Genomic DNA, 56701 nt, shown 5'->3' on the forward strand with positions numbered 1-56701 from the left:
GATGGCCTGGAGCATGGCTGGCAGGTCGTGCCCCCACGCCTTGGCAGGCACCACACGCGCGTCAGCCCCGACGGCCTGAGTCACGATCGGATACACCGCAAACGCGTGCTCGCTGAAGACCGCATTCAAACCAGGAGCCAGGTAGGCACGGGCCACCAACTCGAGGATGTCATTGGAACCGTTGCCCAAGGTCACCTGGTCAAGCTCCACCCCACAACGCTCGGCCAGCAGGGTCTTGAGGGCGAAGCCGTTGCCATCCGGATAGCGGGTCAGTTCCGCCAGCTCGTCACGAATCGCCGCCAACGCCCGCGGGCTGGCGCCCAGAGGGTTTTCATTGCTCGCCAGCTTGACGATCCGCGACGGATCGATGTCCAGCTCACGCGCCAGTTCGTCCACAGGCTTGCCCGGAACGTAAGGCGAAAGTTGTTGCACGCCTGGCTGGGCCAGCGCGAGGAAGTCGCCACTCATTGTCAAAGCCTCAGAGAACCGCTTTCGGGTAGGAACCCAGCACCTTGAGTGCCACTGCTTCCTGACTGATCTTCTCCAGCACACCCTTGATCAACGGATCACGGTGATGGCCAACGAAGTCGATAAAGAACACATAGGTCCATTTGCCGCTGCGCGAAGGTCGAGTCTCGATCCGCGTCAGGTCGATGCCATTGTCATGAAACGGCACCAGCAGTTCGTGCAGCGCACCCGGCTTGTTGCTCATGGAAACGATGATCGAGGTTTTGTCGTCGCCCGTGGGCGGCACTTCCTGATTGCCGATCATCAAGAACCGCGTGGAGTTGTCCGGACGGTCTTCGATTTTCTCGGCCAGGCGAATCAGACCGTACAAGCCTGCGGCCATGTCGCCGGCGATCGCCGCAGAGTTCCACTCGCCCTTGACCCGCTTCGCTGCCTCGGCATTGCTGGACACCGCCACGCGTTCGACATTCGGGTAATGAGCGTCCAGCCACTTGCGGCACTGCGCCAGGGACTGAGCGTGGGAATAGATCCGGCTGATGCTGTCGGTCTTGGTGTTTTCACCCACCAGCAGGTGGTGGTGAATGCGCAGCTCGACTTCGCCACAGATCACCATGTCGTGCTCAAGGAAGCTGTCGAGGGTGTGGTTGACCGCGCCCTCGGTGGAGTTTTCCACCGGAACCACGCCAAAATTCACCGCACCGGCCGCCACTTCGCGGAACACTTCATCGATCGCCGCCATCGGCTTGCTGATCACCGCGTGGCCGAAATGCTTCATGGCCGCCGCTTGGGTGAAGGTGCCTTCCGGGCCGAGATAAGCCACTTTCAGCGGCTGTTCCAGCGCCAGGCACGAGGACATGATTTCGCGGAACAAACGCGCCATCTCTTCGTTGCCCAGTGGCCCCTGGTTGCGTTCCATCACCCGCTTGAGCACCTGAGCTTCACGCTCAGGACGATAGAACACCGGCACTTCGCCTTCGGCCAGCGAGGCCATCTTGACTCGCGCGACTTCCTGGGCGCAGCGCGCACGCTCACTGATCAGCTCCAGGACTTTGGCGTCCAGAGCATCAATGCGTACGCGCAGTGCCTTGAGTTCTTGCTCAGACATTAGCCGTGTTCCTTCTCGAACTCTGCCATGTACGCCACCAGCGCGTTGACCGCGTTGATGTCGACGGCGTTGTAGATGGAGGCGCGCATGCCGCCGACCGAGCGGTGGCCCTTGAGGTTCAGCAGGCCGCGAGCTTCAGCACCGACCAGGAATGGCTTGTCCAGACGATCATCAGCCAGACGGAACGGCACGTTCATCCACGAGCGATCCGACTTGTTGATCGGGTTGCTGTACAGGCCGCTGGCGTCGATGAAGTCGTACAGCGTGCGCTGCTTGACGTCATTGAGCTTGCCGATGGCCTCTACGCCGCCCTGCTCCTTGAGCCACTCGAACACCAGGCCCGAGAGGTACCAGGCCAGGGTTGGCGGAGTGTTGTACATGGAGCCATTGTCGGCCGCGACCTTGTAATCGAGCATGGTCGGGCACAACGAACGGGCACGACCCAGCAGGTCCTCGCGAATGATGTTCACCAGGATGCCGCTCGGGCCGATGTTTTTCTGGGCACCGGCGTAGATCATGCCGAAACGCGAGATATCCACAGGACGGGAGAGGATGTCCGAAGACATGTCGGCCACCAGCGGTACATCGCCGGTTTCCGGAATCCAGTTGAATTCCAGGCCGCCGATGGTTTCGTTCGGTGCGTAATGCACATAGGCCGCGTCCTTGGACAGCTGCCATTCGTTCTGGCCAGGAATGGCGAAATAGTCGTAAGGCTTGGCCGTCGCCGCCACATTCACGTGGCCGTAGCGCGAGGCTTCTTCGATGGCTTTCTGCGACCAGATACCGGTGTCGATATAGTCGGCCTTGCCAGTTTCGGGCAACAGGTTCAGAGGGATCTGAGCAAATTGCTGGCTGGCGCCACCTTGCAGAAACAGCACTTTATAGTTCGAGGGGATATTCAGCAGGTCACGCAGATCCTGCTCGGCCTTGGTGGCAATGGACACAAACTCATCACTGCGATGGCTCATCTCCATGACCGACAGACCCTTGCCATGCCAGTCCAGCAACTCGGCCTGGGCACGCGACAGGACAGCTTCAGGTAGCGCAGCGGGACCTGCGCAGAAGTTATAGGCTCGTTTGCTCACATCCACTCTCGCTATGCATTCACGGTAGCGGACAGAGCAAACACTCTGCCCTGCTACGATTTAATTAGTCTTGCGACTCTTCTTCGCCTGCGGCATCTGCCTGTTGGCCTTCGGTTGCGTCATCCGCATCGGTCACCGCATCCAGCACGGTTCCTTCGAATTCGGCACCCTCTTCGCCTTCCAGCTCGTCGCCTTCGACTTCCGATGGCTCCTGCACCCGCTCCAGGCCCACCAGGGTTTCATCACTGGCCAACTTGATCAGGGTCACGCCCTGAGTGTTGCGACCCAGGCTGGACACTTCGCCCACACGAGTACGCACCAGAGTGCCCTGGTCGGAAATCAGCATGATCTCTTCGCCATCCAGCACTTGGACCGCACCGACCAGACGGCCGTTACGCTCGTTGCTGACCATGGCGATCACACCCTGGCCGCCACGCTTGTACTCTGGGAACTCGCTGATAGCCGTACGCTTGCCGTAGCCACGCGCCGAGGCGGTGAGGATCTGGCTGCCTTCTTCCGGGATCAGCATGGAAATCAGCTTCTGCCCTTCCGGCAGGCGCATACCGCGTACGCCGCGAGCGGTACGGCCCATGGCACGGACGTCGGACTCTTTGAAACGAGTGACCTTGCCGCCATCGGAGAACAGCATGACTTCACGCTCACCATCGGTGATGGCCGCCGAAATCAGTACGTCACCTTCATCCAGCTCCAGGGCGATCAGGCCCACGCTGCGCTGACGGCTGAAGGATTCCAGCGGGGTCTTCTTCACGGTGCCCTTGGCGGTGGCCATGAAGATGAAGTGACCTTCGGTGTACTCGTCGACCGGCAGCATGGTGGTGATGTACTCATCACTGTCCAGCGGCAACAAATTGACCAGCGGACGACCGCGAGCGGCACGGGATGCTTCGGGAATTTCGTAAGTCTTCAGCCAATACACCTTGCCCTTGCTGGAGAACAGCAACAGCGTGGTGTGGCTGTTGGCGACCAGCAGGTGAGCGATGTAGTCCTCATCCTTGACGCCGGTGGCCGACTTGCCTTTACCGCCACGACGCTGAGCCTGGTACGCAGCCAGTGGCTGGGTCTTGGCATAACCACCGTGGGAAATGGTCACTACGCGCTCTTCTTCCGGGATCATGTCACCCAGGGTCAGGTCGAGACGGGCATCGAGAATTTCGGTGCGACGCACATCGCCATACTCGGCACGGATCACTTCCAGCTCTTCGCGGATCACTTCCATCAGGCGCGTGGCGCTGTTGAGGATGCGGATCAGCTCGCCGATCTGGTTGAGAATCTCCTGGTACTCGGCCAGCAGTTTTTCATGCTCGAGGCCGGTCAGGCGGTGCAGGCGGAGTTCCAGGATGGCTTGCGCCTGCTCCGGGGACAGGAAGTACTTACCGTCGCGCAGACCATATTGCGGGTCGAGGTTTTCCGGACGGCAGGAGTCGGCGCCGGCGCGCTCGACCATGGTCATCACCGCACTGGACTCCCAAGGGGTGCTGATCAGCGCTTCCTTGGCTTCCGACGGCGTTGGCGAGGCTTTGATCAGGGCGATGACCGGGTCGATGTTGGACAGGGCAACGGCCTGGCCTTCAAGGATGTGGCCACGCTCACGCGCCTTGCGCAGTTCGAACACGGTACGACGGGTCACCACTTCGCGGCGGTGACGAACGAAGGCTTCCAACAGATCCTTGAGGTTCAGGATCCGTGGGCGGCCATCGATCAGTGCGACGATGTTGATACCGAATACAGCTTGCAGTTGGGTCTGGGCGTAGAGGTTGTTGAGGATCACCTCCGGCACTTCGCCACGACGCAGCTCGATCACGACGCGCATACCGTCTTTGTCGGACTCGTCGCGCAGCTCGGTGATGCCTTCGAGCTTCTTCTCTTTCACCAGCTCGGCGATCTTCTCGATCAGACGGGCCTTGTTCAGTTGGTACGGCAGCTCGGTGATGACGATCTGCTGGCGGCCGCCGACCTTGTCGATGTCTTCGATGATCGAGCGGGCGCGCATATAGATGCGGCCACGGCCGGTGCGGTAGGCCTCGATGATGCCTTCACGACCGTTGATGATCGCCGCGGTCGGGAAGTCCGGACCGGGGATGTACTGCATCAAGTCGTCGACAGTCAGCTCGGGGTTGTCGATCAGCGCCAGGCAACCGTCGATGACTTCACCGAGGTTGTGCGGCGGGATGTTGGTCGCCATGCCCACGGCGATACCGCTGGAGCCGTTGACCAACAGGTTGGGGATCTTGGTCGGCATGACCGCCGGGATCATTTCAGTGCCGTCGTAGTTCGGCACCCAGTCCACGGTTTCTTTATGCAGGTCGGCCAGCAGCTCGTGCGCCAGCTTGGTCATGCGTACTTCGGTGTATCGCATGGCCGCCGCGTTGTCGCCGTCGACCGAACCGAAGTTGCCCTGGCCGTCTACCAGCAGGTAGCGCAAGGAAAATGGCTGGGCCATCCGAACGATGGTGTCGTACACCGCGGTATCACCGTGAGGGTGATACTTACCGATCACGTCACCGACAACACGGGCAGATTTCTTGTACGGCTTGTTCCAGTCGTTACCGAGCTCGCTCATCGCGAACAGCACACGCCGGTGCACGGGCTTCAAGCCATCGCGCGCATCAGGCAGTGCCCGCCCGACAATTACGCTCATCGCGTAGTCGAGGTAGGACTGTTTCAGCTCGTCTTCGATATTGACCGGGAGGATTTCTTTGGCCAGTTCGCCCATGAGAAGCCTGATTCCTTTTTCTGGTGAAACTTCGTCACATCCATATGGGACGAACGAAGCTCGCCGCTGCAGGCTTAGTGCCATGCACCGACTTACGACAAATCAACAAGTTAGACCATGGATTTGCGCAGTGAAGGCAACCCCGCAGGGCTGCCTTGGAAACCGCCGGATGTTATCACAATCGCCGCCACGCACCTATCCCCCTGACAAGCATGGAACATAGTTAGTTGACCGGTGACAGCCTTATAGGCGGCCAGAGAAGCTCAGAGGCGGATTTCGCGATAAAATGCCGGTTTTTTCCTGACCGAACGACCTGCCAAACGAGCAATCAGCGAAGCCTTTCGAGGAAAAACCTCAATGCAGGCGCTTGCGGCACATCAATTGGGCCATTTTTGCAGTATCGGGACGCTCGACAATGCCCTTTTCAGTGACGATCACATCAATCAGATCGGCCGGCGTGACATCGAAGACTGGATTGAAGGCCTCGACCTCTGCCCCCAGGCGCTTGCCGCCGACTTCCAGCAACTCAATGCCGTCACGCTCTTCCAGAGGAATTTCATCGCCACTGGCCAGGCTCATGTCGATGGTGGAGCTGGGGGCGACAACCATGAAGCGCACGCCGTGGTGCATGGCATTGACCGCCAGTTGGTAGGTGCCGATCTTGTTCGCCACATCGCCGTTGGCGGCAATCCGGTCGGCACCGACGATCACCCAGGTAATGCCCTTGGTCTTCATGATATGGGCCGCGGCGGAGTCGGCATTCAGGGTCACAGGAATGCCTTCATTGACCAGCTCCCAGGCGGTCAGCCGTGAACCTTGCAACCAGGGCCGGGTTTCGTCGGCGTAGACCCGCTCCACCATGCCTTCCAGCCAGGCGCCGCGAATCACCCCCAGGGCCGTGCCAAACCCGCCAGTGGCCAAGGCTCCGGCATTGCAATGAGTCAACAGCGCCTGGGCATTGCCTTGATGACGGCGGATCAGGTCGACACCCAGTTGGGCCATGGTCAAGTTGGCCTCACGATCGCTTTCGTGAATCGCCAGGGCTTCGGCCTCCAGAACCGCCAACGGGTCGGTGTGATCCCGAGCACGCTCCAGGCGCTCGCGCATGCGATTCAAGGCCCAGAACAGGTTGACCGCAGTCGGACGCGAACCGGCCAGCAGGGTGAAGTCTTCCTCCAGCGCCGTCTGCCAGTCACCGCCGGCTGCGCGGCGCGCTCGTGCCGCCAGCACCATGCCATAAGCGGCGCTGATGCCGATCGCCGGAGCGCCGCGCACCACCATCGTGCGGATGGCCTCGGCCACCTCGGCGGCACTGGTGCAGGGAATCCAGGTTTCCTCAAACGGCAAAATGCGCTGATCGAGCAGATACAGGGCGTTGTCCCGCCAATCGATGGCTTTCACCTTCTCCGCCGCCAACAGTCGATCGCGCATCCTTCACCCCGCACTCATGAACAAAAGCCGCCGATTATAGCGATCCCCCGGCGAAGACGCTCGGGTATACTTCGCCATCCCTCACAAAAGCACCGGACCCGATCTTCGATGCCAAACCCTGTCGTTGCGCTCGACTTACTGCTGTTGCCGACTTGGTTGGTGCCTGTCGAACCCGCCGGCGTGGTCCTCAAAGAACACGGGCTGGGTATTCGTGACGGGCGCATTGCCTATATCGGTCCACGCGCAGAAGCCTTGAAGCTCGCCGCCAGTGAAGTCCGAGAGCTGCCGGGCATGCTGCTCAGCCCCGGGCTGATCAACGCCCACGGCCACGCGGCGATGACGCTGTTCCGCGGCCTGGCCGATGACCTGCCGCTGATGACCTGGCTCGAAAACCATATCTGGCCCGCCGAAGCCAAGTGGGTCGACGAGGCCTTCGTCCGCGACGGCACCGACCTGGCCATCGCCGAGCAGCTCAAAGGCGGCATCACCTGTTTCTCTGACATGTATTTCTTCCCGAAGGTCGCCAGCGAGCGGGTGCATAACAGCGGTATTCGCGCACAGATCGCCATTCCAATCCTGGACTTCCCCATTCCAGGCGCAGCCAGCGCTGACGAGGCCATCCGTCAGGGGGTGGAATTGTTCGGCGACCTCAAGCATCACCCGCGAATCAGCATCACCTTCGGCCCTCATGCACCCTACACCGTCGGTGATGAGAACCTGGAGAAAATCCGCGTGATCGCCGAGGAGCTGGACGCCTCGATTCATATGCACGTTCACGAAACCGCCTTCGAAGTGCAACAAGCGGTGGAGCAGCATGGCGAACGCCCGCTGGCCCGCCTGGCACGCCTGGGTTTGCTGGGGCCGCGCTTCCAGGCCGTGCACATGACCCAGATCAGCGATGACGACCTGGCTTTGCTGGTAGAAACCAACAGCAGCGTCATCCATTGCCCGGAATCCAACCTCAAACTGGCCAGCGGCTTCTGCCCGGTGGAGCGTTTGTGGCTGGCCGGGGTCAACGTAGCCATAGGCACCGATGGCGCCGCCAGCAACAACGACCTGGACCTGCTCGGAGAAACCCGTACCGCCGCCCTGTTGGCCAAGGCAGTAGCTGGTTCGGCCACAGCGCTGGATGCCCATAGGGCCCTGCGTATGGCCACACTCAATGGCGCCCGAGCCATGGGCCTGGAAAGTGAAGTGGGCTCACTGGAAGTGGGCAAGGCCGCTGACCTGGTGGCCTTCGACCTCTCCGGGCTGGCCCAGCAACCGATTTATGACCCGGTGTCGCAGTTGATCTATGCCACCGGCCGTGACTGCGTGAAACACCTGTGGGTCGCCGGCAAGCAATTGCTCGACGACCGCCGCCTGACCCGCCTGGACGAAGAGCAGCTGTGCGCCACCGCCAGCGCCTGGGGCCGACGCATCAGCGGGCATGCCGAATAGAACCTCCCCTTGAGCCCTGCCTCAAGGCTGACAGCCGATTTTTTTAGATTTAGAGGATGACCCATGAGCAACGTCGACCACGCTGAAATCGCCAAATTCGAAGCCCTGGCCCATCGCTGGTGGGACCGCGAAAGCGAGTTCAAACCCCTGCACGACATCAACCCGCTGCGGGTCAACTGGATTGACGAGCGCGTCAACCTGGCTGGCAAGAAGGTCCTCGATGTCGGCTGCGGCGGCGGCATCCTCAGCGAAGCCATGGCCCAGCGCGGCGCCACGGTCATGGGCATCGACATGGGCGAAGCGCCCTTGGCCGTGGCCCAACTGCACCAGCTGGAATCCGGGGTCAGCGTCGAATACCGGCAGATCACCGCCGAAGCCCTGGCCGAAGAGATGCCTGAGCAATTCGACGTCGTCACCTGCCTGGAAATGCTCGAGCACGTTCCCGACCCGTCGTCGGTGATCCGTGCGTGCTTCCGCATGGTCAAGCCCGGTGGCCAGGTGTTCTTCTCCACCATCAACCGCAACCCCAAGGCCTATCTGTTCGCCATCATCGGTGCGGAATACATCATGAAGCTGCTGCCGCGCGGCACCCATGACTTCAAGAAATTCATCCGCCCTTCCGAACTCGGCGCCTGGAGCCGCTCGGCCGGCCTGACCGTCAAGGACATCATCGGCCTGACCTACAACCCCCTGACCAAGCACTACAAGCTGGCGGCGGACGTGGACGTCAACTACATGATCCAGACCCTGCGGGAGGAATAAGCCATGGCCATCAGAGCAGTTCTTTTCGACATGGACGGCACCCTGCTCGACACCGCGCCGGACTTTATCGCGGTCTGCCAGGCCATGCGCGCCGATCGCGGCCTGGCGCCGATCAACGACCAGCACATCCGCGACGAAATCTCCGGTGGCGCCAAGGCCATGGTGGCCGTGACCTTCTCCATGGACCCCGAATCCCCAGGGTTCGAGGAGCTGCGCCAGGAGTTTCTCGAGCGCTACCTCAAGCATTGCGCCGTCGACAGCAAGCTCTTCGACGGCATGGCCGAACTGCTGGCCGATATCGAAAACGCCAAGCTGATCTGGGGCGTGGTGACCAACAAGCCTTTGCGCTTCGCCGAACCGATCATGCAGCAACTGGGGCTGGCGGAGCGCTCGGCCCTGCTGATCTGCCCGGACCACGTGAAAAACAGCAAGCCGGACCCTGAACCCCTGATCCTCGCGTGCAAGATGCTCGACCTGGACCCGGCCAGCGTGCTGTTTGTCGGTGATGACCTGCGAGACATCGAGTCCGGGCGCGATGCCGGCACCAAAACCGCGGCAGTCACCTACGGCTACATCCACCCCGACGACAACCCCAAGCACTGGGGCGCCGACGTGGTCGTCGATCACCCGCTGGAACTGCGCAAGGTGCTGGATAACGCACTCTGCAGCTGCTGACCCTGCCCCTGCAGGAGCTGGCTTGCCCACGCTGGCGCCTTTGAATGAGCCTCCTGGCTCAAGGGCCTCAGCACCAGCAAGCGGCTTCCTGCCATGAATTCTTGAGGTTGTTTATGTTTGACTACTCTGCACGCCCAGAACTGCTCAAAGGCCGGGTGATCCTGGTGACCGGGGCCGGTCGCGGGATCGGCGCAGCCGCGGCAAAAACCTATGCCGCCCACGGCGCCACCGTCCTGTTGCTGGGCAAGACCGAAGCCAACCTGACCCAGGTCTACGATGAGATCGAGGCGGCCGGCCACCCGCAGCCGGCAGTGATCCCCTTCAACCTGGAAACCGCTCAGCCCCACCAGTACGACGAACTGGCCGCCATGATCGAGACCGAGTTCGGCCACCTCGACGGCCTGCTGCACAACGCCTCGATCATCGGCCCGCGTACACCGCTGGAGCAGTTGTCCGGGGAAAACTTCATGCGGGTCATGCAAGTCAACGTCAACGCCATGTTCATGTTGACCAGCACCCTGTTGCCGCTACTGAAGCTGAGCCAGGACGCCTCGGTGGTGTTCACCTCCAGCAGTGTCGGCCGCAAGGGCCGCGCCTATTGGGGCGCCTACGGTGTGTCCAAGTTCGCCACCGAAGGCCTGATGCAAACCCTGGCGGACGAACTGGACGGCGTGGCGCCGGTACGTGCCAACAGCATCAACCCCGGCGCTACCCGCACCAGCATGCGCGCCCTGGCTTACCCGGGGGAAAACCCCAGCAACAACCCGGCGCCCGAAGCAATCATGCCGGTCTACCTGTACCTGATGGGCCCCGACAGCACCGGAATCAACGGCCAAGCCTTCGACGCTCAGTAACACCCTCCGTTCGTCGCGACGGAATACCGTCGCGACGCGCCACCATCCGTCTTTTAGCACCCAGCCCCCTGCCAAATAAATGACCGTCCACGGTAAAAGCCCGCCTGGACCGCCATTCAAGCATCTGAATTAAAAGACATTTCTATTTCAAGCTAACGAATGGCACGACTTTCGCTCTGGCTTCGCTCAGACACGCAGCCGATTGGCGAAGAGGGCATCCCCGCTGAACCGGGGCTTATAAGAGGCAGTAAAGCGGCATAGACTGTTCAGAAATGTCCTATGGGACTGATGGAACAGTACGACGCGCTGCCCCGAGCCGCTCTCACCCAGCCAGTCAGACTGCATTCAGTGCTCAGGGGGCTCACGCGGTATGAAAACACCCACCCAGACCAACGCCATTGATTTCGATAGCGCCAAGTTGCAGCGCCTGGGTTTTGGCCAGCAGTCTTCCTCGCCACTGCTGCAGCGCCCGATCACTCCAGCTCAACTGCGCCAGCAACTGGGCCTGCAATTGCAAGCCAGCCTGGACCCACAACGCATCCTGGGGCAGTTTTTCCGTGAAGTGCAGCGCCTGATTCCCCTCGACGCCCTGTCCTACCAGTACAAACCCAGCGACTTGCGCCTGGATTTCGGTCAACGCGGCCATCACTCCATCAGTTACAACCTGAGCCATGAAGGCGAGCCCATGGGCGAGCTGGTGTTCAAACGCAACCAACGCTTCAGTGATGTCGAACAGGGTTATCTGGAGTCCCTGCTGTGCGCCCTGCTCTACCCCATGCGCAATGCCTTGCTCTATCGCGCCGCGACCCGCAGCGCCCTGCGTGACCCGCTGACCGAGACCGGCAATCGCGTGGCCATGGACCAGACCCTGCAACGGGAAATCGACATGTCCCGACGCCACCAGCAGCCGTTGTCGCTGCTGATGCTGGACATCGACCACTTCAAGAAAATCAACGACAGCCACGGCCACAGCGCCGGCGATGATGTGCTCAAAGCCGTGGCGGCCGCCATCAAAGGCCAGCTACGCAATGTGGATATGGTCTTTCGCTTTGGCGGGGAAGAGTTTCTGATCCTGCTCTCCAACACTGGACGCGAGGCCGCGGCCCTGGTGGGGGAGCGCCTGCGCCATGCGGCACAGGCTCAGGATTACAGCGCGGACGGCAACCTGATCGAACTAACGGTGAGCCTGGGTTGCTCGACACTGTTACCGGGGGAGTCCGCCGAAAGCCTATTGCGCCGGGCTGACAGCGCGCTGTATGTGGCCAAGCGCGAAGGCCGCAATCGACTGGCCATGGCGGGCTGACTCCGACTTCAACGGCCCTCTTCGGCGCCCCTCGGTTACGATCCTGAATCCCGGCAGGCCATGGCTGGCCCACCGGTGCCATCAACCTTCCGCCAATGCCAGTCGCTCACGGCTCACAGTGGACTTTTCCTGTTGCATGCAGCGCTCAAGGAACAAGTACATATAGTCGTAGCTCTTGCACACCGCTTGGCGCAGCTCGGCCTGCAACGCCTTGCTCGGGTTCATCCCGGCCAGGGTGCAGATGATTTCCAGCGCCTCCCAAGGATGGGCATCGTCATACTGAGCATGCATCTTCAGCCACTTCATGGCGCGCTTGCGTTCCTCTTCCGGGAAAGCCGCTGCATACAGACCGTTGGAGCAGACCAGCGCCGACCACTCACCCGTCGCCCCTTCAATGGCGTAGTTGGTGGCCGCGACCGCCACAATCAACGAGTCCGATGAGCTGGTGTGCCAGCACCAGTGACTCAGCGCGTGCAGCTCCGGCGCCACGTGCTGGGCTTGCAGATCCTCCAGGGTCACGCCGTGGGCGCGACTCCAATTCACCCAGTAGTCCGCATGGTTGAGTTCCACACGAATGTTGCGCATCAACCAGCGTCGCGCCATGTCCTCACCCGGGTGCCGGGCAAAACGGGTCTTGGTCAGGTTCTGAGCCATGTACAAGGCAAACTGCTCCACCACAGGCCAGCCACCAATCAGGTACTGGCGCATGGTCTTGGCACTGAGTTTGTTGTCGCGCATGCGCTGATACAGCTCATGCTCCACCACACGACGCTTGCTCTCGCTGCAATCCTGGATCAGTTGCTGAGCCCAGGCGGGGTAACTTGCGGCTTCCATGAGCGGGCCGGTTCGGTTGAATGTATCGATCACTGTCGGGCTCCTTTTTATGTGATTGGCTGATCAGTAAGAGATTTCAACGGAACGTGCCAGGCGCCTTGAATAACAGGGGCTGTGGTCGTACGGGTCGACATTGCAAGCTGTCACAGGTAAACAATTGCGGGCGTTCGATAACGTACCCTTGAGCGTAATCCACGCCGATCTCCAGCAATGCCTGCTCAATCTGCGGTGTTTCAACAAACTCGGCAATCGTGCGCTTACCCATAACATGGCCAATATGGTTGATTACCTCGACCATGGCACGGTTAATCGGGTCGTCCAGCATATCCTTTACGAAACTTCCATCGATCTTTAGGAAGTCTACAGGCAAATGTTTGAGATAAGCGAACGACGACATTCCCGCACAAAAGTCATCCAGCGAAAAGTGGCATCCCAAGCCTTTGAGTTCATTAATAAAACGGATCGCACTCCCCAAATTAGTGATCGCACTGGTTTCAGTAATTTCAAAACAGATCATCTCTGGCGGAACGCCATAGGCGGAAAACTGGCTCCGCAGGAAGCCCAGAAAGTCGTCATCGCCGATGGTCGTGCCCGATAGATTGATGGCGCACATGGCCATCGGCCCTTTACGCCCCTCGGCCATGCACTGGGCAATGATCTTGAACACGTTCTCTACCACCCAACGGTCCAGCGAAGTCATCAGGCCGTAACGCTCCGCCGCCGGGATGAAGCTGTCCGGCAGGATCATTCGCCCGGCCTCGTCATGCAGGCGCAGCAGAATCTCGATGTGCCCGCCGCCGCTCTCGGTGTGGCCAAGGGCAAAAATCTCCTGGGCATAGAGACAGAAACGGTTCTCTTCCAGGGCCATATGCAACCGTTGGACCCAGGCCATTTCACCAAAGCGCAGGGACAACTCCGAATCGTCGGCATGGTAGACCTGCACCCGGTTCCGGCCTTTTTCCTTGGCCATGTAGCAGGCCATGTCGGCGGCCCGCAGCGAGGCTTCCAGCGTCGTAGGCGTCTGGGCCACGTGCACCAGGCCGATACTCACGGTGGTCACGAACGGCCTGCCCTTCCAGACAAAATGCAGGTTCTGCACAGTCTGGCGCAGGGCCTCGGCAATCTTTTCCGCCGCATCCGGCGGGCAGTTCTCCAGAAGGATGCCGAACTCATCGCCACCGAGGCGCGCCAGGGTGTCGCCCTCACGCAGGCCGGATTGCAGCAGTGCGCAGATATGCCGCAGCAGTTCGTCACCCGCCGCATGGCCGCAGGTATCGTTGACCAGCTTGAACTGATCCAGGTCCAGGAACATCAGCGAATGCCTGCCCGGCTGGCGCATCAGGTTCTGCAGTGCCTGTTCGAGGCGGAACTCGAACTCGCGCCGGTTGGCCAGCCCGGTCAAAGCATCATGGGTCGCTTGCCAGGACAGGTTGGCGATGTACTGCCGCTCCTGGGTCATGTCATGCAACACCAGCACAGTGCCGCTGACCTTGCCGGCATTCTGGATCGGCGCACCGACCAGGGTCACAGACACCGTGCTGCCATCAAGCCGCTGGATCAGCTTGGAATGCTCGCTTCCGCCACTGAGCTGGCCGCTGAGGATGTGCTCGATCAGGGTGAACCCGTCGGTCTGGGCGTTTTCATCCAACAGGTTGAACAACGAGGCCAGCGGCAAACCCGTGGCCTGCTCGGCTTTCCAGTGGGTCAGCGCCTCGGCCGCCGGGTTCATGTAGGCGATGGCACCCTCGACGTCGGTGGTAATCACCGCATCGCCAATGGACTGCAGGGTAATTTGCGCGCGCTCTTTTTCCAGTTGCAGGGCGTCGGCAAAGGCATGGCGCTGGGCCAACAATTTATGGGTACGCAGCAACGCCAGGGCGATCAGGATCAGCGCCGTGGCCAGGTTGGTGACTAGCAGAAGACGCAGGATCACCCGCGACCCCTCGCCCAGGGCGTCGCTGAAGGCCTTGGCCGCCGGGGTCACGCCGTCGTTGATAGCCAGTATCTGGCTCTTCCAGCGATTGATATCGGCAGAGTCAGCACGACCGCTGGTAATACTCCGGTGCATCTCCTGCGCCACGTCATCCAGCTGCACCAGGTAGCTGTCGCCTACGGTCCACAGGTCGATGGCCCTCTCCAGGTAACTGAAGTGGCGAAAGTTTAGGTACAGCCAGATCAGGCTGGAAACGTCATCCGGGTGGTTGCCGCCCTTGAGAATGCCCAGGCGGGCGGCTTCAAGGTCAGGCGGATGACGGTCCAACGCCAGGCGCAACTCGTGCCCACCCTGGGGCACGGCGATCGCGTTCTGATATTTGAGGAACGTCGATTCGTCACGACCGTCGGCGTAAAGGTTGAGGTAGTAGATGGCATCTTTCTGCCCCTTGGACCACAGGCTTTCGCCGGCCACATAGCCGCGCACAGCCGATAGCACGTAGAGACTGAGACCACCCAACAACGCTTGAAACACCACCACGGCGATAAAAGGCCAAACGATGCCCAATAACCGTGGGGTTCCGAGAGTTCGCTTTTGCTTCATGAGGCCCCTTGCATAAGCACTGCCAGATGAACACCCGAGTGATCCCACTCCTGAACCAACAGATTAGGCTACTTTGCATCTAGCAGAAGGCCAGCCTGTAAAGCGCTATACGTTGTCGACGGGGGAAACTGCGACAGTGCCGAATTGAGTGGTCGTCCCCAGAGGAGACTTCATCATCAAGCCGATGAAAACGGCAGTATTCAGGGTTGCTGTACTTGCTGCAAATGCCCGTAAAGCTTGGCGTAGAGGCCACCATCGGCAATCAACTGTTGGTGATCGCCATCTTCGGCAATCTGCCCGCCATCGAACACCAACACCCGATCAGCCTGTTTTACCGCAGACAAGCGGTGGGCAATGATCAGGGTAGTCCGCCCTCGCAAAAAGCGCGTCAGGGCCTGGTGCAAGTTGTACTCGGTGGCAGCGTCCAGGGCCGACGTGGCCTCGTCGAGAATCACCACTTTGGGCTCGGCCAGGACCATGCGCGCAATGGCCAGGCGCTGGCGCTGGCCTCCGGAAAGTCGCACACCAGAACGCCCGACAACGCTGTCCAGGCCCTGGGGCAGGGCCCGGACCGTGGCATCCAACTGGGCAATTTCCAGCGCCAGCCAACAGGCGGCGTCGGTCCGCTCCCGGCCCATGGTCAGGTTGGCGCGGATGCTGTCGTTGAACAGGGCCGGATGCTGCAGGACCACGGCGACGTTTTCCCGAACGGTTTCCAGGCCAATGTCCTGCTGGCTCGCACCGCCAAAGCGGATCACCCCGGCGCGCGGGGTATAGAGCCCCAGCAGCAGTTGCACCAGGGTACTTTTGCCACCGCCGCTGGCGCCCACGATGGCGACCTTTTCACCCGGCGCGATGGACATGTCCAGGTGGTTGAGCACCAGTTCATCGCCATAACCGAAGCTCAGGCCGCGCACGTCGATGCCGACGGTTTCCCGGCCCTGAAACGGGTTGCTGCCACCGGCGTATTGCGGCTCGTCGGCGCGGGCTAGCAATTCGTTGATCCGTGTCAGGGCGCCACCCGCCGCGTAAAAGGCGTATTGCAGGTTCAGCAACTGCTCCACCGGGCCGATCATGAACCACAGGTAGCTGAACACGGCCAGCATCTGCCCGATGGACAAGTCCGAGAACAACACCGTAAGCATCGCCGCGGCGCGAAAGATATCGATACCGAACTGAAACAACAGCCCCGTGGCGCGGCTCGAGGCGTCGCTTTTCCACTGCGAGGCCACCGCATAATCACGCACTTCCCGGGCCCGCTGCCCCAATCGCCCAAGGAAGTAGCCCTGGCGATTGCCGGCACGCACTTCCTGGATCGCATCCAGGGTTTCAGTCAGGGCCTGGGTGAAACGCGAGGTGCTGTCGTTTTCCAGCTTCTTCAGGTGCTTGACCCGCTTGCCCAACTGCACGGTGGCGTAGATCACCAACGGGTTGAACAGCAGAATCAACAGCGCCAGTTGCCAGTGCATCCACAGCAAAATCCCCGCAGTGCCCACCAGGGTCAGCATGGCCACCAGGAAGCGACTGAGGGTTTCACCGACAAACTTGTCCACCGTGTCCAGGTCGGTGACCAAGTGGGTGGTCACGGTGCCACTTCCGAGGCTTTCGTATTCCCCCAGGGAAATACGCTTGAGGCGCTCGATCAGCCGAGTGCGGATCCGATAGACGATGTCCTTGGCCAGACCGGCAAACAATCGGGCCTGCACCACGTTGAACACCAAGGCACAGCAGCGCAGGCCCAGGGTCGCCAGCAGCATCAGGCCGATGTAACCGGGAGCGCTCTGCCACGCGAGCGGCAGCGCCCGGTTCATCACCTGCAGCGCGGCGTCACCGTGGCCCAACAGGACCTCATCTACCAGCAAAGGCAACAGCAAGGGGATCGGCACACTGCACAGAGTAGCCAGGACCGCCACGGCGTTGGCCACCCACAAACCTTTGCGATGGTGCAACGCCAGCCGGCGAATTTCCGCCCAGGTCAGGCGATCGACAGGCTTGGCAGGCGCGGACGTCTCGGTCGGGTCATACACAGGCAGCCCGCTCCAGCCAACGGCCGAGCAACGGGGACAGCACATCAAGTGGCTGGTAGCCGTTGGTCAACAGCGCCAACTGGCCGTTGCGCTCGGCGAGCAAGGTGGGGAACCCGGCAATCCCCAGGTCCTGGACCCAGGTGAAGTCTGCTGCGGTGGCGGCGTGCTGCTCGGCACGGTCAAAGGCTTCGGCGAACTCGATACGCGGCACGCCCGCCTGCTCTGCCAACTCCACCAGTACGCTGGCGTGGGTGACATCGCGCCCCTCTACATAGAACGCCTGCTGGATCAGCTTCAACAGGTTCCAGGCGCAATCGGCCGCCAGGCTGCGGGCCGTGACGATTGCCCGGCAGGCCGGTTCGGTGTCGTAGACAAAGCCTTCGGGCAAGGCGCCCTCGAAGCTGAACGGCTGACCGGTGGTCTCGTTGACCGCCTGCCAGTGTTCAAGAATGTAGCGCCGGGTCGTGGGTTCGAGGGCCGAACCGCTGCCCGTGCGCAAGCCGCCCACCACCAGGTGCACTTCCACACCGGCAGCCTGGGCCTGCTCGACCAGCGCCTGCGCCACCGGGGCAAAGCCCCAGCACCAGGAACACATCGGATCCATTACATAGAGCAGGCGGGCAGACATGGCTCAGGCCTCGGAGGGTGATTGCTTGTAGTTGAAACCGATCGGGTGCGGCTGGTTACGCGCCTTGGCCAACTCGATCTGCTTCTGCCGGTCGATGGCACTGCGGCGAGTCTTCTCGCTCAGCTTGTCCCAACAATGGGGGCAACTGATTCCGGGCACATAGTGCTCGGACGCGCGATCCTCGACACTCACCGGCGTGCGGCAGGCATGACATTGATCGTAGTCGCCTTCACTCAAGTCGTGACGCACAGTGACCCGGTTATCAAAGACGAAGCAGTCGCCCTGCCATTTACTCTCTTCCTGCGGCACCTCTTCGAGGTACTTGAGAATCCCGCCCTTAAGGTGGAATACCTCATCGAAGCCTTCACTGAGCATGAAGCTGGAGGCTTTCTCGCAACGAATGCCGCCGGTGCAGAACATGGCGACCTTCTTGTGCTTGCTCGGGTCGAAGTGGGCTTTGATGTAATCAGGGAATTCGCGAAAACTGGTGGTCTTCGGATCGATGGCGCCCTCAAAGGTACCGATCGACACTTCGTAATCATTGCGGGTATCGATCAACAGCACTTGCGGATCGCTGATCAACGCATTCCAGTCCTGTGGATCGACATAGGTCCCCACCTGTTTGTTGGGGTCGACGCCCGGCACCCCCAGGGTGACGATTTCTTTCTTCAGTTTGACCTTGGTGCGGTAGAACGGCTGCTCGTCGCAATACGACTCTTTGTGGTCGATGTCGTCCATGCGCGGATCGTTCTTGAGCCAGGCCATCAGCCCGTCAATGCCTTCGCGGCTGCCGGAAACCGTGCCGTTGATGCCTTCTTCGGCGATCAGCAAGGTGCCTTTGATGCCGTTGTCGAGCATCGCCTGCAGCAGGGGCTCACGCAGGGCGACGTAATCTTCAAGAGTGACGAACTTGTACAGTGCCGCCACGACAATGGGTTGTGTCATGGGTAATCTCCAGGTGGCTACCCTCGTAAAGGGTGAACCGGATACGGCAGATGCGAGCTTTTCGCTGCACGCTGCAAATAGAGGCAAAAAAAAACGCGCCGACTTGAGCGGCGCGTTGCGGATTGTAGCAGGAAGGCGGTGCTGAGCTCCAAGCGACAAGCTCAAAGCCTCAAGCTTGCCGCTGCGGCTTATCGCTTGCCGCTACCCCCCGCACACGTCGGCGAAGCTGGAGCCGCGCCGATTTTGAGCCATTCTTCCGGCGTATAGGTGTGCAGCGCCAACGCATGAAACTCACTCATCAGATCGCCCAGGGTGGCGTAGACCTTCTGATGGCGCTTGACGCTGTTGAGCCCGGCAAACTGCTCGCTCACCAGCACCGCCTTGAAGTGGGTCTGCAGGCCGCGGCTGTGCATATGACTTTCGTCCAGCACTTGCAGATGCTCGGGCTGCAAGGCCCCAAGGGCCGATTCAATACGTTGTTGCATGGTCATTCCTGGCTCCGCTTACTTCTTCTTGGCCGGTGCAGCCTTAGGCTCGAGTTCGGTGGTCATGTCCGCCAGCAGCTTGTTGACCACGGGCACGGCGCTTTCCAGTTTGGCCTGGGTCATTTGCGCCGATTGCTGAGTCAGCTGGGGCATTTTTTCCAGGACTTTCTTGCCCAGTGGCGACTGGTAGAACGCCACCAGGTCCTTGAGCTCGGATTCGCTGAAGTTGGTGGTGTAGAGCTTGACCATGTCCGGCTTCAGCTTGTTCCAGCCAATGGCTTGGTCCAGGGCGGCGTTGGCCTTGGCCTGGTAGGTTTCCAGCAGGGCGCGTTTCGACTCGGGGGCTTTGGTTTGCTCAAAACGCTGGGCAAACATTTGCTGCACTTGCATGTACACCGGGGTACCCAGCTTGTCGGCGTGGGCCAGGGTCAGGAAGGCTTCGGCACTGGCGTTGTGGCTGGCGGTATCGGCAAGAACCTGGCCGCTGGCGCATACCAGAACAACCGCGGTACAGATGGCACGAAGACGGGTCATCGAGTTTCCTTTTCTAGCAGGCGAGGTAAAACCCCAAGGGCGACCATTCTGCGCCTAATAAACTCCGGGGCTCAACCCCAGGCCTGATGCCGCCTGGTTTTGCTCGACCAAAGGAAGCAAAACACGCTTTACGGAACCCGGGCCACGGATCACGACCTAAACTTCGCAATCAGCCCAACAGGAGAGTGAACCGATGAGCCGTATCGAAACCGACAGCCTTGGCCAGGTCGAAGTCCCGGACGACGCCTACTGGGGGGCACAGACCCAACGTTCGCTGGTGAACTTCGCCATCGGCAACGAGCGCATGCCGCTGTCGGTCCTGCACAGCCTGGCGCTGATCAAGAAAGCCGCCGCGCGGGTCAATGACCGCAATGGCGACCTACCCGCCGACATCGCCCGGCTGATCGAACAGGCCGCCGACGAAGTCCTGGCAGGTGAACATGACGACCAGTTCCCGCTGGTGGTCTGGCAGACCGGCAGCGGCACCCAGAGCAACATGAACGTCAACGAAGTGCTCGCCGGGCGGGCCAACGAACTGGCCGGCAACCCTCGCGGCGGCAAGACCCCGGTGCACCCCAACGACCATGTGAACCGCTCGCAAAGCTCCAACGACTGCTTCCCCACCGCCATGCACATCGCTGCGGCCCAGGCCGTGCAGTTCAAGCTGCTGCCGGCGATTGCCGAACTGTCCGGCGGCCTTGCCGAGCTTTCGGCCCGGCACATGCATCTGGTGAAAACCGGGCGCACCCATATGATGGACGCCACCCCCATCACCTTCGGCCAGGAACTCTCGGCCTTCATTGCCCAACTGGGTTACGCCGAGCGTGCCATCCGCGGGGCCTTGCCGGCGGTGTACGAACTGGCCCAGGGCGGCACCGCCGTGGGCACCGGGCTCAACTCGCCCCACGGTTTTGGCGAGGCCATTGCCGCCGAACTGGCGGCGCTGTCCGGCTTGCCTTTCGTCACCGCACCGAACAAATTCGCCGCCCTGGCCGGGCACGAGCCGCTGACGACTCTCTCCGGCGCCTTGAAAACCCTGGCCGTGTGCCTGATGAAAATCGCCAACGACCTGCGACTGCTCGGCTCGGGCCCGCGGGCCGGCCTGGCCGAAGTGCGCTTGCCGGCCAACGAGCCCGGTAGTTCGATCATGCCCGGCAAGGTCAACCCGACCCAATGTGAAGCGCTGTCCATGCTGGCCTGCCAGGTCATGGGCAACGATGTAGCGATCGGCTTTGCCGCCAGCCAGGGGCACCTGCAGCTCAACGTGTTCAAACCGGTGATCATCCACAACCTGCTGCAATCCATCACCCTGCTGGCCGATGGCTGCAGTAACTTCCAGGCCCATTGCATTGCCGGCCTGGAACCCGATGCCGGGCACATGGCCGCACACCTGGAACGTGGCTTGATGCTGGTGACCGCGCTCAACACCCACATCGGCTACGACAAGGCGGCAGAAATTGCCAAGAAGGCCTATGCGGAAAACCTGACCCTGCGTGAGTCCGCGCTGGCCTTGGGTTACCTGACGGATGAGCAATTCGACGCCTGGGTCCGCCCCGAAAACATGCTGGAGGCCGGAAAGCAGGGCTAGAAACAACACCGGCGCCTACCCAAACCTGGGTAGACGCCGGCCTGGTAACAGGACTGGCCGCCTAACGCACCGCCTCGAACAGCCCGGTGGCGCCCATGCCCCCGCCCACGCACATGGTGACGATGCCGTAGCGCAGGTTGCGCCGTTGCAGCTCGCGCACCAAATGGCCGACCTGACGCGACCCGGTCATGCCGAACGGATGGCCGATGGAAATCGAACCGCCATTGACGTTGTAGCGTGCGTTATCGATTTCCAGGCGATTGCGGCTGTACAGGCACTGGGAAGCAAAGGCTTCGTTCAACTCCCACAAATCGATATCAGCCACGCTCAGTCCCTTCGCCTTGAGCAGCTTGGGCACCGAAAACACCGGGCCGATGCCCATTTCGTCCGGCTCGCAACCAGCCACGGTAAAGCCGCGGAAAAACGCCTTGGGCTTGAGCCCCAGTTCCAGGGCCTTTTCCAGGCTCATCACCAGGGTCATCGAGGCCCCATCAGACAACTGCGACGAGTTGCCCGCCGTCACCGAACCGTCCTCGGCAAACACCGGTTTCAGCCCGGCCAGGCTCTCCAGGGTGGTGTCCGGACGATTGCAGTCGTCACGATCGACCACACCGTCAAGCACCTGCACCTGGCCGGTGTTCTTGTCCTCGACCTTGTACTTGACCGCCATGGCGACGATTTCATCATCGAACAGCCCGGCCGCCTGGGCCTGTGCGGTGCGCTGCTGGCTTTGCAGGGCATAGAGGTCCTGTTCTTCGCGGCTGACGTTGTAGCGTCGAGCAACGATCTCGGCGGTCTGGCCCATGGGAAAGTAAATACCCGGCACCTGCTCCTTGAGCAGCGGGTTGATGAGGTTGTCTGTGTTGACGCTTTTCATCGTCAGGCTGATGGACTCGACGCCCCCGGCGACAATGATGTCGCTGCAGCCGGAGGCAATCTGGTTGGCGGCAATGGCAATCGCCTGCAACCCCGAGGAACAGAAGCGGTTGAGGGTCATGCCCGCCGTGCCGGTGCCCAGTTGCGAGAGCACCGCTACGTTGCGCCCAATGTTGTAACCCTGGGCGCCTTCGTTGGAGCCGGCGCCGACGATGCAATCCTCGACGCTGGCCGGGTCGATGCCGTTGCGGCTCAGCAGCGCATTGACGCAATGGGCGGCCATGTCATCCGGACGGGTCTGGTTGAACTTGCCGCGAAAGGACTTGGCCAGGCCAGTCCGCACGCTATCGACGATCACCACTTCACGCATGGCACACCTCATTGTTGTTGTCGGTTGGAAGTGGGCCGAGCATAAGTCTGCCCCTTCACCGACCGCGACAATCATTCACCCCGCGTATGCGCGACCATCGCTCTATTTCTTGTCCTTCTTGCGTTTTTTATCGTCCTTGTCGGACTTTTCGAACGCCTCTTCCAGGGCGCGGTTGAGGGTGCGCAATACCTTGATCCGCGCCCAGCGCTTGTCATTGGCTTCCACCAGGGTCCAGGGCGACACCTCAGTACTGGTACGGTCAACCATGTCGCCGACAGCGGCGCGGTAGTCGTCCCATTTTTCGCGGTTGCGCCAGTCGTCTTCAGTGATTTTGAAGCGTTTGAAGGGGATCTCTTCCCGGGCCTGGAAGCGCTCCAGCTGGGTCTGTTTGTCGATCGCCAGCCAGAACTTGACCACGATCACCCCTGCATCGGCGATCTGCTCCTCAAAGTCATTGATCTCGCCATAGGCCCGCAGCCAGTCGGCCGGGGAACAGAAACCCTCGACACGCTCCACCAACACCCGGCCGTACCAGGAACGGTCGAACACGGTGAATTTGCCCCGGGCCGGAAGGTGCCGCCAGAAACGCCAAAGATAAGGCTGCGCGCGCTCTTCTTCAGTGGGCGCAGCAATCGGCACGATGCTGTATTGGCGTGGGTCCAGCGCTGCCGCCACCCGCCGGATCGCCCCGCCCTTGCCCGCCGCATCGTTGCCTTCGAACACCGCCACCAGGGCGTGCTTGCGCATGCGTTTGTCCCGCAGCAGCCCGGACAGGCGCGCCTGCTCGGTAATCAGCTGTTCCTCGTAATCGTCCTTGTCCAGGCGTTGGGTCATGTCCAGGCTGCCAATCAGGGTCACCTGATCGACGCTGGACGGCAGCGGTGCAGCGGTCACCAAAGCCGTCTTGCCAACGGGGCGGTTCAGTGCGTTCTGCAACCCCTCCAGCAGGATCTTGCCCACGGTCAGGCTGCGGTAATAAGGGTCCACGCCCTCGATCACGTGCCAGGGTGCATAGTCGCGGCTGGTGCGGCGTAACACCCGCTCACCGTATTTGACGAACTTGTCGTAGGTTTCTGACTGCTGCCAATCCAGGGGGCTGATGCGCCAGCTGTGCAACGGGTCGTCCTGCAGGGCCTTGAGCCGGGCCTTCATTTGTTTCTTGGACAGATGAAACCAGAACTTGAAGATCAGCGCGCCTTCGTCACAGAGCATTTTTTCCAGGCGTTCGGCGGCGTTGATTGCCTGATCCAGACGCGCGTCCTTGAACAGACCATGGACCCGCCCCTGCAACATCTGGCTGTACCAATTGCCGAAAAATACCCCCATGCGCCCCTTGGCGGGAAGCATCCGCCAATAGCGCCAGGCCGGAGGACGGGCGAGCTCTTCATCGGTCTGCTGGTCGAAGGTGCGCACTTCGATCAGCCGCGGGTCCATCCATTCGTTGAGCAGCTTGACCGTCTCGCCCTTGCCTGCGCCTTCGATCCCGTTGATCAGCACAATCACCGGAAACCCGGCCCTCTGCTGCAACTCGAACTGCGCTTCCAGCAACGCCTCGCGCAAGGCAGGCACTTCGGCTTCGTAGGTGTCTTTGTCGATGGCGTGACCGATTTCGGCAGATTCAAACATGGACGGCTCCCTTCCAAGAATTTTCCAAGACTAGCGGATCGACAACGGCCGCAGGAAACAAATCCCCGGGCAACCCGAGGCTGGCCAGCAAAAGCCGGCGGCGGATTTTCCGCGCCCCGGAGGCAGCGGGCCTTGTCATGGGTCAATCGCACCCGCGGCGATCAGCTAGAATGGCCGCCTTGCCGATTTCGAGCCGAACATGACTCCCGTATTGCCCCATGCCCAACTCGACTGGGACGACCAAGGTCGCCCGCGTTCCAAGGTCTTCGACGATGTGTATTTCTCCACCGAGTCGGGCCTGGCCGAAACACGCCACGTGTTTATCGAGCAGAACCGCCTGACGGAACGCTTTGCCGCGCTCCAGCCGGGCGAGCGCTTTGTGATCGGTGAAACCGGCTTCGGCACCGGGCTGAATTTTCTCTGCGCCTGGCAGTTGTTCGAGGCCCAGGCCGATGCGGATGCCCGCTTGCATTTCGTCAGCGTGGAAAAGTACCCCCTCAGCCCCGACGACCTGCGACGCGCCCTGGCCCTGTGGCCGGAACTGGCGAGCTTCGCCGAGCGCTTGCTGGCGTCCTATGTGGCGGTGCACCAGGGTTTCCAGCGCATCGTGCTGGATGCCGGCCGGGTCACCCTGACCCTGCTGATCGGCGATGCCCTGGAACAGTTGCCGCAACTGGACGCGCAGATCGACGCCTGGTTTCTCGACGGCTTTGCGCCGGCAAAAAACCCCGACATGTGGACCGCGGAACTGTTCACCGAGCTGGCCCGCCTGGCGGCACCCGGCTCGACCATCAGCACCTTCACCAGCACTGGCTGGGTTCGACGCCTGTTGAACGCCGCCGGGTTCAAGATGAAACGCACCCCGGGCATCGGCCACAAATGGGAGGTGCTGCGCGGCGCATTTCTCGGCTGGCCCGAGGACGCAACGCCGACACCGGCCGTCAAACCCTGGTTCGCCCGGCCCTCGGCACCGCAAGAGAAAACTGCCCTGGTGATCGGCGGTGGCCTGGCCGGCTGCGCCAGCGCCGCCAGCCTGGCGGCTCGGGGCTGGCAGGTCAGCCTGCTGGAGCGCCACGAGCAACTGGCCCAGGAAGCCTCGGGCAACCCCCAGGGCGTGCTCTACCTCAAGCTATCGGCCCACGGCACCGCGCTGTCGCAGATGATCCTCAGCGGTTTTGGCTACACCCGGCGGCAGCTTGAACAACTGCAACGGGGCCAGGACTGGGACAACTGCGGCGTGCTGCAACTGGCCTTCAACCCCAAGGAAGACGAGCGCCAGGCCCAACTGGCAAACGCCTTCCCCACCGATCTGCTGCAACGGCTGGACCAGCCCCAGGCCCAGGCGCGCGCCGGCATCGACCTGGCCTGGGGCGGCCTGTTCTACCCCGAAGGGGGTTGGGTGCATCCGCCGGCCCTGTGCCAGTGGCAAGCCCACCATCCGAAAATCCAGGTCTTGCAGCGGCACAACGCCCTGGAACTGCGTCAGGTCGATGGGCGCTGGCAAGCCTGGGACGGTGAGCACCTGCTGGCCAGCGCGGCAGTGGTGATCCTCGCCGGCGCGGCCGACATCAAGCACTTTCCGGCCAGTGCCGAGTTGCCCCTCAAACGTATTCGCGGGCAGATCACCCGCTTGCCGCAAACCCCGCGCAGCCAAAGCCTGGCCACCGTGGTGTGCGCCGAAGGTTATGTCGCACCACCGCGCTTGGGCGAGCACACCTTGGGTGCCAGCTTCGATTTCAAGAGTGACGACCTGACGGCCACGGTTGCCGAACATGTCGGCAACCTGGCCATGCTGCGGGAAATTTCCAGCGACCTCAGCGAACGCCTCGGCGCCGAGCAACTGCCGCTGGAAACCTTGCAGGGCCGCGCCGCGTTTCGCTGCACCAGCCCGGACTATTTGCCCATCGTCGGGCCCCTGGCCGACCCGGCCCTGTTCACCGACACCTACGCCGCGCTGGCCAAGGATGCGCGACAAGTGCCGGACCTGCCCTGCCCCTGGCTCGACGGCCTGTATATCAACAGTGGCCATGGCTCCCGCGGCCTGATCACCGCACCGCTGTCCGGTGAGTTGCTGGCCGCCTGGCTGGAAAACGAACCCCTGCCCCTGCCCAGAAGCGTGGCCGAAGCGTGCCACCCCAACCGCTTCGCCCTGCGTCGGCTGATTCGCGGCAAAGCCTGATAGACACTGGCGGCGCGTCGCAAAAACGCGCCGCCAAAGTCAGGCAAATCAGCAGCTTGACCAGCCCAGCAACGCACTTGAACCCACTCGCTTATAACCGATCGATCTAAAACTCCCGAGTTATGCACAGGTCAGTTTCCTGGTACCCGCCCTTTTGGTGGCTACGGATTGACTCTCCCCAACGGAAAAACCGGTAAGGACTTATGTGCGGACTAGCTGGCGAACTACGCTTTGATCATCAACCTGCCGACCTGGCAGCGGTTGAACGAATCACCCATCACCTGGCCCCCCGTGGCCCCGACGCCTGGGGCTTTCACAGCCAGGGCCCGATCGCCCTGGGCCATCGACGCCTGAAAATCATGGACCTGTCGGACGGCTCGGCGCAGCCGATGATCGACAACGCCCTGGGCCTGTCCCTGGCGTTCAACGGGGCCATCTACAACTTCCCCGAACTGCGGGCCGAGCTGGAAAAACTGGGTTACGCCTTCCATTCCGGCGGTGACACCGAAGTGCTGCTCAAGGGCTATCACGCCTGGGGCACCGACCTGCTGCCCAAGCTCAATGGCATGTTTGCCTTCGCCATCTGGGAGCGCGACGCCCAGCGCCTGTTCATCGCCCGCGACCGCCTCGGGGTCAAACCCCTGTACTTGTCACGCACTGGCCAGCGCCTGCGCTTCGCCTCAGCGTTGCCGGCGCTGCTCAAGGGCGGCGATATCAACCCGATCCTCGATCCGGTGGCGCTCAATCATTACTTGAACTTCCATGCTGTGGTGCCGGCGCCGCGTACCTTGCTGGCCGGCGTTGAAAAACTGCCGCCGGCCACCTGGATGCGCATCGAAGCCGATGGCCGCACCGAGCAACAAACCTGGTGGACCCTGCCCTACGGCCCGCGCGCCGACGAGCTCAACCTGACCCTGGAAGACTGGCGCGACCGCGTGCTCGACAGCACCCGTGAAGCGGTGGCGATTCGTCAACGGGCGGCGGTGGATGTCGGTGTGCTGCTTTCCGGCGGCGTCGACTCCAGCCTGCTGGTGGGCCTGCTGCGGGAAGTCGGGGTGGAGAACCTCTCGACCTTCTCCATCGGCTTCCAGGATGCCGGTGGCGAGCGCGGTGACGAGTTCCAGTATTCGGACCTGATCGCCAAGCATTACGGCACCCAGCATCACCAGTTGCGCATCGACGAGCGTGAAATCATCGAGCAGTTGCCGGCCGCCTTCCGCGCCATGAGCGAACCGATGGTCAGCCACGACTGCATCGCCTTCTACCTGCTGTCGCGGGAAGTGGCCAAGCACTGCAAAGTGGTGCAAAGCGGCCAAGGCGCCGACGAACTGTTCGCCGGCTACCACTGGTACCCGCAAGTAGACGGCGCTAGCGACCCGTACGCGGCCTACCGAGCGGCGTTCTTCGACCGCAGTTACGACGACTACGCCGCCACCGTGCAACCCAAGTGGCTGACCGCCAACGATGCTGCCGGCGACTTTGTCCGCGAGCATTTTGCCCAGCCCGGTGCCGACGCACCTGTGGATAAAGCCCTGCGCCTGGACAGCACCGTGATGCTGGTCGACGATCCGGTCAAGCGTGTGGATAACATGACCATGGCCTGGGGCCTGGAGGCGCGCACGCCGTTCCTCGACTACCGCCTGGTGGAGTTGTCGGCCCGGGTGCCAGCCCAGTTCAAGCTGCCCGACGGCGGCAAGCAAGTGCTGAAAGAAGCCGCGCGCCTGGTGATCCCCAGCGAGGTGATCGACCGCAAAAAAGGCTACTTCCCAGTGCCGGGCCTCAAGCATTTGCAGGGCGACACCCTGAACTGGGTACGTGAACTGCTGCTGGACCCGAGCCAGGACCGTGGCCTGTTCAACCCCGCCATGCTCGACCGCCTGCTGACCGACCCGCAAGGCCAGTTGACCCCATTGCGCGGCTCCAAGCTGTGGCAGTTGGCGGCACTGAACCTGTGGCTCAGCGAACAAGGAATCTGACCGATGAAAGCCCATGCCACGGCTTACAGCCAACGCTTGCTGCGCGGCCAGGCGCCTTCTTACGAACGCTTGCAGGCACGCTTCGCCGAGGACGGCAGCGAACTCGGCGCCGCGCCCATTGCCGTGCATTGCGGGTGGGGGCGGCTGCTGATCGGCCACACCTTCCCGGACCCGGCGAGCCTGGCCGAAGAGCTGCTCAACGAGCAGCCCGGCGAGCGCGACATCGCCCTCTATGTCGCCGCACCGCAACAGGTGCTGGGCCTGGAGCCCGCGCAGCTGTTTCTCGACCCTTCCGACACCTTGCGCCTGTGGTTCAGCGATTACCGCCAAGCCACCCGGGTATTCCGCGGTTTCCGTATCCGCCGGGCGCAGAATGAAAGCGATTGGCAGGCCATCAACCAGCTGTACCAGGCCCGGGGCATGCTGCCCATCGACCCGAACCTGCTAACCCCGCGTCACCAAGGCGGGCCGGTGTACTGGCTGGCGGAAGATGAAGACAGCGGCGCGGTGATCGGCAGCGTCATGGGCCTCAATCACCACAAGGCCTACCAGGACCCGGAACACGGCAGCAGCCTCTGGTGCCTGGCGGTGGACCCGCACTGCACCCGCCCAGGGGTAGGTGAAGTACTGGTGCGCCACCTGATCGAGCACTTTATGAGCCGCGGCCTGAGCTACCTCGACCTGTCGGTGTTGCACGACAACCGCCAGGCCAAGAACCTCTACGCCAAGCTGGGTTTCCGGACCCTGTCGACCTTCGCCATCAAGCGCAAGAACGGCATCAACCAGCCGCTGTTTCTCGGCCCCGGGCCCCAGGCGGACTTCAACCCCTACGCACGAATCATTGTCGAGGAAGCCCATCGCCGCGGCATCGACGTGCAGGTAGATGACGCCGATGCCGGGCTGTTCACCCTTAGCCACGGCGGGCGCCGCGTGCGCTGTCGGGAGTCCCTGAGCGACCTGACCAGCGCCATCAGCATGAGCCTGTGCCAGGACAAGAGCCTGACCCATAAAGTCCTGAAAGGCGCCGGGCTGCGCTTGCCCGCGCAGCAACGTGCAGGCAACGCCGACGACAACCTGGCGTTTCTCGACGAGCACCAGCGGGTGGTGGTCAAGCCCCTGGACGGCGAACAGGGCCAGGGGGTCGCCGTGGACCTGCGCAGCATTGAAGACGTCCAGCAGGCCATCGAACACGCCCGGCAGTTCGACAACCGGGTGCTGCTGGAAAGCTTCCACGAAGGCCTGGACCTGCGCATCCTGGTGATCGGCTTCGACGTGGTGGCCGCCGCCATTCGGCGCCCGGCCGAAGTGATCGGCGACGGCCAGCACTCCATCGGCGCCCTGATCGAAGCCCAGAGCCGCCGACGCCAGGCGGCCACGGGGGGCGAGAGCAAAATCCCTCTGGATCACGAAACCCAACGCACCCTGCACGCCGCCGGTTTCGATTACAGCGACGTATTGCCGGCAGGCCAGCGCCTGTTCGTGCGGCGCACCGCCAACCTGCACACCGGCGGCACCCTGGAGGACGTCACCGGCATCCTCCACCCGACCCTGGTGGATGCCGCCATCCGCGCAGCCCGGGCCCTGGACATTCCCATGGTCGGCCTGGACCTGATGGTGCCGGCGGCGGACCAGCCGGAGTACGTGTTTATCGAAGCCAACGAGCGCGCCGGGCTGGCCAACCACGAGCCGCAGCCCACGGCGGAGCGTTTTGTCGACTTGCTGTTTCCCCACAGCCAACCGGCGCCTTGAGCCTTCGCCGGCCAGCCCGCTCCTACACGTCTGACGGTAGGAACTGGCTGGCCAGCGAAAGCGTCCGAACACCCTTTCATCGAAACCATCGATGCCCTCTTCCCATCAGGAGTTTCCATGACCCGTACAATCCCCGAACCGGACCTCAACTACCTGCAGAAAGTCCTCCTGGAAATGCTCGCCATTCCCAGCCCCACGGGCTTCACCGACACCATCGTGCGCTACGTCGCCGAGCGTCTGGAAGAGTTGGGTATTCCCTTTGAACTGACACGCCGCGGCACCATCCGCGCCACCCTCAAGGGCCAGAAAAACAGCCCGGACCGAGCCGTGTCAGCCCACCTGGACACCATTGGCGCCAGCGTGCGTGCGGTCAAAGACAACGGCCGCCTGACCCTGGCGCCAGTAGGCTGCTGGTCCAGCCGCTTTGCCGAAGGCAGCCGCGTCAGCCTGTTCACCGACAACGGCGTGCTGCGCGGCAGCGTCTTGCCGCTGATGGCTTCCGGGCATGCCTTCAATACCGCAGTGGATGAAATGCCCATCAGTTGGGACCACATCGAACTGCGCCTGGACGCCTACTGCACCACCCGCGCCGATTGCGATTCCCTGGGCATTGGCGTCGGTGACTTCGTGGCCTTCGACCCCTTGCCCGAATTCACCGACAGCGGACACATCAGCGCCCGTCACCTGGACGATAAAGCCGGCGTCGCAGCCTTGCTCGCAGCGCTCAAGGCCATCGTCGACAGCGGCGAGCCCTTGATGATCGACTGCCACCCGCTGTTCACCATTACCGAGGAAACCGGCAGCGGCGCGGCGGCGGCCCTGCCCTGGGACGTCAGCGAGTTTGTCGGCATCGACATCGCCCCGGTCGCACCCGGCCAGCACTCCAGCGAACATGCGGTGAGCGTGGCCATGCAGGATTCCGGCGGGCCCTACGACTATCACCTGTCCCGACACCTGCTGCGCCTGGCCGCGGAACATGAACTGCCGGTGCGCCGTGACCTGTTCCGCTACTACTTCAGCGACGCTCACTCCGCCGTCACCGCCGGCCACGACATTCGTACCGCGCTGCTGGCCTTCGGCTGTGATGCGACCCACGGTTACGAACGCACCCATATCGACAGCCTGGCCGCCCTGAGCCGCCTGCTCGGCGCCTACATCCTCAGCCCGCCGGTGTTCGCCAGCGATGCCCAGCCGGCCCAGGGTTCGCTGGACCGCTTCAGCCATCAACTGGAGCACGATGCACAAATGGAGAGCGACACCCGGGTGCCGTCGGTGGACAGCCTGGTAGGCAATAAAGCGTGAAGCCACCAGGCATGAGGCAACGGGGCCTGGGCAGCGGTTTGGCTGGCGGCACAGGCCCCGGCGCAGTAGCATCCGGGATTGTTTGCCGGAGGCCCCCATGCTGATTCCCCACGACCAACTTGAAGTCGACACCCTGACCCGCCTGATCGAGGACTTTGTCACCCGTGACGGCACCGACAATGGCGATGACACGCCCCTGGAAACCCGCGTATTGCGCGTGCGCCAGGCGCTGACCAAGGGCCAGGCGCTGATCGTGTTCGACCCGGACAGCGAGCAGTGCCAGTTGATGCTCAAGCACGATGTGCCCAAGGAGCTGTTTGACTGAATGCCGACGGGCTCATGAACTGAGCCCGTTGCAGATTACGGCGCGGAAAAACGCGGCCCGAACAGAATGACGCTGGCGCCGATCACACAGAGCGCCACGCCCAGCCAGTCAGATGTCAGCGGACGAACCCGCTCGACCATTCCCAACCAGGCAATCGACGCCACCACGTAAATACCGCCGTAGGCCGCATAGGCGCGACCGGCGTAGGTGGACTCGACCTTGGTCAGCAACAGCGCAAAAAGCGTCAGGCTGAGCAACGCCGGGACGATCCACCAGGCACTCTTGCCCTGGCGCAACCACATCCAGAAGCCATAGCAGCCAGCGATTTCAAACAGCGCCGCAAGAAAAAACCACAGGTAGTTGAGCATGCAAGGTCTCGTCAGGATGGCTGGATGCCGGCCATCCTGACGACGGCCGCGCGCGCGGGCAAGTTCAACTGGCGTTTTGCTTGGCCTTGGCGCGCATCTTGTCGGCCATCAGGGTCATTTCGTTGTACAGCGCTTGAGGGTTCTGCTGCTTGAGTGCCCACGCCATGCGGCCCTGCTCATGGGGCAGGATCATGAACTCGCCGACGCCGACCTGGGTGTAGATGTAGTCCGCGATATCGGCGGCACTGATCGGCGAGCTTTCCAGCAACTTGCCCACCTGGGCTTTCATCGCCGGGGTCGGGCCGCGAAAGGAGTCCAGCAGGTTGGTCTGGAAGAACGACGGGCAAACCACGTGCACACCGATTTCCTGCTGTGCCAGTTCGATCAACAGGCTTTCAGACAGCGCCACCACACCGGCCTTGGCCACGTTGTAGTTGCTCATCGCCGGGCCCTGCATCAGGGCCGCCATGGATGCAATGTTGATGATCCGACCGCGGCTCTGTTCCAACAGCGGCAGAAAGGCTTTGCAGCCCTTGACCACGCCCATCAGGTTAATTGCGATCTGCCAGTCCCAATCCTCCAGGGACAACTCGCTGAAAAAACCGCCCGAGGCTACACCGGCGTTATTGACGATGATATCGATGCCGCCCAACTTCACCTCGCAGGCTTGGGCAAACGCCGTCAGTTGGCTGTAATCACGCACATCGCAGCGCTGGATAAAACCATCGCCACCCGCCTCGCGAACAAGTTTCAGGGTTTCCTGGAGGCCCGGCTCGCTGACATCGGACAAGGCCAACTGCCAACCTTCACGCGCCCAGCGCAGAGCGATTTCACGACCCAGGCCGGAACCGGCGCCAGTGATCATCATGCGATTTTGCATAGGAGTTGCCTTGTTGTTCTGGGGAAGATCGGCCGAGTGTAGCGAAGGACCCAGCCCGACCCACGCACCATCAGACTGCTGAATGCCACAGGCAAACTTGAGCCTCGGTGCGACGTTGCCCGGTATCAATAGTTCCGTACGGGAGCAACTTGTACAGGCCGCGGAAAGTAAATAAAAAGGAATAACCCAAGCCGCAAAAAACTTTAAAAAAACTTGGAATTATCTCGCTGTGCCCAGAGTCGGAATTATTAAGCGGCTCGCTCATTAGTTAAAACGAGCCCGTCATTAAACCAGCCACGTACTTGATTAAAACTTTAATAAGGAAATCGACATGGGCACCATTCTCATCGTTATTCTGATTTTGCTACTGATCGGCGGCCTGCCAGTCTTCCCACACTCCAGAAGTTGGGGTTACGGGCCATCGGGCATCATCGGCGTGGTGCTGGTAGTGCTGCTGGTACTGCTTCTGCTCGGCAGGATATAACCCTGCGGCTCGATTGAGTGCGCCATAAAAAACGCCAGTGTTGTCACTGGCGTTTTTTTGTACTGCCTTTGGGTCGCACCTTATCCGTCGATCGCACCTCACTCGTAGATCAAGGTCACCGTGGCACGGGTAGCAATAAGCCCGGCCTTGAGATCGGGCGAGGTTCGATAGTACCTGGCAGCCAGCGGGATAGAGACCGCCTGGCCGTCCTCTGTAGTCGGCACAGTGATGACGTCGGTGCGTGCACCCAGCAATTGCAGCGTGGTACTGGCGGCGTCCCCTCGCAGCAACTGCAAGCCAACGCCTTGCGCCATACCGGCTCCCGCGTCATTGAGCAGGATGTGATCACGGCTGTTGATGCCGTCGACCCGGTAGGCAATCTTGACGCCTTTATCGCAGGTCAATTTAATCGCAAACCCCTTCGCTCCCGCCGACGAACCAACGCTGGGCAAGGCGCGCTGGTGAATCGGGTCAAGTTCGACTGACTGAACGGGCTCCGCCACTTTGCAGCCCATGTTGCTGATCGTCAGTTGGGTGTTGCTGAAGCTGATCTTGTGCACCAGGGCATCGCTGTACCAGATATCAACGGCTAGGTCCTTTGAGTGGCCGGAAGACATCGGGCCGGTCTTGATCAGTTCGAAGGTGAAACGGTGGGGCGAGAAATACTCATTGAGCCCGCGGCCCAGCGGCACAGACTTGAACGGCCCCATGTAAATGCCTCCCAAGGGACCAGCCTCTTTAGGGTTATCCCAGAGCACACGCATGCCTACGCCCGGGATCCCAGTCGCGTACACATGGTTCCCCAAGTCCGTCAAAGGACCAGTCAGTGCCATACTCAGGTTGTAATTACCCAGCCGGCTGCACACCACACGGATGGGAGCCTTGGTGATTTCTTCCTTGAAAAATGTGCTGTTGACCGGGAGATCACGAGCGATCGAAAGACTCAGATTGACGTAGCTTTTGTGTTCCCTCGCGCTCTCGCAGGTAGCCGCACGACTGACCCCGGAAAACAGCAACAGCCCCAAAACCAAAAGGATGATGTTCATCGTAAGTTCCTGTGCCCTGCGGCTTGTGTATTGACCACGCGGGCCCAAGCAGCGGGTGAGTAGGGAGATCCGCAACGCCTAAGGCGTTGCTCGTGAAAAACGTTCGCGGGGGCAGCGGGACGATAGGACGCGAGCACCCTAAGGCCCGCACCCAGCCTCCAGCACCGGGTGATCGAGAACCGCGTCATGGGCTGTCCACCCGCTTTTGAGCCTCGCTCAGCAACTCGCACGACAACTCCACCTGTTGGTAATACGCGTCCTTGTCCGGCTCGGTGGCCGGCAGCCGGTAGGGCGCAAGGCACTGCTGGTCCTGAAGCGCTCCCCACCTGACCCGCAACCGCCCTTGGGCCTGCAAACCGCGTAGGAAGGCACGACCGCCCTGCCCCACCTGGCTCAGGGATTCATCCTCGGCATTGAGAATCTGCGCCCCCAGAGGAATGGGCTCGCCGTCGCTACGTCGTAGTTTGAGCAAGGTGGGCCGCCCGACCACCGTCGGGTAATTGAGCATCACCACCGCCCCCGCCCGGGGCGCTACTTGCTGGGAGGTCATCTCCAGCTCTACATCCGGAGAGGTGCCTTTGGGGTCGAGGGCCACTTCGTTGCGGCGATAGGGCGTCAAACCGGCGACCACTGCGTAGCCACTGCCGGCAATCCTCCCCGACGCACTGCTGAGTACCTGGGCGCCTTCGGCCCCCGGCGCAACCAGCACTGCCATGGTTTCACCCTGGTCCCGGGTGGCACTGAGCCCGCCCGGGTGTGCAACCAACGTGCCCTGCATGCCGAAGTTGGCCTGACGATAGTTTTCCCCACGACTGGCCCCGACGTGATAGCTGGCCTGTGCGGTGTCGTAGTGCAGGCTGCCCCCGTAGTTATGACTGGACTGGCCTTCACCATTGTCGCTCGCGCCATAGAGGCTGTAGCCGATTTGATCTTCTTCACCGGCTCGCCCACTCAGCGTGCTGTTGATGCCGTGGCTGCGACGCCCGTCGTAACTGATCGACGAGTTCAGGTAAGGCGAGTGCCGGGAACGCCCCAGGGGCACGCTGACGCTCAGCAGGTATTGAGTGTCCAGCCGACCGTTGGCACTGCGTGTACGACTGGCGTTAAGGCCGAAACTGCCCCAGTTGAACCCGTTGGAGTAACCCACTTGAAAGGTGATGTCGCTGCCCTGCTCACGGCTCCAATAGTTCTGGGCCATGCCGGAGAACGTCAGGTGGCCGAGCTGCTCGCCAATGGGCTGGCTGAGGTTCAACTGGAGGCGACTGCGTTGTTTGTACAGCGTGGTTGCCGGCTCGGTGCTGCGCAGACGGGCGAACTCACCAAAGTCCAGGTAACCCTCGCTGGAAAAACGGTAGGCGGCGAGGCTGAAGTTGGTCGCCGTGGGCTCGATCAGCTTGCTGTAGGTCAGGCGCAGACTGCGTCCACTCATGTGCGCCTGGCTACCCGGCAACTCGTGGTTGAGCCCGGATGCCTGGGAATGGGTCAGGTCGGCAGCCACCGCGCCCAACAAGGTGCTCAGCGCCAGCCCGCCCTGCAGCGCCCGGTAGTCTTGCCCGACCACCGTGCCGCCATAACCGGTCAACATATTGGACAAGCCACGCTGGTACGTGCCCTGGAGAAAATCGGGAGGTGCCCGAAGGCTTTCATCCCGATAGCGGCCCGCGCTGAAACTGAAACGAGAACTGTCCGGACGCAGCAGTTGCGCCACCGAGGCATAGGGCATCACAAAGCGCTTGATGCGCCCGTCCGCCTCCGTGATGGTCACGTTCAGATCGCCGGCATACCCGGTGTTGTACAGGTCGTCGATGGCAAAAGGACCGGGCGCCACGGTGGTTTCGTAGAGTAGGTTCTGCCCCTGACTGACACTGACCTTGGCCGTGGTGTCGGCGACACCTCGCACCACCGGGGCAAAACCACGCATGGAGTCCGGCAGCATGCGTTCATCGCTGCTCAGTTGGAGGCCGCTGTAAGGCATGCTGTCGAAGAAGTTGCCCGGTGTGTAGTACTGCCCCAGGGTCAACTGCGCACTCAGCGGCGTGACATCACGCTGCACGTAGCTGCTCAGCGCGGTGTAGTGACTGTTCTGGCGAGTGTCTGGCTGGTCGTCGTAACGGTAAGACCCGTTGTGCCTCAAGCGCCAATCCCCCAGGTTCAGGCCGCCATTCAGGCTGCTATAGAACTGACGATTGATTTGCCCGCTGAAGCGGTTGTCGGAGAGGTTGTTCGAGTACCCGAGAAAGCCCGCATTGACCCCTGAGTCCCAATCCTTGGGTGACACGTAGCCGCGCTTGCTCAGGTTCAGGTACAGCTGCGGAATCGAAAGGTCAGCCTGCAGCTCTGACATGTCCACATCAAACCGGCTGTGGGGCGGCAAGCCGTCGACCGAGAGGCATTCAGCCGCCAGGGCCGCGTCGCCTTGCTCGGCTGGCAACGTGCGAAAGTCCACCCCCAGTTGTACCAGCACACTGGGCGGCAGGCAGGGCTGCGGCGGTTGCCCTTCCTCGACGGCGGCGCGGATACGGATGTCCTGGCGCCCCACCCAGTTTTGGTTGAGGTACAGATCAAGGCGATAGGTGCCTGGCTCCAGCGGGTTGCTGCGCTGGAACTTGGACAGGTCCACGGCTTGCCCTCGGCTGTTGCCAAAAAACGCCGGGTTGAACTCGACCAGCTCGCTGGCCTCACTGAACGAACAGCCCAGGCTCGACAGCAGCAGGGCCAGACCACTGGAAAGCCGCCAGGCACTCCCTGCCACATCAGATGTTTCTGCGGACGAATACCCAGGTCGAATAAAGAAGAAAAAACACAATGAGCTCATGAGACCTACCCGGACGTTGAACAGGATGGGCCAGCAGCAACCAATGCACGGCTGTCGTCGCTGCACAAAAGGGTCTGGACGGCTAAATCAGTCAGTGCCCAATCACCGGACCTGCTCGGTCTAGGGAGCAAGCCGGGTTTCCTGAAGGACGGTGGCGCCGTAGTCGTTGATCCACTCGTACACCACACGGCCTTCAGCGCCGGACAGGCCCTGGGCCTGTTCAAGCGCAAAATCCGCAGTGGAGCGTGGGGCGAGCATGCGGCTGTGCACCTTAAAACTGCGGCCATCCCTGAGCTTCAACAGCACCGTGTTGAAGGACACGTGAAAGGCACCGTCGTTACGCACCTGCAAGGCCATGCCCGTGGCTGACTTGACCAGGCGCCAATGGAGCTGTTCTGCCGTATCAATGGCACTGCCTGGCAGTTCGAGCGGGCGAAAAAACACTTTCAGGCGACTGCGAAAAGCCAGTTGCATATGGTTCGTTGTTTGCACACTGGGCAGAGGTGGAACGTCGAGAATGTTGAGCCAGAACACCGACTCCCGGTCCTTGGGTATTCCCGGTTGCGGTGTATAGGCCAAACGCAAAGCCTGACCTTTACCCGGATCAATCCGCACCATGGGGGGCATGACAATAAAGGGCACGTCCGCATCATCCGGCTTGCCATCGGGGTTGCCGGCATCGATCCAAGCCTGGACCAAGGCAGGCTGCGCCCCCTGGTTGGTGAGCCTGACGCTGACTTCACGCTCCTTGGCCGGATAAACCACACGGGTTCCGCCCACCACGACATTGGCCTGGACGCCAAGGGACTGAAAAAGGATGGCGCTACAGAAAAATAAAAAAGACCAGAAACGACGGGACATGGTGTTCATCACTCGCAACAAACGGCCCCGGAGCTTTCGCTCCGAGGCAACGGCTTCACTCGTAGATCAAGTCCATCGAGACGCTGGTCGAAACATCACCGGCCGTGGTGCCCGCCGTTGATGCGAAGTACTGGGCGTAGAACTCAAGGACTGCGCTCTGGTCGACGATGCTGACCGTGTCCAACAGCGGCCCCTGATTGAGATTGAGCGGCTGATGCTTGCTGTCGAGCAGTTGCACCTGAACGTTGGAGCCCGATGGGGTTTGGTTGATCAAGGCGCCGCTCTGCGGATCCACCGTCTCACCGGTGTTGAACTTGGCCGTCACCTTACTGCCGCTGCAGTCCTTCAGTTTGAGGTGGACCAGGGTTTTACCCGCAACGTCATCCTTCTGGCTCAAGGCCCGGGTACTAACGCTTTTGAGGGGCACGTTCTTGACCATGCTGCTGCCACTGCCCGAGGTCGTGTCATCCTGGACGATGTCGCAGGTTTCCGGATTGACCTTCCCCGTGAAGTTCAGCGTTATATCCACGGCCCAGGCGCTACTCGCCGCCAAAACCAGGCTGGAAGCCATAGCCGCCACAAATAGGTTTTTCATTTCACTCTCCATTGACCGACATCGTGGCGCACTGTCTGACGCACACTTATTGATTCGACGCTTGCGAGCCTGATCCGAAGGATGTGTAGGCCGAAGCGGAGAGGGATCATTACAGTCTGTTAGGGACGCTGGAATCAGATGAATCCTAAAAACCAGGGCTCCCCACTGCCGCACCAGCGGCCTTTCTTGATACGCGCAAGCAATGTCTGACGATCACCACTGAAACCGCCTGGACTCAACCGAGCCGCGTCCCCCTAGTGCTGATAAGTGCCCGTATCCCGCCTCCCGCAGACTTTTCTCAGGGCAAAAAAACACCCCTGCGAGAGGAGTGTTCAGAATGACGCGCGGTGCAGGCCTTGAGCCTAGGGTCCGTCAGCAGGCCGCTAGGCTCTGGCCCCCATCAGTCGGGCTTGCCGTCGATCACACCGGCGGTGTTATCCAGCAGGCTCTTGGTCGCGGTCTGCAGGAAGGACTCCAGCTTCTGCTTGAGCTCGGCTTCATCGGGTGAAGCAGGAATCAGCTCGCCCTTGGGATTCGCACCCAGCTCGTACTGGTAGAGCTTGGCCGGCATTTCCTTGGGCAGCACCAGCACTCGGTCAGCGGTCAGCAGGGCCACCGTCTGATCGCTACCGGAAGGCTTGATCACGCCGAAGCCCTTGTCGCCTTCCGGAAGGTTCAGCAAGTCACGACCCCAGCACTGATGCAGTACATCGCCCCCCAGGCGACCCATGATGGTCGGCACAATGTCGATCTGGGTGCCGACAGTGTGGTCACGCTGGCCAAACTTTTCCTGGACACCCGGGCCGATCAGCAGCAACGGCACGTTGAAACGCCCCAGGTCCATTTCAGTGATCTGCTGTTCGTTGCCAAAACCATGGTCACCGACTACCACGAACAGGGTTTCCTTGAAGTAAGGCTCCTTACGGGCCTTCTCGAAGAACTGGCCCAGGGCCCAGTCGGAGTAGCGCATGGCCGTCAGGTGTTCATTCAGCCTGCCGCGGTCAGTAACGGGCTCCACCGGCAACGGCGTCGGCAAGGCGTAAGGCGTGTGGTTGGACAAGGTCTGCAGCAAGGCATAGAAGGGTTTCTTGCCCTCCCGAGCCTTGAGTTCTTCGAGCCCGCGATTGAACATGTCCTGGTCGGATACACCCCAGGTAGGGTCGGAGAACACCGGGTCAACGAAGTCATTGCGACCAATGAAGTTGGTCATGCCCTGGTTGCTGAAGAAGCCCGACTGGTTGTCCCAGGCAAAATCGCCGTTATAGACATACACGTCGTCGTAGTTGCGCGCGCTGAGCAACTGCGGCAGGCCGGACAATTTGTGGCTGCCTTCCGGGGTCTGCATCAGGTATTCGAAGCCCGGCAGGTTGGGGAAGCACGCCATGGTGGCGAACATGCCCTGGTGGGTATGGGTGCCGTTGGAGAAGAAGCGGTCGAACAACAGGCCCTCTTTCGACAGCTTGTCGAAGTACGGTGTGATGTCACCTGGACGTCCCAGTGCTCCGACCGAATGCCCAGCGAAGCTCTCCATCAGGATCACCACGACGTTCTTGATCGGCAGGGTCTTGTCGGCGTTCGGCGTGTAGTCACGGCGCACGGCAGCGGTGTCGGCATCCACCAATTTGTCGCTCGGGGTCAGCAGCATGTCACGCACGGTCTGCTGGGCCTGAGGCTGGGGCAAGGTGGCCTTCCAGACATTGTCACGGTCTTCGGACATCCGGCTCTTGGCCGCAGCGACCAGTTGCAGGGTGCCGTTGAGGCCCAACTGGTTGGCGAAGTTCGAGTCGGTGGTATAGACGTCACCCCAGCGCAGCGGCGGGCCCTGGCGCAAGGTGCCGCGAGCGGCGACCACACAGATCAACAGGCAGACCACGAATACGCCGGCACGGACATACCAGGGCGCAACCTGGCGAGTGCTGATGCTGCCGCCACTGAAGGGGCCACGGGGACGGGTCGCGCGGTCGGCGCCCTTGAAGGCCAGGCTGAGGATCCAGGTACCCACGGCCCAGGCCAGCAGATAACGCACCACGGGGAAACCGTACCAGAGCATGCTCATCACGGTTTTCGGGTCTTCCTTCACGTACTGGAAGACCAGGCCGTTGAGGCGCTGGTGGAATTCGCGGTAGAAGTCCATCTCCATCAGGCCCAGGAACAGGGCAATGCTCGAAGTCACGGTCAACCAGAAGCGGAACAGCCCGCGAGCGGCCATGGCCCGGGCGCTGAACAGCGACAGTAACAGCGGGATGCTGAGGTAGACCACCAGGCGCAGGTCGAACCGCAGGCCGTTGGCGAACGCCTCGAGAAAGGTCGAGGCCGGCGTGTCGAGGATCATGTCCCGGTTGTAGACCAGCAGCGCAACGCGCAGCAAAGAGAACATCACCATCATGACCAACGCACACAGCAGCGTATAAGCCAGATGGGATTTGACGGTCGGTTGCAGCAGGCGATTAGAAGCTCGCTGCTGACTCAGGGCGTCCGGGTTTGCCATGTCGTTTTAGGACCCATTGGAAGTTTAAGTTTCAAAAATACAGCGGCGCTCTACCCTCTTATGGCCCTTTGGGGGCTCTGGGGATTGCGCGGTGCGCAAATGTTGCACGATCACTCACGGCATTGCCATTGATTAGTGGCAAGCACGCCCCCACGAACCGGCAAAGGCTCTGGGACAAGAGATGACAGGGCTGAAACAGAGGAAAAAGCGCGAGGCGGATTGTCTTCGAGACTTTGTGAAAATTTCGTGCAACGCATATCTGGTCACATAAAAAAGGGCCTTGCGGCCCTTTTCCAAGTCAGCGTTCACTCATTGCAGACGCCGCAGCGAGCGACTCACTCAGAGCCGCACATCACCGCGAGGACCGGCAATCGCCCAGATGATCAGGCCCAGGACCGGCAACAGCACAATCAGCAGGACCCAGAGGATTTTCATCCCGGTCTCAGCGCCGCTTTTAAGCACGTTGATAATCGCCCAGATATCCAGGGCCAGAATGATCAGGCCAACCAAGCCATTGAAGGTAGAACCCATGGTGTCGCTCCCAGAGAGTGGTGTGCACCTTTAGGATAGTCGCCGTGTCGCAGGGTTCCGTTTTATTCCGCGGCTCAAACGTGAACGGCGATCTTCAAGGCTTCCAGGGCCGGTGCGGCGGCAATCCCGACTTCACTGCACAACGCCAGCACCCGCGGCAGGTCGTTGCCGTAGACCAGCACCATTTGCAACTCGTCATCCAGCAACTGGCTGAAGTTCATCAGTACGTAACCGCCGTGTTCCGGGCTCATGCTGCTCATCTGGATCTGGATACGATTGAGCGCCGTCAGCGCGTCGATCTTCGCCAACTGCTTGGGCTTGATATTGAAGGCCACATCCGGTCCAAAGGAAGCAACGATCTGGGTGAACAGCTCTACATAGCTGTCGGCCTGGAACAGCACGGTCTCGGGCAGGCTGCCGACCACCACCCACTCGCCCAGCGGGATGGGAAAGGTGTCGTCGTAATTGATGTCCGGATTGGCCGCCAGGAACGCTTCGGGGTCGGCGTAGGCCTGGGCCGCTTCATCGGCGATCTGCTGGATCTCGGCATCGCCCATGCAGCCCGAGCTGATTTTGCTGATGAGTTCGATAAGGGCGGTGGTCATGGCGCGCATCCTGAGACGTGGGAATTTTCAAGGGCGCGAAGGATAGCCTAAAGCAGGCGCGGCGACCTATGGCGATGGCCCGAAAGGTCGTTCCGGGCCATCGACTGTTGCAGGGTCAGGCCAAAAGTTTTTCCAACTGGGCCGTGGTGTCCTTGGCCCCCATGGTCTTGGCGGCCTCCAGGGCGCCGATGCCATTGGCATCCTTGGCCCGGGGGTCGGCGCCTTGACTGATCAAGTAGTCGACGATGGCGGTGCGGTTGAACATCGCGGCCATCATCAGCGCTGTGCGGCCATCGAAGGACGAGCCTTCCACTTCCGCACCGCCCTCCACCAGGGCCTTGACCATCGCCAGGTCACCCTTGAAGGCGGCCCCGGCAATCGGGCTCTGGCCATTGTCATTGCGGATTTCAGGATCGGCCTTGTGCTTGAGCAACACTTGCACCGCATCCAGGTGCCCGTGATAGGCCGCCAGCATCAGCAAGGTGTCGCCCTTGTGATTGCGCAGATTGACCGGCAGACCGCTGCTCGCCAGCTTGTCGAGCATGGGTGCATCACCCTGACGGGCAACGTTGAAAACCTGCTCGGCAAACTGCGCAGCCTCGTCTTCGGTCATCTGGCGGCTATTGTCTGACATCGGAAACTCCACATTCGGCAAATCGGAAAGACGCTAGTTTCCCCAAGCCGTCCGTGGCCTGTCATCCCTTTTTTCTCAAGGGCGGCCATAGCCATAATCAATAGCGGTGGCGACCGGCCTGAATGTCATCCAGTACCTCGGCAGTCACCTGCACGTAGGTCTCGGAGCCGGGCAGCCAGGCATAGATCGGATCGTCGGCCGACCTGGCCGGGTCGAAACCGTCTTCCTTGAGCCGGGTTTTCTGATACTTGAAGGTCCCGGTGGTGTCCATCTTGACCTTGACCCGCAAAAACAACGGCACCGCATAGGCAGGGAGTTGGCGCCGGGCAAATTGCAGCAACTCGGCAAAATCCAGGGTGGCCAGGGACTCGGCCGGGGTAATCGCCGCCATCCCGGCGCGACCATTGGTGTTGTGGATTTCCACGCCGTAGGCCACCACTTCGGCAATCTGTGGATGCTGCAGGAACAGGTTCTCCACTTCCGTGGTGGAGACGTTCTCGCCCTTCCAGCGATAGGTATCGCCCAGGCGATCGACGAACTGGGCGTGGCCGAAGCCCAAGTCCCGCAGCAGGTCACCGGTATTGAAATAACGGTCGCCGGTCTCGAACACATCGTGCAATACGACCTTGCGGTTCTTTTCCGGCTCGGTGTAACCGTCCAGCGGCGACTTGTCGTCGATCTTCGCCAACAACAAGCCCTGTCCACCCTTGGCGACCTTCTGCATAAAGCCTTGGCTGTTGCGGATCGGCTCCCCGCTGTCGTGGGCGTATTCCACCAAGGCCCAGGGAATCAGGGAAAAGCCCACGGTGTTGTCGAAATTGAGCACATTGGTGAAGCCGATATTACCGTCGCTGGCGGCGTACAACTCGCACACATGTTCAATCGCAAAACGCCGCTTGAACTCGCTCCAGACGCCGGGGCGCAAGCCATTGCCGATCATCTTGCGCACCGGGTTATCGGCATCCCGCTCGCTGGCCGGCGGGTCGATCAGGTAGCGGCAGAGTTCGCCGACATAACCGATGGTGGTCGCCCGGTACTTGCGCACATCGTCCCAGAAGCGACTGGCGCTGAACTTGCGGCGAATGGCAAAGCCCGAGGCCCCCGTGACGGCCGCCCCCCAGCACACACACAGCCCCGTGGCGTGGTACAGCGGCAAGGTGCAATAAACAACATCCTCGGGCTGCATATTCAGGGCGATCATGCCGAAGCTGACGGAGGTACGCATCCAGCGCCCGTGCTTGAAAATCCCGGCCTTGGGCAAACCAGTGGTGCCGGAGGTATAGATGTAGAAACACGGATCATCGAGGAAAACCTGCTGAGTACATGCCAGGTTGTCCGACGGCTGCCCGGCACTGAGGGTCATCAGGTTGACCATATCGGCTGGGGTTTGCCCCGGATCATTGAAGGTGTCCTGGTCCGCGACGAACCAGGTTCGCTGCGCCGCGATCCCCACCTGTTGGCGTACCGCAGCAAAGGCTTCGAACAGCTCACCGCCGACCACCATCGCCGCAGGCTTCACCAGGGTCAGGCTATGAACCAGCGTGGTATGGGTCTGGGCGGTGTTGAGCATCGCGGCAATGGCCCCGAGTTTGGCCACGGCCAACACGCTGACCAGCAACTCGGGGCGATTTTCAAGAAAAATCGCCACCACATCGCCCTTGCCGATGCCCTCGCCTTGCAACGCATGGGCAATGCGGTTGGCCCACTGATTGACCTGTGCATAACTCAGCACTCGATCCTCATACAGCAAGGCCTGGCCATGGGGATTGCGCAAGGTTGCCTGCTCGAAGGACCAACCCAGGCCGCACGGCTGGTCGGCCTTTTCAACGTTGGCGGCTTTCATGCCCCTAACCACCCGAGGCAGAGCACGGGCAATGGAAGGCAACTTGCGCAGCATCATGCCCCAGGTGATTGTGTCGCTCTGATTGCTACTCATGACGGCTCCTGTTCGACGCAAAAGAACACGGCCCAGGCCATGCCCCACGTGGTGTGGATCGGGTCGTGACTGAGGTTCAACGGCAAGGTGCGATAGAAGCGAGGGGCAATGACACGCTGAGGTCGGCTAGCACCAGGCTGCACGCCTGGACGTAAAACGCTGTGTTGACTGCCTTGATAACGAGTGTGCCGTTCATGACAGAAGTCCCTTTTCTTATTATCGGGCGCTCGGGGGCGTTGCATGCCGTCTTCGGGTCTGCGGAGCATCTGGCGATGGCGCTGAAATGGCCTGCAGACGACCGCGATGAAGAGCTGGCAGAGGCCGAAAGTACGTCAGCCGCGCGCGGGCTGTACACGGAGTTTTTGCAATGTTTTGTATCCACTGGGGGCCCGCAAAAATACTCAACGCCGCGCTTGCCAGGCGCCTGAACGGCTGCGGAATTTTTCTCAACGCCGCGTGGTCAGAAGAGCAATGCCCTCCCTCAGCCAGCAGGTTGGTGCATGCGCCGACCACGCAAAATGCAGGATGCACGATGGCCTTTCATGCAAATTGCACGAAACCCAAAAATTCCATTTTTTATAAACTATTGATTTATAAGGATTTTTAAAAACAGCAATGCTGGCACAATCGCTGCAACTCTCAGTTCACGCTTGCCATTCAAGAGCTAACGGAGCTGATAGACATGAACCTGATCCAAGAAAAATTTTCGTCCCTGTTCTCCAACTTCGAAGTCACCACCCAGCCTCGTCCGGACGGTGGCATTCTGCTTACCCTGCGCAATAGCGACGGCAAACAGCTCAAGCGTTCGATCTCTTACGCACAACTGCACGCCGGTGACCAACTGTCCTGGGTGATCAGTGCGATTCGTCGCGACCTGGCCGAACAAGCCAGTGAGCTGCCACAGATTTCCATGCTGCAAAGCCAACACCGCTTCGCCCTGCCGACCTATCACTCGGCGTAAGCACAGACTCATCTTCATCACCCCGTGCCAGCCTTGCGCTGGCACGGGCATTTAACGTTCCGCCGTTCACTCCCTGCGTCCCAGCCCTGCAACGTTGCAAGCGATGTGGCGCATAGGCGTGCTCAATCCTCCAAGCGCGGGAAATGCTCGGCAATCTCGGCGCCACTGAAGTGGGCAACCCCACCTTGCGGGTCCTTGAACAGGCGGATGGCAATCACCCGCGGCTGCTCACCCAGGTCGAACCATTGGGGGGTGCCAGCCGGCACCGAGATCAGATCATTTCTCTCGCAGAGCACGGCGTAGACGTACTCGCCGATGTGCAAGTTAAGCAAGCCACGACCGGCGACAAAAAAGCGCATTTCATCTGCCGCGTGATGGTGTTCTGCAAGGAACCGGGCCTGCTGCGGGTCTTGCTGCGGGTGTTCCCATTTAACGCTAAGGACCTCAATGGCGGCATAACCATGGGCGGTCATCAGTTGATCGATCGGCCCTTGATAGGCGGCAATCACCTCTTCCGGGCTGGCACCGGGCTCGACACGAATCGTCGCCTGCCCGCGCTCGAAGCGCACTCCCTGTTCAGCCAGGGTCGCGGCGATATCGTCGAAATGGGTCAGCACCTTGTTCGGCAGGTCCGGGCTGGATACGTGGTAAACGGACAGGCTGCTCATCTTGGCAACTCCTTGGTTTCAGCACCCCCGCTCGGCTATTAAAGGCCGGTCAGGCAGCGCACATCATCAGGCGGAAAGCGATTTCGTATGAAGAGCGCCTTCTGGGTTTAACAGGCTTGGTTTAACAGGTTTCAGGGTTTCGGCCCGCATTCGAATACACCCTCAAAGGCCTCGATTGGCTGCAGTGCCTTGCTCAAACAAGCGCCTCCAGGCATGCAGGCTGTGTCACAGATCAGGTTGCCGGCACGCGCGCGGCCGCCAGGGCTCATGGCCTGTGCTCTTGCATGCGTGTGCCAATGATAAAGGCTGCAGCCAGGGCAGCGACGCTGGCCATACTAAAGGTGAAGGTCGCCCCCAGGGCGTTCCAGCTGTACCCCGAATACAACGCCCCCAGCGCACCGCCGGTGCCGGCCAGCGCGGCATACAGCGCTTGGCCCTGGCCCTGTTGCCGCGCACCGAAGCTGCGTTGCACAAAATGAATCGCCGCCGCATGAAAGCTGCCGAAGGTCGCCGCGTGCAGCAACTGAGCCAACAGCAACACCCAGAGAAACTCGGCACAGGCCCCCAGCAGCAACCAACGCAGGGCCGCCAGGAGAAAACTCGCCAGCAACACCCGACGCACCGAAAACCGCGAGAGGATCCGGCTCATGGCCAGGAACATCAGCACCTCGGCCACCACCCCCACTGCCCAGAGCATGCCGATCAGCCCACGGCTGTAGCCCAAGCGCTCCAGGTGCAAGGTCAGGAAGGTGTAATAAGGACCGTGGCTCATCTGCATCAAGGCCACGCACACATAGAACGCCAGCACCCCGGGACCGCGCAGTTGCTTGAGAAAGCCGCCGGACGCCGGACGATCGTCCTGGGCCGGCGGCTGGGCATTGGGCACCCAGGCGCTGCTGAGGACGATGCCGGCCATGATCACCACCAGGGTGATGGGGTAGATATCTAGGCTCAGCCCTTCAAACAATCGGCCCAGCAGCACCACCGCGAGGATAAAACCAATCGAGCCCCAGAGACGGATCTGGCTGTAGCGCGAGGTCTGGCCTTGCAGATGAGCCAGGGTGATGACTTCGAACTGCGGCAGCACCGCGTGCCAGAAGAAGGCGTGCAAGGCCATGACCATCGCCAGCCAGGCGTAGGTCTTGCTGACAAAAATCAACGAGAACGAGAGCAAGGTGCAGAAGGCGCCAAAACGCACGATGGCCAGGCGCCGGCCGGTGTAATCCCCCAGCCAGCCCCAGATATTCGGCGCCACACAACGCATCAGCATGGGGATGGCCACCAGCTCGCCAATGCGCGCGCTGGAAAAACCCAAATGATCGAAATACAACGCCAGAAATGGCGCCGTAGAGCCCAGCAGGGCGAAATAGAACAGATAGAAGCTGGAGAGCCGCCAGTACGGAAGCGCCGCCACGGCCGTCAGACCGTGGCGACTGGCAGAGCCGGCATTACAGCTGGCCCAGCACCGGCGTGCTGACGCGCACGTCGGCATTCTGGCCGCGATGACGCAGCAGGTGATCCATCAGCACGATGGCCATCATGGCTTCGGCGATCGGAGTCGCGCGAATGCCCACGCACGGGTCGTGACGACCTTTGGTGATGACGTCCACCGGGTTGCCGTCCACATCAATGGAACGACCCGGGGTGGTGATGCTGGAGGTCGGCTTCAAGGCCAGGTGGGCGACAATCGGCTGCCCGGAGGAAATGCCGCCAAGAATGCCGCCGGCGTTATTGCTGAGGAACCCTTCCGGGGTCAGCTCGTCACGATGCTCGGTGCCACGCTGGGCGACGCTGGCGAAGCCGGCGCCAATTTCCACGCCCTTGACCGCATTGATGCTCATCAGCGCATGGGCCAGTTCGGCGTCCAGACGATCGAAAATCGGCTCGCCCAGGCCGGGCATCACGCCTTCGGCAACCACGGTGATCTTCGCCCCCACGGAGTCCTGATCCCGGCGCAACTGGTCCATATAGGCTTCCAGCTCCGGCACCTTGTCCGGATCCGGGCTGAAGAAGGCGTTGTCTTCCACCGAATCCCAGGTCTTGAAGGGGATTTCGATCGGCCCCAGCTGGCTCATGTAGCCGCGCACCACGATGCCCTGGCTGGCCAGGAACTTCTTGGCAATGGCACCAGCTGCCACCCGCATGGCAGTTTCCCGCGCCGAGCTGCGACCGCCGCCGCGATAGTCGCGCAAGCCGTATTTGTGGTGGTAGGTGTAATCGGCGTGGGCCGGGCGGAACAGATCCTTGATCGCCGAGTAATCCTTGGATTTCTGGTCGGTGTTACGGATCAGCAGGCCGATGGCGCAACCGGTGGTCTTGCCTTCGAACACGCCAGAGAGGATTTCGACTTCATCAGCTTCTTGGCGCTGGGTGGTATGACGGCTGGTGCCGGGCTTGCGCCGGTCCAGGTCACGCTGCAGGTCGTCCAGGGACAGCTCGAGGCCCGGCGGACAGCCGTCGACAATGGCGACCAACGCCGGACCATGGCTTTCGCCCGCGGTGGTGACAGTGAACAGCTTGCCGTAGGTATTGCCGGACATGCGGGGAGCTCCGTGAAATCAGCCGAAATAACTCAATCTGGATTACTGAGCGCGCCAGTATACGCAGGCTACCCAACTAGTTCATCCTCGAACCTTATCCGTGACGGGAAGTCCAACCGGCACCTTATTCATGATGGCGTGATGATGCTGCGAGTTCTTCTCTTGAGCCTTACCCTGTTCAGCGGCCTGGTCCATGCGGTCGTCCTGCAACGCCCTATCAGCCTGGACACCGGCAGCGGTGAACTGTACGGCTCGTTATTACTGCCCAAGTCCGAACAACCGGTGCCCGTGGTGCTGATTGTGTCCGGCTCGGGCCCCACCGATCGCGACGGCAACAACCCCGACGGCGGGCGCAACGACAGCCTCAAGCGCCTGGCCTGGGTGCTGGCCAAGCACAATATCGCCAGCGTGCGTTACGACAAACGCGGGGTCGCTGCCAGCCTCGCCGCCACCCCCGATGAACGCAACCTGAGCCTTGACGCCTACGTCGCCGACACCGTGGCCTGGGGTGAAAAACTCAAGGCCGACCCGCGCTTCGGCCCACTGATTCTCCTGGGCCACAGCGAAGGCGCGCTGATCGCCACCCTGGCCGCGCCAAAACTGGACGCCGCGGCGCTGATCTCGATCTCCGGCACCGCACGCCGGGTGGACCAAGTGTTGCGCCAACAGTTGAGCGATCGCCTGCCGCCCGCGTTGATGTTGCGCAGCAATCAATTACTCGACAGCCTCAAGGCCGGCCAGGTGGATCGCGACGTGCCCGAGCCGTTGCAGGTAATCTTCCGCCCCAGCGTCCAGCCTTACCTCATCACCCTGTTCCGCGAAGACCCCGCTGCGGCCTTTGCCCGACTGAAGATGCCGGCGCTGATCATCCAGGGCAGCAACGACATCCAGGTCGGCGTCGGCGATGCGCGGATGCTCAAGGCGGCCAAACCGGATGCGCAACTGGCATTGATCGAAGGCATGAACCACGTGATGCGCATCGTGCCCAACGACATCAAGCGCCAAGTGGCCTCCTACAAGGATCCGCAACTGCCGCTTGCTGCCGAATTGGGCAGCCGGATCATCAGCTTTATTGACGGACTTCACACCCGTTAAGCTGTTTTTACCCTCCAGTCCTGCAAAAAACGGCCGATAAGTCTTTGCCGGCCGTTCAATTGCTGTCGGCAAGCAGCGCTTGGACAGGACCTCGCCGTTATGACTGATACCCCGAATTCACCCGAAACCGAGCTGGAGAAGCCCGCACCGGAAACGGTCGAGCTGCCTTGGGCCGACGTGCATGCCGAGCATCACAAGATGCTTCGCCTGGCGCCCCTGCAAACCGATCGGGCCACAGGCGTGAGGCCTCTGCGCTTTGTCGAATTCGGCTACGCCGAACGCAACCACAAAGAACGCAGCCTGCTGCGCATGAGCATCTCGCTGCCTGGCCAGCGGGTGCGCAAAGAGCAGAACACCCTGGATGTGTGGGTCGACCACACCCAGCATCTCGTGCATTTCCAGCCGGAAAACGGCCTGCAAATCGAGCCGTATAACCGTGGTATCGGGCGTTTCCTGATGGCTCAGGGTGCACTCTGGGCGCAGAAGAAATGGTCCCACTACCGAGTGGAAGGCTTTGACCTGGCCAACAAGGACGCCCTCAACGAAGACACCCGCCTACGCCGCGACCATGTGCTGCGCGTCCAGGGCTTCGATGTGGTGTACGCCGATGCCCAGCACCTGAAAGGCAGCGTCAAGGACGTTCAAGTCGGCGAGCTGCACAGCCAGTGGAACACTGAAAAACTGCAGTTCGTGGAAATCCTCGAAGCGGCGCAGATGCTCCAGCAAGCCGAACAGAACCTCGCGGAACTGGAAGTCAAACTGCGCAAGCAGGATGAAAAAGTCACCAAATACAAACGTGAAGACACAGGGCTGCGCTTCACCATCACCTGCCTGGTGGCTTTCGCCGTATTCCAGGCCGGCCTGCTGATCTGGATCGCGACCCACCGCTGAGACGCGACGCAGACCAGCGCGGGGCCCGCCCTGACACGGGCCCCGGCTGATTCAGACTCTGGAAGCGAACAGCGCCTGATGCTGACGGCACTGCTCTGCGGTCAGCATGAACACCCCATGACCACCGCGCTCGAAGTCGAGCCAGGCGAAGTCCACTTCCGGGTACAGGGCTTCCACGTGCACCTGGCTGTTGCCGACTTCGACAATCATCAGACCCTTCTCGGTCAGATGATCCGCCGCTTCGGCAAGCATCCGCCGAACCAGGTTCAAGCCATCTTCGCCACAGGCCAGCCCCAACTCCGGCTCATGCTGGTACTCGTCCGGCATGTCGGCAAAATCTTCGGCATCTACGTAGGGCGGGTTCGACACGATCAAGTCGAAACGCTGCCCCGGCAACCCATCGAAACCATCGCCCTGGACCGTGTACACACGTTCATCGACGCCATGGCGCTCAATGTTCTGATTGGCCACTTCAAGGGCCTCGAACGACAGGTCGGCCAACACCACTTCGGCGTTCTGGAATTCGTAGGCGCAGGCGATACCGATGCAACCGGACCCGGTGCACAGATCGAGAATCCGCGCCGGCTCGGCCCCCAGCCAGGGTTCAAAACGTTTCTCGATCAGCTCGCCAATCGGCGAACGGGGAATCAACACCCGCTCATCAACGATGAACGACATGCCGCAGAACCAGGCCTCGCCCAGCAGGTAAGCGGTGGGCACACGGTCGGTGATACGCCGCTTGAGCAGGCGCTGCAGGTTGACCAATTCGTCTTCTTCAAGCGCGCAGTCCAGGTAGCTGTCGGCGATTTCCCATGGCAGGTGCAGGGCCCCGAGCACCAACTGACGGGCTTCGTCCCAGGCATTGTCGGTACCATGGCCGAAGAACAGATCCTCCCCATGAAAGCGGCTGACAGCCCAGCGGATATGGTCACGCAAGGTGCGAAGGCGGGAAGTGATCACGGGGAAAAGACTCCTGAAAAAAACGACCGCCAAGTCTACCAGCCAAAACACCTACCGACGACGCATGAAAAAACCGCGTTCGGGAGCACGATCATGGCTTTTTGCCCTGTCGCGGCCAATCCCAGGCCCCTCTTGACACGGCTGTAAGCCAACAACCACGTACCTTACGTTAGTAGCGATTCACAGATTCGCTCCGCCAGAGGACAATGTCGCAAAAGCCCCACTCACAGGAGCCCCAGAATGTCCGTTCCAAAGACGATGTTTCAACTCAGCGGTCGTGGTTATGCAGCGGCCAATTTGAGCCACGCGACCCTTGTGATCATCGACGCCCAGAAAGAGTACCTCAGCGGTCCGCTGGCCCTGTCCGGCATGGACGCGGCCGTCGAACATATCAAGCAACTGGTGGCCGCCGCCCGTGCCGCCGGTCGCCCTATCGTGCATGTGCGCCATCTCGGCACCGTGGGCGGTCTGTTCGACCCCCAGGGCGAACGTGGCCAATTCATCCCCGGGCTCGAACCCCAAGGCGATGAAACCGTCATCGGCAAACTGCTGCCCAGCGCCTTCCACGGTACCGAACTGGAAAAACGCCTGCAGGACCTCGGCTCCCTGGATCTGATCGTCGCCGGCTTCATGAGCCATTCCAGCGTCAGCACCACCGTGCGTGCCGCCAAGAACCTGGGTTTTCGCTGCACCCTGGTGGAAGACGCCTGCGCCACCCGCGACCTGCCTTACAAGGGCGGCATCCTCAGCGCCGAGCACGTGCAGCAGACTGAAATGGCCATCATGGCCGACAACTTCGCCACCCTCGCCCTGACCAAAGACCTGATCTGATTTCGCCTCGATGAGCGGCTGGCCGGCCGCTCATCCGTAAAGAACGGTCATTTGCCGCAATTGCCTTAGCCTCAGGAACCACCCGGCCAAGTCCCGGTCGAAGGGCCGATACCCATTGAGGAAGGTCGGAATGAAGATATCCGATGGTTTTGACGCACGCCGTTTGCGGCCCAAAGGCCCGCGAAACTGGCGCTTGCGCCTGGGCGCGGCATTTTCTGCACTGTTGGCGACCTGTGGCGTACTGCTGGCCATGGCTGGCGCCGCCAGCCTGTTGGGACGCCCTCCGGCGCTTGGGGAACTGAACGCCAGCCCCCTGGGTTCGGCGGTGATTCTGGCGATCGGCCTGTTGTTGCTGTACTTCGGCGTCTGGTTATGGCGTCGCTGCCGTCGGCGCATGCGCCAGCCCCAGGCGCTGAACATGGCGCCACACCTGATGAAAAAACATGACTGACTGAAGCTCGCCGGGCGCGTTTTCCCACGTGCCTCAGGCGCCGAGTTGGGTAAACTGGCCGCCCTTCGCGGAGGCTGACATGCAAGACGACGATTTTTCCCTATTCAAAAGCGCGATCCAAGGCGTCAAGCCGATCAAGCATGATCGCGCCGAAACCGGCAAACCCAAGGCCGATCGCGCACAGATTGCCAAGCTGCGCCTAGCCGCCACGGTGCGAACCGAAAACACCACGGTGGATGGGCTGTCCGATCAGTTCGTGATCGACGTCGGTCCGGAAGATGAGCTGATGTGGGCCCGCGACGGTGTCCAGGACAGCCAGATGCGCAAGCTGAAAATCGGCCAGATCCCCTTCGAAGGCAGCCTCGACCTGCACGGCATGACCGTGGAGAAGGCCCGGGAAACCCTGTGGGCCTTTCTTGCCGAAGCCACAAAATTCGAAATCCGCTGCGTCCGCGTGACCCATGGCAAGGCCGTGCGCCTGGACGGCAAGCGGCCGATGATCAAGAGCCACGTCAACACCTGGCTGCGCCAGCATCCCCAGGTACTGGGCTTCGCTTCGTGCCAAGCCAAGCATGGCGGTGCCGGCGCCCTCTACGTGATGCTCAAGCGCACCATGATGGAAGGCCGCGACGAATAAAGCCGGTGCGTCGCGCTTGCAGCGCCGAGTCCGCCACCGTACCCTTGCCCTTTGCGTAAAATCCCACAGGTAGTTTCATGTCCCTGGAACAGAATTACACCGCGATCCTCGGCCAACTGGGCGAAGACGTTACCCGCGAGGGCCTGCTCGACACGCCAAAACGTGCCGCCAAAGCCATGCAGTACCTTTGCCGCGGTTATGAACAAACGCTGGAAGAAGTCACCAACGGTGCCTTGTTCAGCTCCGACAACAGTGAAATGGTGCTGGTCAAGGACATCGAGCTCTACTCGCTGTGCGAACACCACCTGCTGCCTTTCATCGGCAAGGCCCACGTCGCCTACATCCCTAGCGGCAAGGTCCTGGGGCTGTCGAAAGTCGCGCGTATCGTTGATATGTACGCCCGGCGCCTGCAGATCCAGGAAAACCTCAGCCGGCAGATCGCCGACGCGGTCCAGCAAGTGACCGGCGCCCTGGGTGTGGCCGTGGTGATCGAAGCCAAGCACATGTGCATGATGATGCGCGGTGTCGAGAAGCAGAACTCGTCGATGATCACCTCGGTGATGCTGGGCGAATTCCGCGAGAATGCGGCCACCCGCAGTGAGTTCCTCAGCCTGATCAAGTAAGGCGGCGGAACCCGAAAACCGGCGTTTATCGCCGGTTTTTTTTCGCCTGGTAAAAATCAGGTAAGCTGCTGCCCCTTCATTCATGGGCAAGAGGCAATACCGTGATCGTCAAAGCGCTTCGAGTCGGCCTGGGCCAGCTCATTATTTTCCTCGATTTCATCACACGCCCGCGCAAACAGCAGCGCCCTGCCGCCGACCAGGCCCAGGTTGAACAAGCGGCCAAGGGCCTGACCCTGTACCAGTTCCATGCCTGCCCGTTCTGCGTAAAGACCCGCCGCACCCTGCACCGCCTGAACGTGCCCGTTGCCCTGCGCGACGCGAAGAACAACGAGCAGGATCGCCAGACCCTGCTGGAACAAGGCGGCAAGATCAAAGTGCCGTGCCTGCGCATCGAAGAAAACGGCCAGACCACCTGGATGTACGAATCCAAGGTCATCATCGATTACCTGGACAAGCGCTTCGCCGCGATCTGACCCCCAGCCGACAAAGAGGCGTTGGTTTGGTAGGCGATCCCCCAGCCGCCATCGCCTCCCTGTGTAGGAGCCGGCTTGTCGGCGAGACGTCCTTGGATTGGGCGGTGACCTTGCGGACGCCATGCTGGCAAGCCAGCCTCCTACAAAAAACCACCACCCCACCTTCTGTAGGAGCCGGCTTGCCGGCGAGGCGACCTTGGATTGGGCGGTGATTTTGCGGCTGTAATCGCTGGCAAACCAGCGCCTACAAAAGCCAGCGGTTACAAGGTGAGGTCCAGCAGGGCCGAGCCCAGGCATTTGCCGTGGGCGTCCAGTGCCAGCGAGCGGGTCACGCCGCCGCGCAGGATGCCCGGCAGCACAAAGTTCAGCGCCTGTACGTTGGGCAACTCATAGCGCCGCACCGGCGCCGCACCGGGCTCCAGCAAGGCCGAAAAGAACTCGCCCACTCGCTCGGCCGTGAGCTGCTCGCGCAGCAACGGATAATCCTCGGCGCGGTAGGCGATGATCGAGATGTTCGAGGTGTCGCCCTTATCGCCGGTACGGGAATGGGCCAGGCTATGCAGTTTCATGCTTCGATCCTCGGCTTGACCGTGCTACGGGGTACCAGCAATGAAGCCACCGCCACCACCTGGCGCACGCTCTTGCTGGCGCCGCCACCACCGGACGGGCCATTGGTGTAAAGGGTTTCCACTTCATTGCCGACTCGCACGGCCTCGCTGCGGTCCTCACAGCGGGCGGCCACCCGCAGGCGCACCTCCCAAGGCTCGACGCTGTTGCGCTGGCCATGCAGCGAATCCATTCCTATCAGCTCGGCACGCACGTCCTGCATTTTTACGCCCATCAGTTCCAGACGCTTGAGCACCACGTCCCGTGCCAACTGCGCCCGCGCAACGGCACCAGGGCCGCCATAGGACATCTGGCCTTCGCCGATCCAACCGTCCAGATAGCCCACGCTGACTTTCAACTGCTCCGGCTGCGCATGCCCCGCAGCCCCCTGGGCCCGCACCCGGTCAACACCCTCCTCGACAAAGGCCACCTGGGAAAAGTCGGCGGTAACGTCCGGCGTCAGGTAAGCCGCCGGGTCATGGACTTCATAAATCAGCTGCTCCGTGCAGGTAGCACGGCTGACCTGCCCCCCTGACCCGGCCACCTTGGTGATCAAGGCCTCGCCCTCGAAATCGATCTCGGCCAGGGGGAAACCCAGGCGCGCCAGGTCATCCACGTCCTTGAAACCCGGGTCGGCAAAATAACCGCCGCTGACCTGGCCTGCACATTCCAGCAAATGGCCAACCAGGGTCCCGCGCCCCAGGCGCTGCCAGTCGTCCGTCGCCCAGCCGAACTCGAACATCTGCGGCGCCAGGAACAACGACGGGTCCGCCACGCGCCCGGTGATCACCACATCCGCATCGGCACGCAAGGCATCCAGAATGCCGTCGACACCCAAATAGGCATTCGCGGAAATCACCCGCTGCCCCAGGGAGCCCAGGCTTT

General features: G+C 61.4%; 51 protein-coding genes and 1 pseudogene (2 of these 52 running past the window's edge). 21 read left to right on the forward strand and 31 right to left on the reverse strand.

Annotated elements, in window-relative coordinates:
- From hisC to mtnA, 5 genes are all read right to left on the reverse strand, one after another.
- Nucleotides 1-468, reverse strand: partial view of a histidinol-phosphate transaminase gene (hisC, locus tag M1B35_RS07345; protein WP_123328278.1) — the beginning only. The gene continues 645 nt to the left of window position 1, outside the view; 468 of the gene's 1113 nt are visible here — the first part of the coding sequence; the start codon lies at nt 466-468; its stop codon lies off the left edge, out of view.
- A 10-nt stretch (nt 469-478) separates the two neighbouring features.
- Nucleotides 479-1573 carry a prephenate dehydratase gene (gene pheA / locus M1B35_RS07350; RefSeq protein WP_123328279.1) on the reverse strand — a complete coding sequence of 365 codons (1095 nt, stop codon included), beginning with the start codon at nt 1571-1573 and terminating at the stop codon, nt 479-481.
- The gene (serC, locus tag M1B35_RS07355; RefSeq protein ID WP_123328802.1) at nt 1573-2658 is read right to left on the reverse strand and encodes a 3-phosphoserine/phosphohydroxythreonine transaminase; all 1086 of its coding nucleotides are present in this window, start codon (nt 2656-2658) and stop codon (nt 1573-1575) included. The genes pheA and serC overlap by 1 nt, the downstream gene beginning before the upstream one ends.
- A 64-nt stretch (nt 2659-2722) precedes the next feature.
- Complete coding sequence (gene gyrA / locus M1B35_RS07360; RefSeq protein WP_123328280.1) at nt 2723-5392, reverse strand: DNA gyrase subunit A; 2670 nt, start codon at nt 5390-5392, stop codon at nt 2723-2725.
- A 354-nt stretch (nt 5393-5746) separates the two neighbouring features.
- Nucleotides 5747-6823 carry an S-methyl-5-thioribose-1-phosphate isomerase gene (gene mtnA, locus M1B35_RS07365; RefSeq protein ID WP_268261607.1) on the reverse strand — a complete coding sequence of 359 codons (1077 nt, stop codon included), beginning with the start codon at nt 6821-6823 and terminating at the stop codon, nt 5747-5749.
- Nucleotides 6824-6931: 108 nt separating this feature from the next.
- On the opposite strand from mtnA, the gene M1B35_RS07370 reads away from it, so the two are divergent.
- From M1B35_RS07370 to M1B35_RS07390, 5 genes are all read left to right on the forward strand, one after another.
- On the forward strand, nt 6932-8263 hold the full coding sequence (locus M1B35_RS07370) for a TRZ/ATZ family hydrolase (RefSeq protein ID WP_123328282.1): 1332 nt from the start codon (nt 6932-6934) through the stop codon (nt 8261-8263).
- A 63-nt stretch (nt 8264-8326) separates the two neighbouring features.
- A complete protein-coding gene (ubiG, locus tag M1B35_RS07375; protein ID WP_045881902.1) occupies nt 8327-9025 on the forward strand; it encodes a bifunctional 2-polyprenyl-6-hydroxyphenol methylase/3-demethylubiquinol 3-O-methyltransferase UbiG in 699 nt (232 codons plus the stop codon).
- A gap of 3 nt (nt 9026-9028) precedes the next feature.
- On the forward strand, nt 9029-9700 hold the full coding sequence (gene mupP / locus M1B35_RS07380) for an N-acetylmuramic acid 6-phosphate phosphatase MupP (protein ID WP_268261608.1): 672 nt from the start codon (nt 9029-9031) through the stop codon (nt 9698-9700).
- 113 nt (nt 9701-9813) lie between these two features.
- Nucleotides 9814-10554 (forward strand): YciK family oxidoreductase, encoded by a 741-nt coding sequence (locus tag M1B35_RS07385; protein WP_123328803.1) that lies wholly within the window; start codon nt 9814-9816, stop codon nt 10552-10554.
- Nucleotides 10555-10924: 370 nt separating this feature from the next.
- The gene (locus M1B35_RS07390; protein ID WP_268261609.1) at nt 10925-11857 is read left to right on the forward strand and encodes a GGDEF domain-containing protein; all 933 of its coding nucleotides are present in this window, start codon (nt 10925-10927) and stop codon (nt 11855-11857) included.
- Between the two features lie 81 nt (nt 11858-11938).
- Here M1B35_RS07390 and M1B35_RS07395 read toward each other — a convergent pair whose 3' ends face one another.
- The 7 genes from M1B35_RS07395 to M1B35_RS07425 form a co-directional block, all read right to left on the reverse strand.
- Complete coding sequence (locus tag M1B35_RS07395) at nt 11939-12691, reverse strand: iron-containing redox enzyme family protein (protein WP_279653402.1); 753 nt, start codon at nt 12689-12691, stop codon at nt 11939-11941.
- 76 nt (nt 12692-12767) lie between these two features.
- The gene (locus tag M1B35_RS07400) at nt 12768-15227 is read right to left on the reverse strand and encodes an EAL domain-containing protein (protein WP_268261611.1); all 2460 of its coding nucleotides are present in this window, start codon (nt 15225-15227) and stop codon (nt 12768-12770) included.
- 200 nt (nt 15228-15427) lie between these two features.
- The gene (locus M1B35_RS07405) at nt 15428-17299 is read right to left on the reverse strand and encodes an ABC transporter ATP-binding protein (protein ID WP_425273396.1); all 1872 of its coding nucleotides are present in this window, start codon (nt 17297-17299) and stop codon (nt 15428-15430) included.
- Complete coding sequence (locus tag M1B35_RS07410; RefSeq protein WP_123328288.1) at nt 17247-17882, reverse strand: DsbA family protein; 636 nt, start codon at nt 17880-17882, stop codon at nt 17247-17249. Before M1B35_RS07410 ends, M1B35_RS07405 begins: the two co-directional genes overlap by 53 nt.
- Before the next feature lie 3 nt (nt 17883-17885).
- Nucleotides 17886-18827 (reverse strand): oxygen-dependent tRNA uridine(34) hydroxylase TrhO, encoded by a 942-nt coding sequence (trhO, locus tag M1B35_RS07415; protein ID WP_123328289.1) that lies wholly within the window; start codon nt 18825-18827, stop codon nt 17886-17888.
- Nucleotides 18828-19015: 188 nt separating this feature from the next.
- Complete coding sequence (locus M1B35_RS07420; RefSeq protein WP_123328290.1) at nt 19016-19318, reverse strand: BolA family protein; 303 nt, start codon at nt 19316-19318, stop codon at nt 19016-19018.
- Nucleotides 19319-19330: 12 nt separating this feature from the next.
- Nucleotides 19331-19846, reverse strand: coding sequence for a DUF2059 domain-containing protein (locus M1B35_RS07425; RefSeq protein ID WP_123328291.1), 516 nt, complete (start codon nt 19844-19846; stop codon nt 19331-19333).
- Nucleotides 19847-20039: 193 nt separating this feature from the next.
- Between M1B35_RS07425 and M1B35_RS07430 the strand changes: the two genes are divergently transcribed.
- Nucleotides 20040-21434, forward strand: a complete 1395-nt coding sequence (locus tag M1B35_RS07430) for a class II fumarate hydratase (RefSeq protein ID WP_268261612.1) — start codon at nt 20040-20042, stop codon at nt 21432-21434.
- A 61-nt stretch (nt 21435-21495) separates the two neighbouring features.
- Here M1B35_RS07430 and M1B35_RS07435 read toward each other — a convergent pair whose 3' ends face one another.
- Together M1B35_RS07435 and pap are read right to left on the reverse strand one after the other, a co-directional pair.
- The gene (locus tag M1B35_RS07435; RefSeq protein ID WP_123328293.1) at nt 21496-22680 is read right to left on the reverse strand and encodes a thiolase family protein; all 1185 of its coding nucleotides are present in this window, start codon (nt 22678-22680) and stop codon (nt 21496-21498) included.
- Between the two features lie 102 nt (nt 22681-22782).
- Complete coding sequence (gene pap, locus M1B35_RS07440; protein ID WP_123328294.1) at nt 22783-24306, reverse strand: polyphosphate:AMP phosphotransferase; 1524 nt, start codon at nt 24304-24306, stop codon at nt 22783-22785.
- A gap of 199 nt (nt 24307-24505) precedes the next feature.
- On the opposite strand from pap, the gene mnmC reads away from it, so the two are divergent.
- The 5 genes from mnmC (at nt 24506) to M1B35_RS07465 (ending at nt 31837) form a co-directional block, all read left to right on the forward strand.
- On the forward strand, nt 24506-26485 hold the full coding sequence (gene mnmC, locus M1B35_RS07445; RefSeq protein WP_268261613.1) for a bifunctional tRNA (5-methylaminomethyl-2-thiouridine)(34)-methyltransferase MnmC2/FAD-dependent 5-carboxymethylaminomethyl-2-thiouridine(34) oxidoreductase MnmC1: 1980 nt from the start codon (nt 24506-24508) through the stop codon (nt 26483-26485).
- A 203-nt stretch (nt 26486-26688) separates the two neighbouring features.
- Nucleotides 26689-28461, forward strand: coding sequence for an N-acetylglutaminylglutamine amidotransferase (locus M1B35_RS07450; RefSeq protein WP_268261614.1), 1773 nt, complete (start codon nt 26689-26691; stop codon nt 28459-28461).
- Nucleotides 28462-28464: 3 nt separating this feature from the next.
- Nucleotides 28465-30210 carry an N-acetylglutaminylglutamine synthetase gene (gene ngg / locus M1B35_RS07455; RefSeq protein WP_268261615.1) on the forward strand — a complete coding sequence of 582 codons (1746 nt, stop codon included), beginning with the start codon at nt 28465-28467 and terminating at the stop codon, nt 30208-30210.
- Between the two features lie 117 nt (nt 30211-30327).
- Nucleotides 30328-31512 (forward strand): osmoprotectant NAGGN system M42 family peptidase, encoded by a 1185-nt coding sequence (locus M1B35_RS07460; protein WP_123328298.1) that lies wholly within the window; start codon nt 30328-30330, stop codon nt 31510-31512.
- Nucleotides 31513-31609: 97 nt separating this feature from the next.
- Nucleotides 31610-31837: a YheU family protein gene (locus tag M1B35_RS07465; RefSeq protein ID WP_123328299.1), complete on the forward strand. Its 228-nt coding sequence runs from the start codon at nt 31610-31612 to the stop codon at nt 31835-31837.
- Nucleotides 31838-31872: 35 nt separating this feature from the next.
- Here M1B35_RS07465 and M1B35_RS07470 read toward each other — a convergent pair whose 3' ends face one another.
- Both M1B35_RS07470 and M1B35_RS07475 read right to left on the reverse strand, forming a co-directional pair.
- The gene (locus M1B35_RS07470) at nt 31873-32205 is read right to left on the reverse strand and encodes a YnfA family protein (protein ID WP_123328300.1); all 333 of its coding nucleotides are present in this window, start codon (nt 32203-32205) and stop codon (nt 31873-31875) included.
- A gap of 64 nt (nt 32206-32269) precedes the next feature.
- Nucleotides 32270-33085 (reverse strand): SDR family oxidoreductase, encoded by an 816-nt coding sequence (locus M1B35_RS07475; protein WP_268261616.1) that lies wholly within the window; start codon nt 33083-33085, stop codon nt 32270-32272.
- 325 nt (nt 33086-33410) lie between these two features.
- Between M1B35_RS07475 and M1B35_RS07480 the strand changes: the two genes are divergently transcribed.
- Complete coding sequence (locus tag M1B35_RS07480; RefSeq protein ID WP_177323429.1) at nt 33411-33569, forward strand: DUF3309 family protein; 159 nt, start codon at nt 33411-33413, stop codon at nt 33567-33569.
- Between the two features lie 98 nt (nt 33570-33667).
- Here M1B35_RS07480 and M1B35_RS07485 read toward each other — a convergent pair whose 3' ends face one another.
- The 9 genes from M1B35_RS07485 to M1B35_RS07525 form a co-directional block, all read right to left on the reverse strand.
- Complete coding sequence (locus M1B35_RS07485; protein ID WP_123328302.1) at nt 33668-34615, reverse strand: fimbrial protein; 948 nt, start codon at nt 34613-34615, stop codon at nt 33668-33670.
- Between the two features lie 184 nt (nt 34616-34799).
- Nucleotides 34800-37367 carry a fimbria/pilus outer membrane usher protein gene (locus M1B35_RS07490; protein ID WP_268261617.1) on the reverse strand — a complete coding sequence of 856 codons (2568 nt, stop codon included), beginning with the start codon at nt 37365-37367 and terminating at the stop codon, nt 34800-34802.
- Between the two features lie 183 nt (nt 37368-37550).
- Entirely contained in the window at nt 37551-38291 is a 741-nt protein-coding gene (locus tag M1B35_RS07495) for a fimbrial biogenesis chaperone (protein ID WP_123328804.1), read from the reverse strand.
- A 55-nt stretch (nt 38292-38346) separates the two neighbouring features.
- Nucleotides 38347-38886, reverse strand: coding sequence for a fimbrial protein (locus M1B35_RS07500; RefSeq protein ID WP_185039062.1), 540 nt, complete (start codon nt 38884-38886; stop codon nt 38347-38349).
- A 400-nt stretch (nt 38887-39286) separates the two neighbouring features.
- Nucleotides 39287-41374, reverse strand: a complete 2088-nt coding sequence (locus tag M1B35_RS07505; RefSeq protein WP_123328305.1) for an LTA synthase family protein — start codon at nt 41372-41374, stop codon at nt 39287-39289.
- Between the two features lie 339 nt (nt 41375-41713).
- On the reverse strand, nt 41714-41905 hold the full coding sequence (locus M1B35_RS07510; protein WP_123328306.1) for a PLDc N-terminal domain-containing protein: 192 nt from the start codon (nt 41903-41905) through the stop codon (nt 41714-41716).
- A 74-nt stretch (nt 41906-41979) separates the two neighbouring features.
- Nucleotides 41980-42510 (reverse strand): hypothetical protein, encoded by a 531-nt coding sequence (locus tag M1B35_RS07515; protein ID WP_123328307.1) that lies wholly within the window; start codon nt 42508-42510, stop codon nt 41980-41982.
- Nucleotides 42511-42625: 115 nt separating this feature from the next.
- The gene (locus M1B35_RS07520; protein WP_123328308.1) at nt 42626-43144 is read right to left on the reverse strand and encodes an ankyrin repeat domain-containing protein; all 519 of its coding nucleotides are present in this window, start codon (nt 43142-43144) and stop codon (nt 42626-42628) included.
- 97 nt (nt 43145-43241) lie between these two features.
- On the reverse strand, nt 43242-45080 hold the full coding sequence (locus M1B35_RS07525) for a long-chain-acyl-CoA synthetase (protein ID WP_268261618.1): 1839 nt from the start codon (nt 45078-45080) through the stop codon (nt 43242-43244).
- Nucleotides 45081-45274: 194 nt separating this feature from the next.
- On the opposite strand from M1B35_RS07525, the gene M1B35_RS07530 reads away from it, so the two are divergent.
- Both M1B35_RS07530 and M1B35_RS07535 read left to right on the forward strand, forming a co-directional pair.
- Nucleotides 45275-45508 (forward strand): hypothetical protein, encoded by a 234-nt coding sequence (locus tag M1B35_RS07530; protein ID WP_123328310.1) that lies wholly within the window; start codon nt 45275-45277, stop codon nt 45506-45508.
- A gap of 254 nt (nt 45509-45762) precedes the next feature.
- Nucleotides 45763-46041, forward strand: coding sequence for a DUF3509 domain-containing protein (locus M1B35_RS07535; protein ID WP_123328311.1), 279 nt, complete (start codon nt 45763-45765; stop codon nt 46039-46041).
- A gap of 122 nt (nt 46042-46163) precedes the next feature.
- Here M1B35_RS07535 and M1B35_RS07540 read toward each other — a convergent pair whose 3' ends face one another.
- The 3 genes from M1B35_RS07540 to aroC form a co-directional block, all read right to left on the reverse strand.
- Nucleotides 46164-46709, reverse strand: coding sequence for a 1,2-dihydroxy-3-keto-5-methylthiopentene dioxygenase (locus M1B35_RS07540; RefSeq protein WP_123328312.1), 546 nt, complete (start codon nt 46707-46709; stop codon nt 46164-46166).
- Nucleotides 46710-46974: 265 nt separating this feature from the next.
- Nucleotides 46975-48123: an MFS transporter gene (locus M1B35_RS07545; protein ID WP_123328313.1), complete on the reverse strand. Its 1149-nt coding sequence runs from the start codon at nt 48121-48123 to the stop codon at nt 46975-46977.
- 34 nt (nt 48124-48157) lie between these two features.
- Nucleotides 48158-49249 carry a chorismate synthase gene (gene aroC / locus M1B35_RS07550; RefSeq protein WP_123328314.1) on the reverse strand — a complete coding sequence of 364 codons (1092 nt, stop codon included), beginning with the start codon at nt 49247-49249 and terminating at the stop codon, nt 48158-48160.
- Nucleotides 49250-49390: 141 nt separating this feature from the next.
- Between aroC and M1B35_RS07555 the strand changes: the two genes are divergently transcribed.
- Both M1B35_RS07555 and M1B35_RS07560 read left to right on the forward strand, forming a co-directional pair.
- Nucleotides 49391-50344 (forward strand): alpha/beta hydrolase, encoded by a 954-nt coding sequence (locus M1B35_RS07555; RefSeq protein ID WP_268261619.1) that lies wholly within the window; start codon nt 49391-49393, stop codon nt 50342-50344.
- A gap of 99 nt (nt 50345-50443) precedes the next feature.
- Complete coding sequence (locus M1B35_RS07560) at nt 50444-51235, forward strand: hypothetical protein (RefSeq protein ID WP_123328316.1); 792 nt, start codon at nt 50444-50446, stop codon at nt 51233-51235.
- 51 nt (nt 51236-51286) lie between these two features.
- Here the strand turns inward: M1B35_RS07560 and prmB are convergent, their stop codons facing one another.
- The gene (prmB, locus tag M1B35_RS07565; protein ID WP_123328317.1) at nt 51287-52195 is read right to left on the reverse strand and encodes a 50S ribosomal protein L3 N(5)-glutamine methyltransferase; all 909 of its coding nucleotides are present in this window, start codon (nt 52193-52195) and stop codon (nt 51287-51289) included.
- A gap of 240 nt (nt 52196-52435) precedes the next feature.
- Here prmB and M1B35_RS07570 point away from each other — a divergent pair, with 240 nt between their 5' ends.
- The 5 genes from M1B35_RS07570 to M1B35_RS07590 all read left to right on the forward strand — a co-directional run bounded on the left by M1B35_RS07570 (nt 52436) and on the right by M1B35_RS07590 (nt 55210).
- Nucleotides 52436-53026 carry a cysteine hydrolase family protein gene (locus M1B35_RS07570; protein ID WP_123328318.1) on the forward strand — a complete coding sequence of 197 codons (591 nt, stop codon included), beginning with the start codon at nt 52436-52438 and terminating at the stop codon, nt 53024-53026.
- A 130-nt stretch (nt 53027-53156) separates the two neighbouring features.
- Entirely contained in the window at nt 53157-53477 is a 321-nt protein-coding gene (locus M1B35_RS07575; protein WP_123328319.1) for a hypothetical protein, read from the forward strand.
- Nucleotides 53478-53556: 79 nt separating this feature from the next.
- Nucleotides 53557-54114 carry a Smr/MutS family protein gene (locus M1B35_RS07580; protein WP_123328320.1) on the forward strand — a complete coding sequence of 186 codons (558 nt, stop codon included), beginning with the start codon at nt 53557-53559 and terminating at the stop codon, nt 54112-54114.
- Nucleotides 54115-54191: 77 nt separating this feature from the next.
- Nucleotides 54192-54737 carry a GTP cyclohydrolase I FolE gene (folE, locus tag M1B35_RS07585; protein WP_123328321.1) on the forward strand — a complete coding sequence of 182 codons (546 nt, stop codon included), beginning with the start codon at nt 54192-54194 and terminating at the stop codon, nt 54735-54737.
- 101 nt (nt 54738-54838) lie between these two features.
- Complete coding sequence (locus M1B35_RS07590; RefSeq protein ID WP_123328322.1) at nt 54839-55210, forward strand: glutathione S-transferase N-terminal domain-containing protein; 372 nt, start codon at nt 54839-54841, stop codon at nt 55208-55210.
- Between the two features lie 260 nt (nt 55211-55470).
- Here the strand turns inward: M1B35_RS07590 and M1B35_RS07595 are convergent, their stop codons facing one another.
- On the reverse strand, nt 55471-55779 hold the full coding sequence (locus M1B35_RS07595; RefSeq protein WP_268261620.1) for an AtuA-related protein: 309 nt from the start codon (nt 55777-55779) through the stop codon (nt 55471-55473).
- Nucleotides 55776-56701, reverse strand: a pseudogene (locus M1B35_RS07600) (acyclic terpene utilization AtuA family protein) (it continues 405 nt past the right edge of the window). Before M1B35_RS07600 ends, M1B35_RS07595 begins: the two are co-directional and overlap by 4 nt.

The sequence above is a fragment of the Pseudomonas morbosilactucae genome (genome assembly GCF_023241665.1).
In the GTDB taxonomy this organism is placed as follows: domain Bacteria; phylum Pseudomonadota; class Gammaproteobacteria; order Pseudomonadales; family Pseudomonadaceae; genus Aquipseudomonas; species Aquipseudomonas morbosilactucae.

Bases quoted from the DNA above. Each gene is read 5' to 3' on its own strand.
- pheA (WP_123328279.1), bottom strand. From the start codon at position 1,573: ATGTCTGAGCAAGAACTCAAGGCACTGCGCGTACGCATTGATGCTCTG.
- gyrA (WP_123328280.1), bottom strand. From the start codon at position 5,392: ATGGGCGAACTGGCCAAAGAAATCCTCCCGGTCAATATCGAAGACGAG.
- mtnA (WP_268261607.1), bottom strand. From the start codon at position 6,823: ATGCGCGATCGACTGTTGGCGGCGGAGAAGGTGAAAGCCATCGATTGG.
- M1B35_RS07370 (WP_123328282.1), top strand. From the start codon at position 6,932: ATGCCAAACCCTGTCGTTGCGCTCGACTTACTGCTGTTGCCGACTTGG.
- ubiG (WP_045881902.1), top strand. From the start codon at position 8,327: ATGAGCAACGTCGACCACGCTGAAATCGCCAAATTCGAAGCCCTGGCC.
- mupP (WP_268261608.1), top strand. From the start codon at position 9,029: ATGGCCATCAGAGCAGTTCTTTTCGACATGGACGGCACCCTGCTCGAC.
- M1B35_RS07385 (WP_123328803.1), top strand. From the start codon at position 9,814: ATGTTTGACTACTCTGCACGCCCAGAACTGCTCAAAGGCCGGGTGATC.
- M1B35_RS07390 (WP_268261609.1), top strand. From the start codon at position 10,925: ATGAAAACACCCACCCAGACCAACGCCATTGATTTCGATAGCGCCAAG.
- M1B35_RS07395 (WP_279653402.1), bottom strand. From the start codon at position 12,691: ATGGAAGCCGCAAGTTACCCCGCCTGGGCTCAGCAACTGATCCAGGAT.
- M1B35_RS07400 (WP_268261611.1), bottom strand. From the start codon at position 15,227: ATGAAGCAAAAGCGAACTCTCGGAACCCCACGGTTATTGGGCATCGTT.
- M1B35_RS07405 (WP_425273396.1), bottom strand. From the start codon at position 17,299: ATGTGCTGTCCCCGTTGCTCGGCCGTTGGCTGGAGCGGGCTGCCTGTG.
- M1B35_RS07410 (WP_123328288.1), bottom strand. From the start codon at position 17,882: ATGTCTGCCCGCCTGCTCTATGTAATGGATCCGATGTGTTCCTGGTGC.
- trhO (WP_123328289.1), bottom strand. From the start codon at position 18,827: ATGACACAACCCATTGTCGTGGCGGCACTGTACAAGTTCGTCACTCTT.
- M1B35_RS07420 (WP_123328290.1), bottom strand. From the start codon at position 19,318: ATGACCATGCAACAACGTATTGAATCGGCCCTTGGGGCCTTGCAGCCC.
- M1B35_RS07425 (WP_123328291.1), bottom strand. From the start codon at position 19,846: ATGACCCGTCTTCGTGCCATCTGTACCGCGGTTGTTCTGGTATGCGCC.
- M1B35_RS07430 (WP_268261612.1), top strand. From the start codon at position 20,040: ATGAGCCGTATCGAAACCGACAGCCTTGGCCAGGTCGAAGTCCCGGAC.
- M1B35_RS07435 (WP_123328293.1), bottom strand. From the start codon at position 22,680: ATGCGTGAAGTGGTGATCGTCGATAGCGTGCGGACTGGCCTGGCCAAG.
- pap (WP_123328294.1), bottom strand. From the start codon at position 24,306: ATGTTTGAATCTGCCGAAATCGGTCACGCCATCGACAAAGACACCTAC.
- mnmC (WP_268261613.1), top strand. From the start codon at position 24,506: ATGACTCCCGTATTGCCCCATGCCCAACTCGACTGGGACGACCAAGGT.
- M1B35_RS07450 (WP_268261614.1), top strand. From the start codon at position 26,689: ATGTGCGGACTAGCTGGCGAACTACGCTTTGATCATCAACCTGCCGAC.
- ngg (WP_268261615.1), top strand. From the start codon at position 28,465: ATGAAAGCCCATGCCACGGCTTACAGCCAACGCTTGCTGCGCGGCCAG.
- M1B35_RS07460 (WP_123328298.1), top strand. From the start codon at position 30,328: ATGACCCGTACAATCCCCGAACCGGACCTCAACTACCTGCAGAAAGTC.
- M1B35_RS07465 (WP_123328299.1), top strand. From the start codon at position 31,610: ATGCTGATTCCCCACGACCAACTTGAAGTCGACACCCTGACCCGCCTG.
- M1B35_RS07470 (WP_123328300.1), bottom strand. From the start codon at position 32,205: ATGCTCAACTACCTGTGGTTTTTTCTTGCGGCGCTGTTTGAAATCGCT.
- M1B35_RS07475 (WP_268261616.1), bottom strand. From the start codon at position 33,085: ATGCAAAATCGCATGATGATCACTGGCGCCGGTTCCGGCCTGGGTCGT.
- M1B35_RS07485 (WP_123328302.1), bottom strand. From the start codon at position 34,615: ATGAACATCATCCTTTTGGTTTTGGGGCTGTTGCTGTTTTCCGGGGTC.
- M1B35_RS07495 (WP_123328804.1), bottom strand. From the start codon at position 38,291: ATGTCCCGTCGTTTCTGGTCTTTTTTATTTTTCTGTAGCGCCATCCTT.
- M1B35_RS07500 (WP_185039062.1), bottom strand. From the start codon at position 38,886: ATGAAAAACCTATTTGTGGCGGCTATGGCTTCCAGCCTGGTTTTGGCG.
- M1B35_RS07505 (WP_123328305.1), bottom strand. From the start codon at position 41,374: ATGGCAAACCCGGACGCCCTGAGTCAGCAGCGAGCTTCTAATCGCCTG.
- M1B35_RS07510 (WP_123328306.1), bottom strand. From the start codon at position 41,905: ATGGGTTCTACCTTCAATGGCTTGGTTGGCCTGATCATTCTGGCCCTG.
- M1B35_RS07515 (WP_123328307.1), bottom strand. From the start codon at position 42,510: ATGACCACCGCCCTTATCGAACTCATCAGCAAAATCAGCTCGGGCTGC.
- M1B35_RS07520 (WP_123328308.1), bottom strand. From the start codon at position 43,144: ATGTCAGACAATAGCCGCCAGATGACCGAAGACGAGGCTGCGCAGTTT.
- M1B35_RS07525 (WP_268261618.1), bottom strand. From the start codon at position 45,080: ATGAGTAGCAATCAGAGCGACACAATCACCTGGGGCATGATGCTGCGC.
- M1B35_RS07530 (WP_123328310.1), top strand. From the start codon at position 45,275: ATGACAGAAGTCCCTTTTCTTATTATCGGGCGCTCGGGGGCGTTGCAT.
- M1B35_RS07535 (WP_123328311.1), top strand. From the start codon at position 45,763: ATGAACCTGATCCAAGAAAAATTTTCGTCCCTGTTCTCCAACTTCGAA.
- M1B35_RS07540 (WP_123328312.1), bottom strand. From the start codon at position 46,709: ATGAGCAGCCTGTCCGTTTACCACGTATCCAGCCCGGACCTGCCGAAC.
- aroC (WP_123328314.1), bottom strand. From the start codon at position 49,249: ATGTCCGGCAATACCTACGGCAAGCTGTTCACTGTCACCACCGCGGGC.
- M1B35_RS07555 (WP_268261619.1), top strand. From the start codon at position 49,391: ATGATGCTGCGAGTTCTTCTCTTGAGCCTTACCCTGTTCAGCGGCCTG.
- M1B35_RS07560 (WP_123328316.1), top strand. From the start codon at position 50,444: ATGACTGATACCCCGAATTCACCCGAAACCGAGCTGGAGAAGCCCGCA.
- M1B35_RS07570 (WP_123328318.1), top strand. From the start codon at position 52,436: ATGTCCGTTCCAAAGACGATGTTTCAACTCAGCGGTCGTGGTTATGCA.
- M1B35_RS07575 (WP_123328319.1), top strand. From the start codon at position 53,157: ATGAAGATATCCGATGGTTTTGACGCACGCCGTTTGCGGCCCAAAGGC.
- M1B35_RS07580 (WP_123328320.1), top strand. From the start codon at position 53,557: ATGCAAGACGACGATTTTTCCCTATTCAAAAGCGCGATCCAAGGCGTC.
- folE (WP_123328321.1), top strand. From the start codon at position 54,192: ATGTCCCTGGAACAGAATTACACCGCGATCCTCGGCCAACTGGGCGAA.
- M1B35_RS07595 (WP_268261620.1), bottom strand. From the start codon at position 55,779: ATGAAACTGCATAGCCTGGCCCATTCCCGTACCGGCGATAAGGGCGAC.